Here is a 54715-nt window from a genome sequence, read left to right as displayed (position 1 = left end):
TCCAGCGGAAGCGCCGCGCCGACAGCGCGGCAAACAGCGCACCGATAGCCACGCCAATCACCTGCCAGGTGATCCATGAGTTCAGGGGGTTTCCACCGTCTGCGAACATGGACCCGAAGTAACTGTTGGTCTCAACCGTTTCCGGTGCCACGACGTGCGCGGCCGAGGCGGCGAGCGAAGTCGTGAAGCCACTGGCGCCAAGGCCATGCCCGGTGAGCACGAATGTCATCAGAAGACCCAAGCCCAGCAGTGTGCCGGCGACGTAGGGGTTCCACAGCGGTTTGGGCGCGCCGTTCATGGGCACCCTCCCAACATGATTTTGGTCACTGACCACCCCGGACACTGCGCGCTCATCGTCGCGTCATTAATCACTGTTATCTCCTCGCACTGTGTTTGCTTAATACGGTACCCGCTTGGGTATCTTGGACTATACCACCATGGGTATGACGGTCAACTCACGCGTCCTGAGTCACGGCCTTTGAGGCTGCGCACGCGCTGTCGCCGCAGGCCGCGCTGGCGCCGAATGTGCCTCTGCAAAGGGCCTGAAACGCATTACACTCGGGGGTGTCGCATCTAGGCCTCCTCGGCCTGATCGACATCGATCCGACCCGACGCGACTGTTCGAGGACATTTCATGGGCAAAGCAGCGAACCAATCCGTCGCCATCCCGGTGGCCGCCAAACCGAAGGCGGCGCGTGCACGCGCCAGCAAGGCCCCCGCAGCGGCCACACACAAGCGACCGCACGAGCAGGAGGTCATGAATCGACTGCGTCGGGTCGAGGGCCAGATTCGCGGGGTACTGGCCATGATGGAGGACGAGCAACCCTGCGAAGCCATCGCCCAGCAGCTCGCTGCCGCCCGCAAGGCGCTGGATCGCGCGTTCTACGAAATGATGGCGTGCAGCCTTGAGATGGACGTCAACGACGCCCCCAACAACAGCGTGTTGTGCCAACGCATCGCTGAAAAGACCCGGCTGCTGGCCAAGTACGCCTGATTCGTCGCGGGTCCGGCGGCAAGGCCGCAGCTTGCGTCATGCCGTACCCCGATGGGTATAGTGTCGGCATGAGCCGTCAATCGACTTTATCCCTTGTCGCGGCCCTGCTCGCCGCGCTTGCCAGTGTCATGGTATTTACCCGTTCCGGGGCCAGCGGCGACGAACAACCGACGCTGCGCCTGACGCCGATCATGATCAGCGCCCACGCCGGTTACTTCGAGGGCGAGGCCGGCATGGCGAGTGCCGACAACCGCGGCTTCATGAGCAACGCCGGCTTTGTCATCACCCCGGACGGCGTGGTCGTGTTCGACGCCCTGGCCACACCGGCACTGGCACGTGCGATGTTGGCCGCCATTGCCGAGCGCACCGACGCACCGGTCCGGCATGTGGTGGTCAGCCACTATCACGCGGACCACGTTTACGGGCTGCAAGTCTTTGCCGACGCAGGCGCCACCATCTGGGCCCATGAGGCCGGCAAGGCGTATCTAGACTCCGACGCGGCCACCGAGCGTCTCGCCGAGCGCCGAGAAAGCCTGGCGCCGTGGGTCAATGCCGACACCCGGCTGGTGCCTGCCACCCGCTGGCTGACGCTGGCTGCCGGCGACGTGCACACCTTGACGCTAGGCGATCGCCAGTTCGAGATCATCGGCGGTGGTGGCGCGCACGCCCCCGGCGACCTGATGCTGCGCGTACCCAGCGAAGGGGTCCTGTTTGCCGGCGACCTGTTCTTCACCGGGCGCATTCCGTTTGTCGTCGATGGCAATACCGCCGCATGGCTCACGGCGCTGGAGACCATTGCACAAGCCGATGCGTCGGTGGTCGTGCCCGGCCACGGGCCCGCCTCGACGGCGGTCAGCGATGACCTGCGCGCCACGCAAACCTACATCCGCTACTTGCGCAGCCACCTGGGCGAGGCCGTCAACAACATGATGAGCTTTGACGAAGCGTTCGCCTCAATTGACTGGCAGGCCTTTTCTGTCATGCCCTTGTTCGACGCCGCGCACCGCCGCAACGCCTACAGCGTTTTCCTTGAACTTGAAGCCGAGTCGTTGCAGTGACCGACGACCCCAGCCAGGAGCCCACCATGACGCATGTTATTCGCCGCTTCACCGTCTTCATGTTTGCCACACTCATGGTGCTTGCCCTGCCTGCCATGGCCGAAGACGCTGCCGCCAAACCCAGCGTCGTCTACCACGTTGATGACCACACCCGTGCGATAGCCGCCTTCCGCAACATCACCAACCAGCTCAAGGCGGCGCCCGACACCCGCATCGTGGTGGTGGCGCTGGGGCACGGCGTCGACTTTCTGCTCGACGGCGCCATGGACGAGCGGAAGAATCCCTACGAACCCATGATCGACGACCTGATATTCGCCGGGGTTGAGTTCAAGGTCTGCGACAACACCCTGACCTCGCGGCAAATCGACCCCGACGACGTACACCCTGATGTGACGCGGGTGCCGTCCGGGGTGGTCGAGATCACGCGATTGCAGCAGCAGGGGTTCGCTTACCTCAAGCCCTGACAGGCGGCGGCGCTGTCAGCGGGCAGGTCCTGCACCAGATTGGCAAGGCTCATCCAGAACAGTTCATCGCTGCTGTAGCCGTCGAATCGCCCGAGTTCAACATCGTCCTGAACGACCAGAAACGTCGGGGTGCGCGTAGTGGCCGGATCGAAACCCCACTGACTCAATTCAGGGGCCTCCCGGTCGACACGGCGCAGCGGCAGACACGCGGCCTCGTCGGTGCGGTCATAGATCGCGCCCACCTGTTGCTCGAACAGGCGGCAGGTGCCGCAGGCAGGGTCCGACACCATGAGCAGTTCGGGTTGGGCGCTGGCCTGCACGGCAAACGCGCAGGTGAGCCAGACAAGGCCAACGCCACACTCGATGAATCCAGATCTCACGGACATACCCCACACAGTACCCGAATCAATCGACCCGAGAGGCACGCCGCAGTTCCCCGATCACCCAATCGGGCGCATCCAGCGGCAGGTCATGCCCGGCGTCGGGATGCATGGCAATGGGCACCTGCCACGCCGCCGCAAGCCGTTCGGAGCAGGCTGACGAGACCAGACGATCGCTCGCCGAGCAGAGCACGCGGGTCGGTACCGTTGGTGCGTCATCAGCCCGATAGCACGCCGCTGCGGTGAGCTGTCGCAGGACGTTGCGACCGGCGACCGGACACTGCCGCCGCCACTGCGCCCAGTCGGCCACTAACGGCGCATGGTCCTCGGCGCGGTTGCTGGTCAACCGCAGGATGTCGGCCTCGACCACTGCGGCGTCGGGCGCGCTGACCAGCAGGCGCAGCAGGCTGGGCACGGCACGCAGACTGAACCGCTGCCAGGGTGCGCCGTGCGGGCGCATGCTGGTATTGCACAACACCAGCCCGGTCACGGTGTTCGGCGCCTGCCGCGCCCATTCCACCGCGACCATGCCGCCCAATGACAATGCCAGCACCCGCACCGGCGCCCCGTTCAGCCGTTGCCACTGCGCGGCGATGTCAGCGGCCATGGCACCGACGGTGTTGGGACTGGCCTCGCGAGATCGCAGCCCGTTGCCGGGCAGGTCCAGGGTGAACACCGCGGCCTGCGTCGCCTCTGCCAGTCGTTGCGGAAAGTCACCCCAGTGCCGCGTTTCGCGCATCAGCCCGCGCAGTAACAGCCACGGCGGCGCGCTCATGCGCCGCGTCCGCTGTACCAGCGTGCTTGCGCCATGGCGGCGTGCTGGGCAACCGCCGGGCCTTCCGGCAACCAGCGGGCGGCGCTGGCGGCGGCATGGGTAAAGAAGTCGAGCAGGGCAATCTGGCGCCGCATGACTCGGGCCTGCCGGTGGCCGATCAACGGGTTGAAAATGCCCAGCCGGCTGAACATCTGCCGCGGATTTTTCTTGATCCACAGCCACGAGCCCATCTCCAGGGTCAGCGGCAGAAAAATGTTCTGCGCCGCCTTGAGCGAGCGTTGATACAGGTAATCCCAGAGATCGCCGTGGGTCAGGTACTGCAGGCTTTGCGGCTCGAACACGTAGCGGTGATGCACCATCGTCTGCTCGAAAATCTGGCTGAGCGCATGGACTTCGGCGAGGTGCGGAATTGGCCGCGCGGTGTGCGCATAGGGAAACCACAATCGGTCCTGCAGGCCGAAGCCGGAGTGGCAATCCACAGTCAGGCTGAAGGGCCGAGGCTGCAACTCTTGCTCGACGGCGTGACACAGTGCGGCGCTCTCGACCTCCATCGGCGCATTGGCCGGGCCGCGATACCACGGCATCTCGGCGCTCAGACGCTGGCCCCCGACCATGAACGGCACCGACTCGGTGGCCTCGATGGGCGCGTTGCGCATCAGATCGACACCGCGCGGGTTGGCCCGCGTCCCCAGCCACAGGCCGCCGGGATTGACGCGCGGCATGATCACGATGCGCACCTGTTCAAGCTGGTGATGCAGGGCGTCGTCCCACGACAGGCGCATGACCAACGAGCGCAGGTAAGCGGTGACGACATCGGCGCCGATGCGCTCCAGACCGTGCACGCCGCCGAAGAAGCCGATGCCGGGCTTGCGCGGATCGTCGCTGCCGAGCGTGATCATCATCAGGGGCAGTGCCGTGCTGCCGGCCTGCACCGCGCCAAGCCGCTTGACCTTGAGGTGCGGCTGGCCTTGCTCGATCAGGGCTTCGAGCGCGTCGAATTCGGCCAGGGGGTGTCCGGTCATTTGCGAATCGTGCCGCAAGCACATGGCAGACGTTTGACACTGACGGTCACGCCCGCGTCATCAACGTGTCATACGTGCGCCGGATAGTCGCGGACACGCCCCCGGAGACCTGCCCGATGACTGCCATTCGCAATATCACCCGTCATGCCTCGCCGCGCCTGGTGGGCGGCATGTTGCTGTGGGGCGTGATGGAAGCCGCCGCACTGCGCCGCACCCGGCGCCAACGCGCACACTTGGCGTTCACGTCACAACAGCGCAGCTGATTTGCGGGACACTGCGCGACCCCCAATCTGGAGGTCGTCATGACCGAAACCCGTAACAAGCCGGCCGCGCCGAAACGACCGCGCGCGCGACCTGCCGCCAAGCCAACCAAACCGCCTGCAGCGTCCGTCAAGCCGGGACGCTACAGCGAGCCTGCGCCGCCACCGATTGATGTTGAGGCCTTTCGCCAAACCGTCATCACCCGACGCTCGGTGCGCCGCTTCACCGACAAGGCCATCCCGCCCGCGGTGCTGGAAGATTGTCTGGACATGGCCATGCTGGCGCCCAACTCGTCCAACCTGCAGCCTTGGGCGTTCTACAAGGTGCAGACCCCGGCGAAGAAGCGCGCGCTGGTCAAGGCCTGCCTGGGCCAGAACGCCGCCAAGACCGCCGCCGAACTGATTGTCGTGGTGGCGCGCACCGACACCTATCTGGCCAACGCCAAGCTCAACCTCAGCACCTGGCCGAAGGGCAAGATTCCGAAAATCGTCAACGACTACTACGCCAAACTGGTGCCGCTGATGTACACCCAGGGGCCGCTCGGCGCGCTGGGGCTGGTCAAGGGCGTGGGGGCCAGGGTGGTCGGGCAGTTCCGCCCCATCATGCGCGGTCCTTTCAGCCACGCCGAGATGAAGGTCTGGGCGGTGAAGAGCACCGCGCTGGCCGCCGAAAACCTGATCCTCGCCTTTCGCGCCCACGGCTTCGACACCTGCGCGATGGAGGGCTTTGACGAAGAACGGGTCAGCAAGCTGCTCAAGCTGCCGGCCGGCGCGCACATCCTCATGGTCATCGGCGCCGGCGAGCGCGCTGCCGACGGGCTTTACTACCCGCAGGTCCGCTTCGACCGCAGTCGCTTCGTGTTCACGGTGTGAGCACGTCAGGGCCGGGTGCGGCCAAAAACCCGTAAAGCAGCCCGCCCAGCGCGCCGCTGGCAATCAACCCCGCCATCCACGGCCATTCGAGGCTGGCGGGGATGGGCGCAATACCGGTCAGCGCGCGGATGCTGGCCAGCGCTGCCCAGATGGCCACCGCTCCCGCCAACCCGTGCAGCTTGATCGACGACACCTTAACGACCCGCCGCAGCAGCGCCGTGACGACAAAAGCGATCACGAACCCGACCGCCGCAATGCCCATGAAATTGAGCCCAAAGCCAACCAGATCGTGCATCAGCATCGCCAATGCCTCCCCGGTGTCGACCGGCGACCCCAGTTCACGCAACACCGACGTCGAATGACCCACCTGCAAGACCGTCGCGGACACTGCCGTGGCGACAATGGCCACGATGAACGCGGTGGGAATGCGAATAATCGCGGGCGCTTCATTGACTGCGTTAGGCATCGTCGGTCCGGCATCGAATTCGGCGCCGATGATGCCGTATTCGTCCCGGAACCGCGCATCGCGGGTGAACATTCACCCAAGACTGGTAGTCTGAAACTCGCCTCCACATTCCACATTCCGAGTCCCACGATGATTGCTCGCGCCCTGCTGCTCGCCACCAGCCTGCTGGCCCTGACCGCCCACGCTGCGCCGCGGCTCAATGTCGAAACCGTTGCCGAGGGACTCGACTTCCCGTGGGCCATGGCCTTTCTGCCCGACGGCAGCGCGCTGATCAGCGAACGCAGCGGCGCGCTGCGCGTCTGGCGCGACGGCGCCGTGGACCCCACCCCCGTCGAGGGCGTGCCGCAAGCCTATGTCGCGCGGCAAGGCGGGCTGTTCGACATTCTGCTGGCCGAAGATTTCGAAGACTCCAAGTGGGTCTACCTGTCGTTAGCCCACGGCGACGGCGACGCCAACACCACGCGGGTCATTCGCGGGCGCTTCACCGGCACCGCGCTGGAAGATGTGGAGACGGTTTTCGACGCCGCGCCCAACCGCGACACGGCCGTGCACTACGGCGGCCGCATGGCTTGGCTGGCCGACGGCACCTTGGCGCTGGGCCTGGGCGACGGCTACGACTACCGCTACGAGGCGCAGGACCCGGCCAACCACATCGGCACCATCGTGCGGCTCAACGCCGACGGCAGCGTGCCTGACGACAACCCCTATGTTGGTGAGTCCGACAAGGCGCCCGAGGTCTACAGCTACGGCCATCGCAATGTGCAGGGGTTGGTCTGGGACGACACGCGCGACACCCTGTGGGCGCACGAACACGGCCCGCGCGGCGGCGACGAGCTGAATCGCATCGAGCCGGGCAAGAACTATGGCTGGCCGGTGGCGACCTTCGGTGTCGAATATTCAGGGACGCAAATCACACCCCACACCTCACGCCCGAACATGGAAGACCCGGTGCTGCACTGGACCCCGTCCATCGCGCCGTCCGGCATGGCGCTGTACGACGGCGAGCTGTTCGAGGAATGGAAGGGCGACCTGCTGGTCACCGCCCTGGCCCACCGCGTGCTGGTAAGGGTCAGCGTCGACGATGACGGCAACGCAACACAGGAGCGCCTGCTCGCCGACCGGAAAGAACGCCTGCGCTCGGTCACCGTCGGCCCCGACGGCGCGATTTACGTGCTCACCGACTCGGCAGAGGGCAAGGTCTTGAAGCTGACCCCGGCCGCTGAGTCAGAGTAGCCGGTCCCAAACAAAAAGCCGCTGCCGATGAGCAATCGGCAGCGGCTTTTTGGTGGGCGCAGTTGGTTCAGGCCGCCGGTCGCTTGCTCGCCCGCCACCGCTTGAAGGCGCAGACGTATTCGTCAGTGAGGTAAGCAAACGTCGCGCGCCACAACCCGTAATGGTGGCGCCGGGTGCCGTCGCCCATGCGCGCGATCTGCAAGCAGTACCAACCGAGCTGGCCAATGGTGTGGACGATCTTGATCGCGTACACATTGCTGGTCTTGCTCAGCCACTGCGCCTTGCCCAGGGTCATGTCGTGCTCGAAGGCCGGCAGGGTCGTCATGCGCCCGCTGAATAGCTGCTTGGGCGCATCGGGGTGGGTGCACAACGGACGCGCGAGGCCGACCACATCGCAGTGCCCCTCATCCAGCGCGGCATTGATGCCCTCGGCGCTGCGGAATCCGCCGGTGACCATCATCGGCATCTTCGCCACCTTTCGGATGCTCTCGGCGTAATCAAGAAAGTAGGCCTCGCGGGCGCGGGTGCTTTTCCGCTCGACGATGCTGTCGTCACGGCCGTCGACGCCCAGCAGCTTGGGTTGCTCGTAGGTGCCGCCGGAGATTTCCAGCAGATCCACGGTTTCGTCGTTGAGCCACTGCACGACGGTCAGGCATTCGTCGTGGGTGAAGCCGCCCTTGCGGAAATCGTCGGAATTGAGCTTGACCGCCACCGGGAAGTCCGCGCCCACGGCTTTGCGGGTGGCGCGCAGCACTTCAAGCAGAAAGCGCGCGCGGTTCTCCAGTGAACCGCCCCACTCGTCACGACGACGATTGGTCACCGGCGACAGAAACGACGACAGCAGATAGCCATGCGCAGCGTGCACTTCGACGCCGGTAAAGCCCGCATTCCGCGCCGTGACGGCCACATGGGCGAAGCGGCGAATGAAATCTTCGATCTCGTCACCGATCATCTCGCGCGGCTTGGCGTAGTTGGCGAGCATGTCGAGCTGCACGTCGGACGGCCCCACCGGATCCCAGGTGACGTAGCGCGGCGTCTGCCGCCCGGGGTGCGAAATCTGCATCCACAGATGATTGCCGCCCTCGGTACCCGCCTTGGCCCAGTTACGAAGCTGGTCCAGCCCGCCGTTGCCGTCGATGGCGACATTGCTTGGCCGCTCCAGCCGCAGCTTGTCGATCATCACGTTGCCAGTGATGAGCAGACCCGCACCGCCGTGCGACCACTGCCGATACGCACGCGCGTGACGCTCGGTGGCGCGCAGCCACGGGTCCGCCAGGCCTTCGGTCATGGCCGCCTTGGCGATGCGGTTGGGCAGCGTGGCGCCGCAGGGCAGCGTGAAGGCATCGGTCATCGAGGTCATGGCAGGTCCGGCAGAAAATGAACGACCGACATATTGCCCACTGCCCCGACTTCGCGCATCCCGGACGGGCTCAGCGCTGACAGGCCGGGCACCAGACGCTGGCGCGCTGACCGATGCGCAGGCCCTTCAGGGAAGTGCCGCAGACCCGGCACGGTTGCCCTTCACGCCCGTAGACAAACAGGTCTTGCTGAAAATACCCGGCGACGCCGTCGGCCCCGGCGAAATCGCGCAGGGTGGTGCCGCCTTGCTCAATGGCATCGCGCAACACCGCGCGCACCGTCGTCACCAGTCGATCACAGTCTGGGCGGGTCAACTTGCCCGCCGCGCGGGTCGGGCGAACACCCGCGCGGAACAGCGACTCGGCGGCGTAAATGTTGCCGCAGCCGACCACGGTGCGGCCGTCCATCAGGAACGACTTGGTGGCCACCTGCTTGCCGCGCGAGCGGGCGTGCAGATAGGCGCCGGTAAAGTCGTCATCGAACGGCTCGGGCCCCAAGTGATCGAGCAGCGCGTGGCCGGTTTGCGCCTGCGGCCAGTGCAGCACCGCGCCGAAGCGCCGCGGGTCGTTGAGCCGCATGCCGCCGCCACCCACGAACTGCCAGTCGACATGGTCGTGCTTGACCGGCGCGGGCAGCGCGTCGAACACCCGCAGCCGACCCGACATGCCGAGGTGCACCAGCACCGTGTCGCCGCCACTGAGGCGCAGCAGCAGGTATTTGCCGCGACGGTCGACCGCCGTGATGGTTTGCCCCTGAAGGTCGGTCGACAAGGTCGCGGGCACCGGCCAGCGCAGCCGCGCATCGCGCACCACCACCGCCGCGATTTGCCGTCCGACGATGTGCGGTGCCAGCCCGCGACGGACGGTTTCGACCTCGGGAAGCTCAGGCATCAGTCGGCCGGTTCGGCCTCCGGCGCGGCTTCGGGTTCGCCTTTGGATGCCGGTTCCGGCACGGTCAGCAGCGTGGCGGCCAGCACCGCCGAGAGCGTGTATTGCACGCCCAGTTCCGCGTTCACCAACTCGAACTGCGGCGCGCGCTGCAGCACGACGAACGGCAACGCGTCACCTGAGGCCAGGTGCACCGTGACCCGCTCAAGACCGTCGGCATCAAGTGCTTCCGGGGCGGCGGCATTCCACATGGCGCGCACACCGGCCCAGCCTTCGACCAGCGCCTGCGGGTCAAGCTCGGGCGCGCCGGTCACCCGCCAGCCGCCGTCGGCTGCGGCCTCGACCAGACGGCCGTCCGGCAGGTCGATGGCCTTGATTGCGGCGCCTTCGGGAATCAGCTGCTTGCTGACCAGGTCGCTGAAATCGGCGTCCAACGCGGCACTGGGCGGGTTGTCGACCAGTGCGGCCAGGGCGTCGGTCTGCACCACGCGCTGGGCACTGAGCGGGTCGGTGCCACCGAAGCGCAAGGCGACATCGTTCAGGGTGATAACGAAGGCCGGGGGCGACAGCCCCAACTCGGCCGCATCGAAGTCTTCGCCCAATGCGCGGCGAACCGGCAGGGCGGCGAGGTTGAGCAGCGACGCCACCTCGAAGGCATCGGCATCGGCCGCCACCGGCTCGGTGAGGCGCCAATTGCCATCATCGCGGCGTGCCAGGGCGATGGCCGGCTTGCCGGGGTGCTCGACGCGGATGCGCTCGATGGCGTCCTGACTCAGCGCCGTCAGCGGGCGCGTCGGCTCGGGCTGCTCGCGCGACAACCATCCCAGCGCCGCCAGCCCGGCGATGCCGGTCAGCAGCAGCAGATTGCGGCGTCCTCGGTTCATGTCCCGCCGCGCTCAGCGCCGACGCCGGACGAACCAGCGCCCCACGCCGACCAGCAACAGGAGCAGTGGTAACACGATGACAAACACGGCCACGATGGCTTTACCGCCCAGCGGCGAGATGACGATGTCGGTGTCGGGCGCCTCGGGCACGCGGATGTTCAACTGCGCATCGCGCAGCGCCAGCCACTGCGCCAGGTTGAGCCCGAATGCTTCGTTACCGACCTCGGCCAGGTGCAGGTCAGAAAGGAAGTCCGCATCGCCAACCAGCGCCACGCGCTGGGTCCGGTTTTCGCCGTCGACTTCAAGGTCGCGGGTCAAGGTCGCGCCGATCAGCAGCGGACCGGGGATGTCGTCATCGTCCAGCGCCACCGTGCCACCGCTGATGTCGCCGGTTTCCAGCCACGCCGACTCACCGGCGACCAGCATCGGTTGCATCGTCCAGTCGTTGACCTTGTCGACAGCCATGGCGCGCACCAGCGGAAACAGCGTGATCTGGTCAAAGCCCTGGGTGACGGCATTGGCCGGATATTGGGTGGCCGCGAAGAAGCCGGGGTGTCCGGTGCCGATCACTTGGTAGTCCGGGAAGATGGCGTAGCCGTCGAGCCAGGTGACGCCCAGTTCGCCGGCCACCTCGGCCAGCCCCACCGGGTGATCGGGGTCGGCCAGCCACAGCAGATTGCCGCCGCGGGCGACGTAATCGCGCACCAGTTCGATCTCGCCCGGCAAATAGGCGCGCTCGGGGCTGGCCAGCACCAGGACGCTGGTGTTGTCGGGAATCGCCGGCGTTTCGGTGAGATTGACGCTTTGCACCTTCAGCCCGCGTTCGCGCAGGGCATTGGCGTAGCCGGTCAGCGCCCGCGAATCGTCTTCGCGACTGATGCTGCGCTCACCGTGGCCGGCCAGAAACACCACCCATTGCTCGCCGCTGACCGCCAGCCGCTGCAGCGCGGTGGTGACCATGGGCTCGGTGGTGCCGGGAATGGTTTCGCGGCGGCCGTCGTACTCGAGCACGATCTGCCCGGGCTCACGGATGTCGAATTCACGCACCTGTTGCGGCTGGGTGCTGGGGTCGATGAAGCGCACCTCGATGTCGGCCTTGGCGCGCTGGTAGCGGGCAAAGTCCAGCTCGATGTCGCGCCGCCGCGGGTCACCGGAGTAGACAAAGGCGCGGACGATGATCGGCCCGTCCATACTCGCCAGTTGTGCCTGACTGGCCTCGGTGAGGGTGTTGCGGCCACCGGCAGTCCAGTCCAGCGCCGCGGAAAAACGCGTCGACAGTACGCCGAGGATCACGATCAGCGCGATGAACAACAGCAGGCTGATCCACTTTTGCAGGGTTTGCGATTTCATCGATGAATCGGTCATTGGCGTTCAAGGTCCAGACGCTGCACCGTCAGCCCCAGAAACAGCGCGGTGAACAGGCCGTAGTAGGCGATGTCGGCAGTGTCGAACACGCCGCGGCGCAGGCTCTCGTAGTGTTCGATAAGTGACAGGTAACGAATCAGCTCGGCAAACGGCACACCATCCTGGTAACCCACCATGTTGACCAGCCAGATCGCCAGCAGCAGCCCGAAACTGGCCACCGCCGCGATCGTCGGCTCGCGGGTCAGCGACGACACGAACAATCCTGCGGCGGCAAACGCGCTCATCAGCAGCAGCAAGCCGAGCAGACCGGCCGCGACACGGCCCACGTCAAGATCGGTGGTCGGCAGCAGGGCCAGCGGCATCAAGGCCGTCACCGCCAGCATCACCACAATGAAGCCGACCACGCCCAAGAACTTGCCGAGCACGATTTCGGTGAGCGACACCGGTGCCGACAGCAGCAGATTGAGCGTGCCGCTTTTGCGCTCTTCGGCAAACAGCCGCATGGTCATCAGCGGCATGATCAGCAGCACCAGAATGGTCGCGAAGCCGAACACCTGACCCACCACCACGTCGGAGGCGCCGAAGCCGCCGCCAAAGCCGGGCTGGTTGATGAAGTCGAACAGCACGTTGACGAAGACGAAGCCGAGCAAGACCTGCACCACGGCGAGCACCGCCCACGCCAGCGGCGACAGAAAGATGCGGCGCAGTTCGGCGCGGGCAATGATCAAGATGTTCATGCCGCCTCCGCCAACGCGTCGCCCGAGGTCAACTCGACAAAAATGTCTTCCAGCGTGCGGGTCACGGCGCGCAGCTCGAACAGCCCCCATCCGCCTTGCGCAGCGGCCGTCGCCAGTGCTTCACGCGGGTCCTGCCCGGCCTGCACCTGCGCCATGAAGCGCGTGCCGCCAGGTAGCGCCGTCACCGATGCCACGCCGTCGATGCCGCGCAGCGCATCCAGGGTCGGCGGCTGCCGCAGGCCGATCTCGACCGTGTCGAAGCGCGCGTTCTCGGTGGCGGTCAGCGGTTCGTCGTAGACCGACAAACCGCGCGCGATGATCATCACCCGCGAGCACACCGCCTGAATCTCCGGAAGGATGTGGCTCGACAGAATCACCGAGTGATTGCGGCCCAGATCGGCAATCAGGCTGCGAATCTCGCGAATCTGGATCGGGTCCAGCCCCACCGTGGGCTCGTCGAGAATGATCACCGGTGGCCGGTGGATGATGGCCTGCGCCAAACCGACCCGCTGCTGGTAACCCTTCGACAGATTGCTGATCAGCCGACGTGAGACCTCCTCCAAGCCGCAGTCCTGCTTGGCGGACTGCACCGCGTCTTTGCGCCCAGCGCCGCGCAGACCGTGAAGGCCGGCGGCGAAATCGAGAAACTCATCAACGGTCAGCTCGCCATACACCGGCGGCTGTTCGGGCAAATAGCCCAGCGCCTGCTTGGCGGCCTTGGGATCGTCGGCCATCGAAACGCCCTTGATCGCCACCGTGCCGGCCGTGGGCTTGAGGGTGCCGGTGAGCATTTTCATGGTGGTGGACTTGCCCGCACCGTTGGGGCCCAACAGACCCAGCACTTCACCCTTGCGCAGGGTGAGCGACAGGTTTTGGACGGCGTTCTGCCGGCCGTAGCGGCGGGTCAGCCCTTGGGCCTCGATCAGAATGTCAGCGTCAGTCATGGGTCTGGACAGGATTCATCATTTCGGATGTGCGGCTTTGGATAGGGTCGCGGCCAAGGAGTTCAAGCACTGCGGGCATTGAGAAACGCCTGCTCGGCAATCGCCGTGCCCTGCAGCATTTCGACGCGGAACTTGCGGATCGACTCGGCGGCGCGCGCCAGCAGCGGCTCGCCCTTCTCGGCCTCGGCAAGGTACTGCTCGCTCTCGACCTTGAGCGCGGCCAGCACCTCGGGCGGCAGCGGACGCACATCGACACCGTGCTCCTCGACCAGGGTGGTCAGGGCGCCGTTGTTGCGCGCGGTCATCTCGGCCAGCATGGTGTGCGAGGTCGATTCGCAGGCGGTCTGGACGATGTACTGCAGGTCTTCCGGCAGCGCCTTCCACGCGTCCATGTTGACGATGGCTTCAAGCGTCGCGCCCGGCTCATGCCAGCCGGGATAGTAGTAATAGCGGGCGGCGCGGTGCAGGCCGAAGGCCAGATCGTTGTAAGGGCCGACAAATTCGGCGGCATCAATCGTGCCGGTGGACAGCGCGGTGAACAGCTCGCCGCCGGGAATATTGACCGGCACCACACCCAGCTTCGACAGAATCTCGCCGCCCAGTCCTGGCACGCGCATCTTCAAGCCGCGCAGGTCGGCCAGCGTGTCGATGGGTTTGTTGAACCAGCCCGCCATCTGTGTGCCGGTGTTACCGGCATCAAACGGCATCAGATTGAATTTTTCATACACCTCGCGCCACAGTTCCATGCCGCCGCCGTAGTAGAGCCAGGCGTTCTGTTCCTGAGCCGTAAAGCCGAACGGCACCGTGCAGAACAGCGGCGCCGAGGCGGCCTTGCCCTTCCAGTAATAGGCGGCGCCATGGCCCATTTGCGCGCTGCCACGCGACACCGCATCGAAGACTTCCAGCGCCGGTACCCGTTCGCCGGCGCCATACACGGACACGGTGAGTCGCCCGCCCGACATCTGTGTGATCCGTTCGGCCAGTCGCGCGGCGCCGGTCCCCAAGCCTGGAAAGTTCTTCGGCCAGGTGGTGTACATGCGCCATTCGACGCGTTCCTGAGCCGCGCCACTGGCGGTTTGCGCGACCTCGCCCGGCTCGCAGCCGGCCAACAAGGCGGTGCCCCCTGCCAAGCCCATCAATACGTCGCGACGCTGCATGAACAAGTTCTCCCCAAGGTGATTCAACGCGGGCCAAAGCCTACCGGAAGCCCGCTGAATCAGGGCGTCCGCCTGGGCAGGGCAGGTGGCGGATGACCCCGATCAACCCACATTCCGCCCCAAGGAATGAACAGGGCACACGCCAAACGCCGTTTTGGGTAACCATTTGCGCATTCTCGAGGGCTTGGAACGGACCCGACCCTCGGCCAAAGGCGTCGACCTGTGACCGGTTCCAAACGCCAAGGGCCCCACCAACGCCTCAACTCACTCGACGACGACCGACATGCGCCACCTTCTTCTTACGCTGTGCTTGCTCCTGACCGCCCACGCCGCCCATGCCGGCAAAGTCGACGGCAAGCATGTTTTTGGCTGGATTGAACATGCGAGCCTGGCGCCCTGGGGCGTGACGGTGAAAAGCAAACTGGACACCGGGGCACTGACCTCTTCCCTGCACGCCCGCAACATCGAGCGGTTTGAGAAGGACGGCGCGAAATGGGTGCGCTTTACCGTTGATGTCGAAGATCAGCGGACCGAAAAAGACGTTGTGCGGGTGTTTGAGCGCCCGCTTCATCGCAATGTGATCATCCGCGGCGCCGGCGGGGAGGAGCGTCGACCCGTCGTCTTGATGAACATCTGCTTCGGCGACACGGTCTATGAGGAGCAGTTCAGCCTCGAGAACCGCCAAGACATGCTCTACCCGGTGCTGATCGGTCGTCGCACCATTCAGCATTTGGGCCTGGTCGACGTCAAACGCACGTTCATGCGTGAGCCTGCCTGCGACGACGACAGCGAGGTGATGCCCTTCGACCCGGATGACACCGACGACGACGAAGGCGCCTGATTGATGCCCCCCGGTGCCAAGTGAGGCGGATGAGCCCGTGCACAAGCCCGCATGGCCGGACGCCCGGCGTGTCCATTTGAGTTCGTGAAAGCCCTGATCCAGCGTGTCAAAAGCGCCTCTGTCGCAGTGACGGATCACCCGGTCGCGGACATCGGCCCCGGCCTGCTGGTGATGGTCGGCTTCGAACCGGGTGACGACGAGGACCGCGTCGGCATATTGGTCCGGCGCTGCCTCGCCTACCGGGTGTTCGCCGACGCCACCGGCCGCATAAACCTGTCCCTGCACGCCTGCGGCGGCAGCCTGCTGCTGGTGCCGCAGTTCACCCTGGCGGCGGATACGCGCAGCGGCCTGCGCCCCAGTTTCTCCAGCAGCGCGCCACCGGCTTTGGCGCGCCGGCTGTTCGATCATGCCGTTGTTGTGGCCACGGACACGCTGGGTGCGGCCAGGGTGCAGCAGGGCCGGTTCGGCGCCGACATGGCGGTGAGCCTGATCAATGACGGCCCAGTGACCTTCTGGCTGGAGACCGGCAGGCCCACAGGCCCTGCGGCCGGGCGCTGACGCCACCCGTCCGAAGGCGTATCCTACGCGCCTCAAACGCCAGCCCTGACCGGGAATGACTGCCAGAACCGCCCGTATTTCGCGCACCACCTTGGAAACCCGCATCGACGTCGAGATCAATCTTGACGGCAGCGGTGCGCGCGAGCTCGACACCGGCATTCCGTTTCTCGACCACATGCTCGACCAGATTGCCCGTCACGGACTGATCGACCTCAAGGTCAAAGCCGAGGGTGATCGCCACATCGACGACCATCACAGCGTCGAAGACATCGGCATCACGCTGGGGCAGGCCATCGCCCAGGCGGTCGGCGACAAAAAGGGGCTGGTCCGCTACGGCCACGCCTATGTGCCGCTGGATGAAGCGCTGTCACGCGTGGTGATCGACCTGTCCGGCCGCCCCGGCCTGGAGTGGTTTGTCGAGTTCACCCGCGCCCGCATCGGCGATTTTGATGTCGACCTGTTCCGTGAGTTTTTCCAGGGACTGGTCAACCACGCGCAGATGACGCTGCACGTTGATGCCCTGCGCGGTCGCAACAGCCATCACATTGCCGAGACCGTGTTCAAGGCCTTCGGCAGGGCGCTGCGCATGGCCTGCACCGTCGATGCCCGCGCGGCGGGCGCCATGCCGTCGACCAAGGGCGTGCTTTAACACGCCTGCCGCGCGACGACCGTCGCGTTCGTTCCTCACTTCCTCATCACGTCCAGATTTTCCAATGCGAGCGATTGGCGTCATCGATTACGGCATGGGCAACCTGCATTCGCTCGGCAAGGCGCTGGAGCGCGTCTGCAGTGCGACCCGTGTGGAGGTCTCTTACGACCCCGACGTGTTGATGAAATGCGACCGCATCGTGCTGCCGGGCGTTGGCGGGGTGAAGGCGTGCATGAACGAGCTGCGACGCCTGGAGCTCAACGAGATGGTCCGCGAAGCCGCGCGCAGCAAGCCGCTGATGGGCATCTGCCTGGGCATGCAGGTGCTGCTCGATCACAGTGACGAAAACGGCGGCGTTGACGCCTTGGGCATCATCAGCGGCCAGGTAAGGCGCTTTCCCGACCCGCCCAAGGATCCGGCCGGCGCACGCCTCAAGGTGCCGCACATGGGGTGGAACCGCGTCCGTCACAGCATGCCCAACCACCCCATGTGGAACAACGTGCCCGACAACAGTTGGTTCTATTTCGTGCACAGCTATTACGTGGCGCTGGCCTCGGCGTCTGACCTGATGGGCGAGGCCGAGTACATCCAGCCCTTCACCGCCGCATTGGCACACGAGAACATCGTTGCCTTCCAGTTTCACCCCGAAAAAAGTCAGGCGACCGGCATCCAGTTGCTGACCAATTTCGTCGACTGGTCACCGTGATGAAGGTCACCAGAGTTGCGCCGCTGCTGCGAACTGCGGCAGTCTGAACATCAGGTTCAAGCCCCGCCCTCTCGCGCCATGTCGCTTGCGCCCATCCTCACCGATTCCTCACCGATCCAACGCCAGTTGTCCAACTCATGCTGCTGATTCCTGCAATTGACCTCAAAAATGGGGAATGTGTCCGCCTGCGCCAAGGACGGATGGACGATGTCACGGTCTTTTCCAAAGACCCGGTCGCCATGGCCCAGCGTTGGGCCGATGAAGGTGCTGAGCGCCTTCACGTGGTGGATCTGGACGGCGCCATGAAAGGGGAGCCGGTCAACCTGCGGGTGGTTGAGGCCATCGCCAAGGCCATCGGCATTCCGGTTCAGATTGGCGGCGGCATCCGTGACGAGGAAACTGTGCAGCGCTATCTCGATGCCGGTGTCGAGTACGTGATCATCGGCACGCGCGCGGTCAACGCGCCGCACTTTCTACACGACCTGTGCCTGGAATACCCGCGCCACATCATCGTCGGACTCGATGCGGTCGACGGTCGCGTGGCGCTCAACGGCTGGACCAAGGTGACAGGCCACGACGTCATTGAAACCGCGCTGCACTGCGAGCGCGATGGCGTCGAAGCCATCATTTACACCGACATCGGGCGCGACGGCATGATGAACGGCTTCAACGAAGAGGCCACCGGCAACCTTGCACGGGCACTCAAGACGCCGGTCTTCGCCAGCGGCGGTGTCAGCGCGCTCGCTGACATCGAGCGCCTCCGCACCCTCTCGGATGACGGTGTTGCCGGTGCCGTGATCGGTCGCGCGCTTTACGAGGGCAGCCTCGACTTCAAGGCCGCCGTCAAACTTGCGAAGAGCTAGGGCCTGTTAACAATTGCCGTATCGCTGCGTTGCCGTCTGTTTTTTCGCCAGGCAAGGCGCGACTGAGGAAATCTGGTTATTCCAAATGACGAAGGAGCAACGCCGCATGGCGGAAAAACAGACAGCAACCCGAAGGGGCCGGCCGCAGCGATGCGCCAATTGTTAACAAGCCCTAGAGCCTGACATGCTTGCCAAACGCATCGTGCCCTGCCTCGACATCGACCGTGGCCGGGTGGTCAAGGGCGTCAAGTTTGAATCGATCACCGATGCCGGCGATCCGGTCGAAGTCGCGCGTCGCTACGATCAGCAAGGCGCCGACGAGTTGGTGTTTCTCGACATCACCGCCAGCAGCGACGACCGACCGACCCTGTTCAAGACCGTCGAGGCCGTGGCCCGCGAAATTTACATTCCGTTGACCGTGGGCGGCGGCGTGCGCACCTGCGCCGACGTGCGCGCCCTGCTCTCGGCCGGCGCCGACAAGGTGAGCATCAACACCGCCGCCGTCGATCGCCCGCAACTGGTCGCTGAAGCCGGTGACCGCTACGGCGTGCAGTGCATCGTCGTGGCCATCGACGCCAAGCGCGTCAACAAAAAGAAAGAGCCGCTGCGTTGGGAAGTCTTCACCCATGGCGGGCGACGCTCGACCGGCATAGATGCCGTGGAGTGGGCGGTGCGAATGGCCAAACTGGGGGCGGGCGAGTTGCTGGTCACCAGCATGGACCGCGACGGCACCAAGGAAGGCTACGACCACGAATTGCTGCGCGCCATCAGCGACCAGGTCTCGGTACCGCTGATCGCCAGCGGCGGTGTCGGTGAGCTGAAGCACCTTTACGAAGGACTGATCGAGGGCGGCGCTGACGCCGTGCTGGCGGCAAGCATCTTTCACCATGGCACCCATACCGTCGGTGAGGCCAAGCGCTATTTGAAGGGCAAGGGTGTCAACATTCGCCTCTGAGTGCTTCGGGGGACATGGCTTGTGTAAGCTGTCGCGCTCCCGTCACGCCCAAGCGGCAAACTGATCGATGCCCGAAAACGACGTACTCGCCCGACTGGTCGAAGTGATTCGCGAACGCCAAAAAGGCGCGGATCCAGCGGCGTCGTATGTTGCCGGTCTGATGGCCAAGGGTGACGACGCCATACTGAAAAAGGTCGGCGAAGAAGCCGCCGAGGTTCTGATCGCCGCCAAGAACGGGGCGCCAGGACCGTTGTCCAACGAAGTGGCAGACCTGTGGTTTCACACCCTGGTCCTGCTGGTACACAAGGGCTTGAGCCTGGAGGACGTGACCGACGTCCTGGCCCAACGCTTCGGTCTGTCAGGTCTTGCCGAGAAAGCGGCACGCAATCACTGAGGAGTCAACAATGGGTTCATTCAGCATTTGGCACTGGTTGATCGTTCTGGTCATCGTGCTGGTCATTTTCGGCACCAAGAAGCTGCGCAATGCCGGGGGTGACCTGGGCGCGGGCATCAAGAACTTCAAACAGTCGATGAAAGAAGGCGACGCCGAAGCCAACAAAAATAGTGAGTCGCTCGCCGATCCAGAGAAGCACGCGTCGACCACCACTACCACGCAGTCTGAAAAAGACAAGGTCTAAAGACCTAGGGCCTGTTCGCGATTGTCGGATCGCCGCGTTGCCGTCTGTTTTTTCGCCAGGCAAGGCGCAACTGAGAAAATCTGGTAATTCCAAATGACGAAGGAGCAACGCCGCATGGCGGAAAAACAGGCAGCAACCCGAAGGGGCCGGCCGGTTCTGGCCCTGGGCTTCGTTGGTCGTCGCTTGTTTGGAATGACCAAACGGCGCTTCTCCCGCTTGCACAGGGCCATAACCGACTCGGCCGCGACGATGCGCCAATCGTGAACAGGCCCTAGCATGCTGGATTTCAGCTTTGCCGAGATCGCCATTGTTCTGGTGATTGCGCTGGTGGTGCTCGGCCCCGAAAAGCTGCCGAGGGCGGCGCGTGGCCTGGGCCGCTGGGTCGGCACCGCCAAGGGTTACATGCGCAACCTGACGGCCGAGCTCGACCGTGAAACCCGCGCCAGTGACCTGCGCAAAGAGCTCGAAGAAGCGCACCGGCTGCTTAAAGAAAAGGCTGGCGAAGCGGAGTCAAGCATGCGCGGCGAAATGACCGACCTCAAAGACAAGGTCACCCCGCGCAATCCGTTCAGCGATACCGCATCCAGCATCGAGGCACAGACCCGATCGCTGGGTGATTCGATTTCAGACAAGCCGTCCGCACCCGACAACAAAGACAAAACATGAGCGGCAACGCAAAGGTCGACGGCAAGGAACAGCCGCTGATGGCGCATCTGCTGGAGATGCGCGACCGGCTGCTGCGCATCGTGCTCGGCATGATGGTGGTGTTCATCCCGCTCACCTTCGTCGCACGCGACGTCTACACCGTCATCGCAACGCCGTTGATGGGTCTGCTGCCGGAAGGCACCACCATGATCGCGACCGAGGTCGCCTCGCCATTCTTCGCGCCCATCAAGCTGGCGGCGGCGCTGGCGTTCATCATTTCCATGCCGTGGACGCTGTGGCAGACGTGGTCGTTCATCGCGCCCGGCCTGTACAAAACCGAGCAGCGCTTCGTCGCGCCGCTGATGCTGTCGTCGACGCTGCTGTTCTATTCGGGCATCGCCTTCGCCTACTTCGCGGTCCTGCCAACGGTGTTCGGCTTCCTCATCGGCATGGCACCAGACGGCGTGTCGGTGATGACCGACATCAGCTCTTACCTGAGCTTCGTGCTGACCCTGTTCATCGCCTTTGGGCTCGCGTTTGAAACGCCGGTGGCCATCGTGTTGATGGTGCAGACCGGCTTGGTCACGACCGCCAAGCTGAAGAACATTCGCGAATACGTGTTCATCGGCGCGTTCGTGCTGGGCGCGATCTTCACGCCGCCCGACATCATTTCGCAGTTCATGCTCGCCGTGCCGGTCTATCTGCTCTACGAGTTGGGCATCTTCATCTCGCGCTGGGTCACCCCGAGCAACGCCGAGGATGAGGCGCAGCCGCGTGAGAACGACGCGGGCTGACACTGCCCGCATCCGACCGGCGACGCTGCCGGTCATCGCCTTGCTGGTGGGCCTGAGCGGCTGTGCCCATCGGCCCGCGACGCAGGTCGCTCCGCCACCGCAGCTTGCCGACTGCCAGACGCGCTTGTTGGCGGCAGACGATCAGGCCGCATCTGGCGACCAGGGTGATGCCGCGCGACGCCGCGTCGACGGGTTTCCCCACTACCGGCAGAACCGGCTGCTCGCCTCGTGGCGCGACGAGACGCTTGATGCCCACCAATGGGCGTCGCTGAGCGCCGCACTGCTGAATCTCGGCAATGAAGCGCGCGCCATTGAGGCTGCACGTCAGGGTCTGCAACCCGACCCCGCACTGACCAAGTGTGCCGCTCGGCTGCGCGATGCCGACCTGCAATCACCGCCCCGGCGCGCCGCCCTGCTGGCGCGCCTCGGCGTTGCCGATGATTACAGCCAGGGCCAGCGGCTGGCCGGCGGCTACTGGCTGGCGCGCCCGTTCCTGAAAGCCGGCATCGCCGGGTTTCACGCCACCATGGCCAAACGGTTCTCGGCTACGTCCGGCAACGCGGGTCAACTGACCCGTTACCGGCCCGAGCCCGCGCCCGAGGCCGCCGCAGCAACGAACGCCTGGCGCATCGACCCATTGGGGCTGCCGCAACTGGACGATGCCCAGTGGCAGGCGCTGGCGCGGCATCACGCGCCGCATTGGTGGGTTGAGACGGCGACCGACGACGACCGGCCCGTTGCCCCTGACCGTAACGCGGACGGCGCCCTCGTCACCAAGCCCCGCGCAGTCGTCTACTGGCACCCGACCCTGACCCGTTGGGGTGATCAGGTGCTGCCGGGCCTGGTTTACACGCTGTGGTTCCCGGCACGCACTGCCAGCGGCGCCTTCGACCCTTACGCCGGCACCCTGGACGGCATCGTCTGGCGTGTCGTGCTCGACAACGACGGCCAGCCGCTGGCGTACGACAGCATCCATCCCTGCGGCTGCTATCACTACGCTTACCCGGCGCAGGCGCTGACCCCGCAGCCACAGGACAACCCCGGTCAGGAGCGCGTGCTGATTCCGCAGTCGGTGGACGGCAGCGAGCCGTTGGCGCTGCGCGTCAGTGCGGGGGACCATCAGTTGCTGCGCGTCATGCCCGCGACCTCGGTCGTGTCAGACGCCGAGCAGACCTACGCTCTGCGGCCCTATCGCGAACTGGAAGTCGGCACCCTGTTTGATGACGACGGGCTGATCCGCGGCACCGAGCGTGGCGAGCGCTGGTGGCTGTGGCCGTCAGGGGTGATCAGCCCCGGCGCGATGCGTCAGTGGGGCCGCCACGCCACGGCGTTTATCGGCCGCGCGCACTTTGACGACCCACGTCATCTGGAACGGCTTTTTATCCCACCAGACAGGCCCTAACGCAGGGCTTTAAGCACCGGCGCCGTGTCGGGCGTCACGCCATGCCAGCGCGCAAAACTCGCGGCCGCCTGCTCGACCAGCATGCCAAGGCCATCGTGAACGACGCGCGCGCCCTCGGCCTTGGCCCACTCGGCAAATGGCGCGTGGGCGGTGCCGTAGCTGAGGTCGTAAGCCACGGCGCCGTCGGCGAACAGTTCGTCCGGCATGGGTGGCATGGGGCCACTGTGCCCCGCCGAGGTGGCGTTGATGACCAGATCAAAGGCATCACCCTTGAGCGCCCAGTGGGTGCGTGGTGTCAGGGTCCCAAGATCGGCGAAGGCTTCGCTCAACGCTTCGGGCTTCCAGGGGTTGCGATTGGAGATGACCAACGATGCCGGTCGGGTCGCCAGCAGCGGGGCGATGATGCCGCGCGCAGCGCCGCCAGCCCCGAGAATCAGCACCCGTTGGCCCGCCGTCACGACGCCCGCTCGCGCAAGGTCACGCACCAGTCCGGTGCCATCAGTGTTGTCGCCCTGCCAGCCGCTGTCGGTTCGGGTCAGCGTGTTGACCGCGCCCGCCCGCCGCGCGGCCTCGCTCAGGTCCTCGCACCGTGCCATCACCGTCTGCTTGTGCGGCAGCGTCACATTGAAACCGGCCCAGCCTTCGTCGTGCAGGGCGTCTAGCCGTGTGGCCAGATCCGCCTCGTCGATGGCGAGCGCCTGGTAGTCCAGTTCAATGCCGGCGGCGGCGGCGAACGCCGCGTGAATGCGTGGCGACAGGCTGTGCGCCACCGGCTGACCGATCACCGCGAAGCGTTTCATCGGGTCTGTTCCCGTAGCCACTCGGCGGCCTGCGCGGCGTAGTAGGTGAAGATGATGTCGGCGCCGCCGCGATGCAGACAGGTGAGCGCTTCCATCAGCACCGCACGCTCGTCGAGCATGCCTTGAGCGGCGGCGGCTTTCATCATGCTGTACTCACCGGACACTTGGTAGGCGGCCACCGGCACGCCAAATTCGGTCTTCACCCGGCGAATGATGTCGAGATAGGGCATGCCGGGCTTGACCATGACCATGTCGGCACCTTCGGCGAGATCCAGCGCCACTTCGCGCAGGGCCTCGTCGGTGTTGGCGGGGTCCATCTGGTAGGTCTGCTTGCCGGACTTGCCGAGGTTGGCCGACGAGCCCACCGCGTCGCGGAACGGGCCGTAAAACGCGCTGGCGTACTTGGCGGCATAAGACAGAATCAACACGTCGTGCAGGCCGTCGCGTTCCAGCACGCGGCGAATCTCGCCAATGCGGCCATCCATCATGTCGGACGGCGCCACCACATCGGCCCCGGCGCGCGCGTAGGCCAAAGCCTGTTTGCGCAACACTTCCACGGTGGCGTCGTTGTCGACCGCGCCATTGGCATCCAGCAGCCCGTCGTGTCCGTGAGTGGTGTATGGGTCGAGCGCGATGTCGACAATCACGCCGAGCGTGGGCGCGGCCGCCTTCACCACCGCGATAGCGCGCGGCACCAAGCCATCAGGGTTGAGCGCTTCTTCGCCCCGGTCGGACTTGAGTGCCTGCGGAATCACCGGAAACAGGGCGATGGCCGGGATGCCAAGCTCGACCAGCCGCCGCGCCTCAAGCGCCAGCGCCTCAAGCGTCAGCCGGGTGCAGCCCGGCATCGCAGCAATGGGCCCGGCGAGCGCGCCTTCGGCAACAAACAGCGGCTGCACAAGGTTGCCGGGCGACACCCGCGTCTCGCGCACCAGCTCGCGAATGAAGGGTGCTTGCCGCAAGCGGCGGGGACGGGTTTTGGGGAAGGCGCCAAGCATCGGACGTCCAGAGAAATGGGCAAGGGGCGCATGATAGCGGGCCGCCAACCGCACGGCCTTCCGTTATATTGTTGCGCATGGCACAACCCCGAGTCCCTGACGAAGCTGAGTCGCTGGCTGCGCTACTGCGTGCCACCGCAGCCAAAGACATGCGCGCGTTTCGACTGCTTTACGACGCGACCTCCTCGCATCTGCTGGGGGTACTGATGCGTATTCTTCGCCATCGTGAGCGGGCGGAGGATGCCTTGCAGGATTGCTACCTCAGAATCTGGAACAAGGCCGACTCCTATGCCGAAGAACGGGGTCATCCGTTGGCGTGGATGATGACCATTGCCCGCTATCGCGCGCTCGACCTGATCCGCGCCCACCGCGAACACCGTTCGACCGACGAAGAGGCCCTGCCAATGGACCTCGACTGGGCCGACGCCAGCGACGCGCCCGACAACCAGGCGGAAACCGATGAGCACCTGCACCGCCTCAACCACTGTCTTGAAGAACTCTCTGATGAGCAGCGCAAGGCCGTGATGCTGGCGTACTACGAAGGCTATACCCATCCCGAACTGGCCGAGCGCATGCGCAGCCCCCTGGGCACCGTGAAAAGTTGGGTACGCCGCGGTTTGCAGCGCCTTCGGGAATGCCTGGAACCATGAGCACCTGGAACGCCAAACTGCGCTCGATGCTGGCTGCCGCGTACGTGCTCGGCACCCTACGCGGACCGGCGCGTGCCGCCATGAAGCAGCGGCTGGCCCGTGACGCCAATCTGCGCGCAGCCGTTTATCGCTGGGAGCGACATTTCAGCGTGCTCAATCGCGGCTTCAAGCCGGTTCTGCCCTCTGAAGGCCAGTGGAAGCGTCTTGAAGCGGCTGCCGCCAAGATCGCCGCTGCGCCGCCGCCCGCTGCGGCCAAGGGTGACCACCCCGTGACATCCATTCCGCCGCTGACCGCCACCCGTCCGGGCGCGCGCGCCAAAGCACCGGCGACCGAAGCGTCGGCCAGCCCGGCCAGGGGCGGACGTCGCCAACCCCCGGCACTGGGCCCGCAGCATGCCGACCCTGCAACACCCACGGTCGCGCCACCCGTCAGCCCGCCGACTGCGCCACGCGGACCGACCGTGTCCGGCCCGATCACGCCGCGGGCAACCCGGCCGGACACCGCCGGGCGCCGATCTTCGCGCCGAGCGGCACGGCCGCCGAGCGGCCCGCTGCCATTGCTCAAGATCTGGGCGGTTGCCGCGTCCCTGCTGGCCGTGGTGCTCGGCGGCTTGCTCGGCGTCTCGCTGACGGATGAGGGCGCGCAGGTGCCGGAGCCGCAAGGCCTGTTGATGGCTGCACTGGCCACCGACGGCGGCCGTTGGGTGGTGCAGGCCACCGCCGACGGCGAACAGATTCTGGTGCAGGTGGAAGGCAATCCGAAGATGCCGGACAACCGCAGCGCCGAATTGTGGTGGATCGGCGAAGACGGCACGCCCGTATCGGTTGGCGTCTTGCCGATGACCGGCCGCCAGGTGCACACCCGTGAGGGCCTGACCGGCGATGAGCCGGTGCCGACCTTCGCAGTGAGCATCGAGCCTGAGGGCGGTTCGCCAACGGGCGCGCCCACCGGCAAGGTCATTACCACCTTCACGGCGGTGCGCAGCCTCTAGGGGCTTTCCGGACGTGACGTCTGGCTGCGTGGGTTAGGCTTCGCGCTTCGATCCCAACGACGAAGGCAACGCGACAGATGACGGCACTACTGGCCCTTGACCAGGGCACCACCAGCACCCGCGCCATCCTTTTTTCCCGCGAAGGCAAGGCCCTCGGCAGCCACCAGATCGAACTGCCGCAGTCGTACCCGAAGTCCGGGTGGGTGGAACACGACGCTGCGCTGATTGCCGAACACGCCCAAGCGGTCATTGTTGGCGCGCTCAAAAGCGCTAGCCTCCAAGCCTCGGATGTTGCCGGCATGGGCATCACCAACCAACGTGAAACCACGGTGGTATGGGACCGCACCACCGGCCAACCCATCCACCCCGCCATCGTCTGGCAAGACCGCCGCACCGCCAAATGGTGCGCCGACCGCGCCGAGCGCTCGGCGTGGCTTTCAGAGAAAACGGGGCTGCTGCTCGATCCTTATTTCTCGGCCACCAAGATCGCCTGGATACTCGACAAGGTGGACGGTGCCCGTGCCCGCGCCGAAAAAGGTGAGCTGGCCTTCGGCACCATCGACTGCTGGCTAATCTGGACCCTGACCGGCGGCAAGCGTCACGTCACCGACGCCACCAACGCCTGCCGCACCGCGCTGTTTAACCTCGACACGCAGGACTGGGACGACGAACTGCTGGACTTCTTCGGCGTGCCGCGCGCGATGCTACCCGAGGTGCTCGACAGCGCCGCCGACTTCGGCACCAGCGAAATCGAAGGCCTTGACGCGCCCATCGCCATCGCCGGGGTTGCCGGTGACCAGCAGGCCGCCACCGTCGGCCAGGCCTGCTTTTCGCCAGGCATGATCAAGTCGACCTACGGCACCGGCTGCTTCATGGTGCTCAACACCGGCACGCAGCGCGTCGCCTCACGCAACCGGCTGCTGACCACTGTGGCCTATCGCCTCAAGGGGCAGCCCACCTTCGCGCTGGAGGGCAGCATTTTCGTCGCCGGCGCGGCGGTGCAATGGCTGCGCGACGCCATGCACCTGATCTCCAATGCCGGAGAAACCGCCGAGATCGCAGCGTCCATCGAGCACACCAACGGCGTCTATCTGGTGCCGGCCTTCACCGGCCTGGGCGCACCGTACTGGGACCCGGAAGCGCGCGGCGCCATCTTTGGCCTGACGCGGGACTCCGGCATCGCCCACATCGTTCGCGCCGCGCTGGAGTCGGTCGGCTACCAGACCCGCGACCTGATGAATGCCATGCGCGAAGACGCCGTGCCGCCCAAAGAGTTGCGCGTCGACGGCGGCATGGTGGTCAACGACTGGCTCACCCAGAACCTCGCCGACACCCTGCAGATTCCGGTGGTGCGCCCCGAAGTGATCGAAACCACCGCGCTGGGTGCCGCGTTTCTCGCGGGTTTGCAGACCGGGGTCTACGCCTCGCTGGATGACATCAGCGCGCTGTGGGCCGAGCAGCGACGCTTCACCCCAAGTCTCGTCACAAACGATGCCGAGCGTCGATATGCTGGCTGGCGCGAAGCGGTCAGGCGCGTCAAAACCGGATGAAGGCACGCGGCCTGGCGCAACGTCGTCACGCCATACAAATGACCCAATCACCGCTTTGATGGGCGAAGGCCCGACCCGAACAACATGGCACTGCACCTAGAGTTTCCAGCGTCGCCGTACGACCCGCTAGCGCCTGAGCATCGCTGGTTCCCGGCCGCCGAAGAGCTGCGCGCCAGCGCCTACGACAAACTGCTGCCGCCGCTGGTCGCCAAGATTCGCCAGCATGTCGAAGCCTGGCGTAAGGCCAACTACAGCGGCGCATCTGCGACCTCGCGCGCCTTGCTCACCTGGTGGTTTGAAACCGAACACCTGGTCGAACAGGCAGATGGCACGCGGGCGCCCTTCCGTTACTACTTTGCACAGCGTGAAGCGGTGGAAACCGTGATCTGGCTGCACGACGTGCGTAAGGTGCAGGACAAGCACGACCTGATGCGCTTCGATGCTTCCGGCGCAGTCTCGGCCAGCCAGTTCGACGAAGACTGGCCGCGCTACGTGCTCAAGCTGGCGACCGGCGCGGGCAAAACCAAAGTGCTGTCGCTGCTGATCGCCTGGTGTTACTTCCACAAGACCTATGAGCCGGGTTCCACGCTGGCCCGCAACATCCTGCTGATCGCGCCCAACATCATCGTGCTGGATCGCCTGCGCGCCGATTTCGACGGGCTGAGGATCTTCTTCAATGACCCCGTGCTGCCGGATAACGGCTACGACGGCTGCAACTGGCGCGACGATTTCCAGGTGGCGCTGCATCTTCAGGACGATGTACGCGTCGTACGCCCTACCGGCAATCTGTTTCTCACCAACATCCATCGCGTGTACCTTGGCGATGTGCCGCAACCCTCGCTCGAAGATGAAGACCTGCGCGACTATTTTCTCGCACCCTTCGGCGCCGAGCCCACGGGCAAGACCACCGACAGCAAGACCGACCTTGGCGAGCTGATCCGCGAGATCGACGAACTGGCCGTGTTCAACGACGAAGCGCATCACATCCACAACCCGCGCATGGCCTGGTTCAAGAGCATCCAGGACATTCATCACCGCATGCTGCAAAAGGACATGCGGCTGGCTTTGCAGATTGACGTAACCGCCACACCCAAGCACAACAACGGCGCCATTTTCGTACAGACCGTGTCCGACTACCCGCTGGTGGAGGCCATCCACCAGAACGTGGTCAAGCATCCGGTGCTGCCGGATGCCGCCAGCCGCGCGCGGCTGAGCGAGGCGCAGAGCGCGCTGTTCTGCGAGAAGTACGCGGACTACCTCGCGCTGGGCGTTGAGGAATGGCGGAAGAGTTACGCCGAGCACGAAACGCTCGGCAAGAAGGCCGTGCTGTTCGTCATGGTCGACGACACCCGCAACTGTGATGAAGTGGGCGCACACTTGGAAAAAATTTGCCCCGAGCTGGCAGGCGGCGTACTGGTCATTCACACCAAAAAGAACGGTGAGATCGCCGAGCGGCCCACTGGCAAGGACAAGGACGAGCTGGAACTGCTGCGCAAGCAATCCAACCAGATCGACTCCTGGCATTCTCCGTACAAGGCCATCGTCAGCGTACTGATGTTGAAAGAAGGCTGGGACGTGAAAAACGTCACCGTCATTTGCGGCCTGCGCGCTTATGCCGCAAAGAGCAACATCCTTCCAGAACAGACGCTCGGGCGCGGTTTGCGCCGTATGTACTTCGGCTCCGAGATGCCGGAGACCGTTTCGGTCATGGGCACATCGGCGTTCATGGATTTCGTTGAATCCATCCAGAGCGAGGGCGTCAGCTTCGAGCGTGTCGCCATGGGCGGCGGCGCTCAGCGCCAGGATTCGCTGGTGGTGGAAGTAGACACGCAAAACCCGGACAAGAACCTCGACGCGCTCGACATCAGCCTGCCCAAGCTCGGTCGCCGCTACAGCCGCGACTTCAAGTCGCTGCAAGACCTCAACCCGGCTGCATTTGGCAATCCGCGCCTGCCGTTACAGCCGTTTTCGCCGGCAGAAACGCGCGAGATCGTGTTCAAGACCATGCTCGACGCCGAGGTCCACCACCGCGTCCAGCTCGATGGCGCTGGTCCGGCTGACTGGCGCTCGGTGGTCGGCTTCTTTGCGCGGCAACTGCTCAAGGACATGCGTCTGGTCGGCGGCTACGACCAGCTCTATCCCAAGGTGCGTGACTTCGTCCGCGATCATCTGTTCGAGACTTCGCCGGTAAATCTCGAAGACCCGGTCGTGCTGCGCAATCTTTCCGAAGCGGCGCCGGGAAAGATTCTGTTCGACGCGTTCCGCGCCGGCATCAATGCGCTGACGGTGCGCGATGCAGGCGTCGCTCGCATCGAAGACCACATCCGTCTGCGCGACACTCGGCCGTTCCGTACCGAGAACCGGCCATACTTGCCCACCCAGAAATCCGTGTTTAACCGAATTGTCGGCGAGCCCAACGCAGGCGGCCTGGAACTGGCCTTCGCCAAATTTCTGGAAGACGCGCCAGATGTGCTCAGCTTTGCCAAGAACTACCTCGCCGTAGGCTTCAAGCTCGATTACGTTCGGGCTAACGGCGATCTGTCGAACTACCTGCCCGACTTCTTCGCCAAAACCACCGACGGCACGGTGTTCGTGATCGAAACCAAAGGCCGCGCCGAGCTGGATTTGCCGAAAAAAATGGCGCGACTCAGGCAATGGTGTGACGACGCCTCCCGTGCCAGCACGGCTGCGGGCGGGGCGACGTACCAGTTCGTCTACGTCGATCAGGACGGTTTTGAGCGTCATCCGCCCCAAAACTTTGCCGGGCTAAAGGCGACGTTTCGGGACTATCAAGCGTGACCCTGCCCGCGCTGGACAGAATACCCAATATGGGTACACTCATGCCCGTTATGGGCATAACACATCCACCAGAGCGCAGAATCAAGACCAGCGGCCTTGCGGCTGCGCTGTTCTCCACCACGCAGCAGCGCGTGCTTGGCCTGCTGTTCGGCCAGCCAGATCGTAGCTTCTACGCCACCGAACTGATCGGACTCACCGGCAGTGGCTCCGGCGCGGTGCAGCGCGAACTGGCCCGACTAGAGCACAGCGCACTGGTGATTGTGAGTCGGCGTGGCACCCAAAAACATTACCAGGCCAATCCAGATTCGCCGCTGTTCAACGAACTCTGCGGCATTGCGCGCAAGACCATCGGCCTGGCCGAGCCTGTGCGTGAGGCGCTGGCACCGCTGGCGTCAACCATAACGGCCGCCTTCGTCTACGGCTCGGTCGCCAAACGCAGCGACACCGCGCTCAGCGACATCGACCTCTTGATTCTCAGCGACCAGCTCGACTACGCCGACCTGTTCGCGTCGCTGCACGTGCTAGAAGCCAGACTGGGGCGCAAGGTCAACCCCTCGATCTTGAGCCGCACAGAACTCGCCCAGCGCCAACAGGACGGTAACGCCTTCCTGCAGCGTGTCCTGGCGCAACCCAAGATCTGGATTATTGGGGACGAGCGTGACTTCACCGCTTGAAAACCTCTGCGGCACCGGCAAACCACTGGCCGCCGAACCGCCGGATGCCCGGGAGTTTGCCGGCCTGCAACGCTCCGGCCAGGCACGGCTGAACGATGCCGATGCCGCCGGCCTGGCCATCGAGAGCCGTTTTGACCTTGCCTACAACGCCGCCCACGCCCTGAGCCTGGCTGCACTGCGGCACGCGGGCTTTCGTGCCCAGCACCGCTATATCGTGTTCCAGGTTTTGCCGCACACCCTCAAGCTGGGGCCGGAGGTCTGGCTGACCTTGCCCCCGAAAAGCGTATCCCTTGCTGAGTGGTTCAATTCAAGTAAGGAGAACGGAAATGACGAAGACGACGAGGGCGCGTTACACGCTCGAATTCAAGCAAGAGGCGGTGCGGCTGGTCGAGGGTGGCCAGAGCATTGCGGCGGTGGCCAGGACCTTGGGTGTGGTTGAACAGACGCTGCACAACTGGGTCAAGGCGCACCGGCTGGGAAAGCTCAGCGGCGCTGACAGCAAGCGCGTGAGCGCCGAGCAGATGGAGATCAGCCGACTGCGAGCCGAGCTGGCGCGCGTCAAGATGGAGCGCGACATCCTGGGAAAAGCGACGGCGTACTTCGCGAAAGGTGCGAAGTGAAGTACGCCTTCATCCAACGCCACCGGCGCGTATGGCCGATCTCGGTGCAGTGCCGGGTACTGGGTGTCAGCGTGAGCGGGTATCACGAACACTTCGTTCGCCGGGCAAGCGCTGCGCAGCGCCGCCATCTGAGCGACGACGCGCTGCTCGTGCATATCAAGGCGATCCATGCCGAGACCCGTGGCGGCTATGGCTGGCCGCGCACTTGGAAGGAGCTGCCAGCACGCGGAATTCGTGTTGGCAAGGAGCGGGTACAGAAACTCATGCAGCTGCACGGCATTCGTGCCAAGGGAAAGCGGCGCTTCAAGGTCACCACCGACAGCAATCACGATCTGCCGATCTCGCCCAACCTGCTCAACCGCGAGTTCATCGTGGCCGAGCCCGACAAGGTGTGGGCGGGCGACATTACATACATCGCCACCGACGAGGGCTGGCTGTTCCTGGCCGTAGTGATCGACCTGTTCAGCCGCCAGGTGGTGGGCTGGGCACTGCGGCAGGACATGACGCGCGACATCGTCATCGACGCGCTGCGCATGGCCTGGTTCAAGCGCCATCCGGGCAAGCAGACTGGGCTGATCTTCCACAGCGACCGGGGCAGCCAGTACGCCAGCAACGACTTCAGAGAAGTCTTGAAGGACTACGGCATCACAAGCTCAATGAGCAGGCGCGGCAACTGTTGGGACAACGCCTGCAGCGAGACAGTGTTCGGGTCGCTCAAGGTGGAGCGGCTGCACGGGCAACGCTTCGAAACCCGCCGCCATGCAATGGACGAGACCATCGCCTGGCTGCTCTGGTACAACAGCACCCGGCTGCACTCGACGCTGGCCTATCTCAGCCCGATGCAGTTCGAACAAAACTGGCTAGCGGCTCTGCCCAAACAAGCCAGCTCATGACCTCAGTTATGGGGTACGGATTCCAGGGGCAAGGTCAGGCGGGTGCTCACCAAATGCCACGACCTGCGCAATCTGGGTGAATACGAGGGCGATCTCAATATTGACGAACGCCTGGTCCATGACTTGATCGCCGCCTGTCGCGTTGTCGCGGCCCGGCTCGAAACCCTGCCACCCCTCTAACTCCATGCCCAAAGCCCCTGCCTACGACCTGACCGACGCCGACAAGCGCGACCTCATCGAGCTGATTCAGCGCGGCCAGCCGCTGCCAGAGAAGTACCGATTTGTGCTGTTTGAGGACAAGCGCGAGGTCGAGTTGGTGTGGAACGGCAAAACGCGGGACGTGTGCACCACCGTGCTGCCGTTTCAGAGCCTGGAGCACATTGACGAACCGCGCGCCGAGACCAAGAGCCAGCATGACCTGTTTGACTCGCGCGGCCGTCAGCACAGCGGCTGGACCAACAAGCTGATCTGGGGCGACAACAAGCTGATTCTGAGTTCACTCAAGAGCGGCGCGCTGCGCCAGCAGATCGAGGAGGCCGGCGGCCTCAAGCTCATCTACATCGACCCGCCGTTTGACGTGGGCGCGGATTTCTCGATGGACATCGAGATTGGCGGCGAGACCTTTCACAAGGAACCCAACCTGCTCGAACAGATCGCCTACCGCGACACCTGGGGCCGTGGCGCCGACAGCTTCATCAGCATGATTTATGAGCGGCTGATTTTGATGCGGGATTTGCTGGCGGAGGATGGCTCGATTTACGTGCATTGCGATTGGCGGGTGAATTCGTTCATTCGCCTTGTGCTGGATGAGGTTTTTGGTCGTGAGTTCTTCAAGAACGAAATCACATGGAGAAGACAACCTCCAAGAGGTGCCCGAGCGGTTGCGAGTCAATACGCACGAACTTCCGACAACCTTGTCTTCTTTACTCGCGCGGAGACCTACGGCTGGAATCCACAGTTTCGCGAGTACAGCGAAGCCTACATTGCGTCGAAATTCACGATGGCCGATGCGGATGGCCGACGTTATAGGGTCGGAGACGTAGGCGACTACTCGCCAAAAAGTATCGATGCTTTCCGAGTGCAGGGAAAAATCTACGACTATCCATCGGGGAAATTTGGACTCAAGCGTTACCTTGACGAACAGAAGGGCGAAGTCATTTCAGACATCTGGGACGACATCTCGGAGGTCAACGCGATGGCAATTGAGCGTCTCGATTACCCAACCCAAAAACCCGAAGCCCTGCTCGAACGCATCATCAAAGCCAGCAGCAACGAAGGCGATCTGGTGGCCGACTTCTTCTGCGGCTCCGGCACCACGGCGGCGGTGGCGGAAAAGCTGGGGCGCAAGTGGATTGCCACCGACCTCGGCAAGTTTGGCATTCACACCACGCGCAAGCGATTGATTCAGGTACAGCGTGAGCTGAAAGCGAAGGAGCAGAACTTCCGCGCCTTTGAGGTCTTGAATTTGGGGCGGTATCAGCGCGAGGCTTATCTGGGCCTCCACTTCGCTCTCCCTCGTCATTCCCGCGAAAGCGGGAATCCAGAGCCGGTGGAGGAAAAGCTGGATTCCCGCCTTCGCGGGAATGACGGCAATGAAATGACTCGCCAGAAAAGGCAGCGGCTGGTCATTGCGCAGAAAGAGCGCGAGTTTCGCGAGCTGATCCTGCGTGCCTACAAAGCGCAGCCGTTGGACAACGACGCCTTCTTTCACGGCCGCAACGCCAACCGCCTGGTGGCCATTGGCCCCATCAACCTGCCAGTGGGCCGGCTGTTCGTCGAAGAAGTGATCACCGAGTGCCGCAAGCGCGGCGCGACGCGGGTGGATGTGCTGGCCTTCGAGTTCGAGATGGGGCTGTTCCCGGCAGTGCTGGAAGAAGCCCGGCAAAAAGGCATTGACCTCACGCCCCGCTACATCCCGGCAGACGTGTTCGACAAGCGCGCGGTGGACAAGGGCCAGGTGGTGTTTCACGACATCAGCTTCGTCGAGGCCACGCCGCGTTATGACAAGAAGAACTCACTCAAGCTGAGCATCGAACTGACCGATTTTTCGGTCTACTACACCCAGGGCGCGGCCGAGGCGGCCATTGCAGCGATAAAGGAAGGCAAAAGCTCGGTGGTCTGCGATACGGGCCAACTGGTGAAGGTGAGCAAGACCAAGGACGGCGTGGTCAACCGCGAAGTGCTCACCAAACACTGGACCGACTGGGTGGATTACTGGGCGGTGGATTTTGATTATCAGAGCCGCAAAGAAATCATCAAGGTGGCGAAAAGCCTCGACCTGATGGACGCCTTGCCCGGCATGGAACCGCCGCAAGCATCATTGGTTGAGTATGAAGCGCGCTGGACCGGTGGTTACATCTTCGAAAACGAGTGGCAGTCGTTCCGTACCCGGCGCAGCCGTGATCTGGAGCTGATCACCGCAGAGCACTGTTACGAGCAGCCGGGCCGCTACATCGTCGCGGTCAAGGTCATCGACATTTTCGGCAACGACACGATGACGCTGGTGCCGGTCAACGTCGGCTAAACACCCCTTCAATCTCCACCGCCAGATCGGCGCGGCAAATACTGCCCTGATGCACCGCCCATTCGGCCTCAGGCCAGCGCACGCGGCAATGGGTGAGCAGCGCCGCATCGGCGGGATCACGCACATACAAACGCAAGCTGGCGGCCTTCAGCGCGGCACCGGTCTCGGCCTCCACTTGGGCGACCAGCGCGTCAATATTAGCCAGGGTTTCTAACAGTTGCGCGGCCGCATCGCCCGCATGCAATGTGGCGTGACCCACCACACTGCTGGTGCCGGAAAGCAGCAGCAGTCCGGTGGGCGCCCACCACAGTGCGCGGCTGAAGCCGGGGCTTTGCGGTCCGTACTCGCGCGGGTATTGCCAGGCCGGCGTTTGGCGCGGGTTCTCGAAGCGTTGGCCAGGCGCCTTGGCGGCCACCACCCACAGCCAGAACCCGGGTGCGCGGGTGCCGATCACGGTGGCGGCCGGGTAGCCCGCGTCGACGGGCAAACCCCGGGCACGGCCGAGGCAGAATTGACGGTAGCGCTCGTCATCACCGTGGCCATCGACGATGCCGTCGAAGTAGGTCCAGGTGCGCAGCCAGTGCCGATAGCCTTTGGCCGTGAGCTCGGTGTGGGCACGACGATAGGCGCGCTCGGCGACCTCGGCAATCGGCCCGCTGTGGGGTTCATGCACCGCCAACGCGAGGCAGTCATCATCGCGCCAGAACCAGTGATCCGCCCCGCCGATCAGCGGCGGCAAGGGGTGCGCAGCATCGAACAGGACCAGCCGGGCGGCCGACGTGCCGGGCACTTTCGGGGTGCGCAGCAACCGCATCAGAAATAGCCCCGCCGCTTGAACAGCAGGAGCAGGCCGAGGCCAATCGCCGCCAGCAGGCCCAGCAGGCCAAAGTAGCCGAGGCGCCATCCCAGCTCGGGCATGTGGTCAAAGTTCATCCCGTAGATGCCGGTGATCAGCGTCAGCGGGAAAAAGATGGCGGAAATCACCGTGAGCGTCTGCACCACGCGGTTGGTCCGCTCGGTGGCCACGGCAAAGTGCAACTGCACGGCGGCTTCAAGGTCGCGCTCAAGGTTGCTGGCGTGCGCCAACACCCGGCCAATGTGCTCGGTGAGGTCGCGAAAGCCCACTGACTGCTCGGGCGACCAGGGCGCGCGGGTGCCGCGCCGAAAGGCGTCGACCGCCTCCAACTGGTTGGTGCACAGGGCTTCGAGACGGCGAACTTCACGACGGCCTTCGAGCAACTTCCGCCAGTCGTTAATGCCGTTGTCCGGATCAAGCAGGTCGTCCTGCATCTGGTTGACATGCAGGTCCAGCGGATCACGCACGGCCAGAAACCGATCCACCATGGCATCGAGAATCTGGTGTGCCAAATCCAATGGCGATGCAGGCGCCGGCAGGCGCCCGTCGGCCAGCCGCGCGTGAGTGAGGATGAAGCTCGGGGCATCGCCAGCGCGCACCGTCACCAGCAAGCGCTCGAAGATGAAGAATGCGGCGGTGCGTGTACACAGCGGCAGCGCGACATCGCCGGGGCCAAGGCCGGCGAGAATCAGCATGTCGTAGTCCGGCGTGCCGTCAAAAAAGCTCGGGTGGACGGCGTTGAGGCTGTCGGAAAGATGCTGCGGGTCAACCGCCACTTGCAGGCGCTCGACCCAGCCCTGCGCCCGATCACGATCAAGGTCGACCCAGGCGTAGCCGTCCGTCACCGGCAAGGGCAGGTCGGTCATCGGGACCGGCGCGGCGTTCGGCGCGAAATGAAGAATTTGCATGGCGCAAATGATAAGCCCGCCAGGTGGCGGGCTTGTCACAACGATGGCGATTGAATGCCCTTACTTGAGCAGATCTTCGATGGCCGCGCGCTCGTCGCGCAGTTCTTTCTCGGTGGCGTCGATGCGGGTCTGCACGGCCGCCGGCACGTCGAGACCCTGGACGATCTCGTACTGGCCGTTCTTGCAGGTCACCGGATAACCGAACTGGATGCCCGGCTGGATGCCGTAGCTGCCATCCGACGGGATGCCCATGGTCACCCACTTGCCATTGGTGCCCAGCGCCCAGTCGCGCATGTGATCGACCGCAGCCGACGCGGCCGAGGCAGCCGATGACGCACCACGCGCCTTGATGATGGCCGCGCCGCGCTGCTGCACGGTGGGGATGAAGTCACCGGTCAGCCAGCTTTCATCGACGAGGCCGGTCGCGGCCTTGCCCTTGACGGTGGTGTGGGTGATGTCCGGCACCTGGGTCGCGGAGTGGTTGCCCCAGACGATCAGCTTCTCAACGTCGGTGCTGTGCGCTGCGGTCTTGGCGGCCAGCTGACTCATGGCGCGGTTGTGGTCGAGACGCATCATGGCGGTGAACTGCTTGGGATCGAGGCTCTTGGCGTTGCTGAGCGCGATCAGCGAGTTGGTGTTGGCGGGGTTACCGACCACCAGCACGCGCACGTCGCGGCTGGCCTTGGCATCAATCGCCTTGCCCTGCACCGAGAAGATCGCGGCGTTGGCGGTGAGCAGGTCCTTGCGCTCCATGCCGGGGCCGCGCGGACGGGCGCCGACCAGCAGCGCGTAATCGGTGCCGTCAAAGGCCACGTTGGGGTCATCGGTGGCAACGATCTCGTGCACCAGTGGGAAGGCGCAGTCATCCACTTCCATCACCGTGCCCTGGAGCTTTTCCATGCCCTGCGGGATGTCGAGCAATTGCAGGATGACGGGCTGATCTTTGCCCAGCATGTCGCCAGCGGCGATGCGGAAAATCAACGAGTAAGCAATCTGTCCTGCTGCGCCAGTAATGGCGACGCGCACGGGTTTTTTCATCTCAAAGAACTCCCAAATCATCAAGCGAGGGGTGGAAAGGACGCGCATTTTAGCGCATGGGCCGCCAGCCCCCGCGCGGCGGCGCGGCAAAGGCCGCACACTGCGCGGTCCTGCCTGTTTTTGGACCCCGCGTGGACCCCACCCCCTTCACTGACCTGCCCCTGCCCGCCCCTCTGCAAGAGGCGCTGGCCTGGCTGAACTACACCACGGCCACACCCATCCAGGCCAAAAGCCTGCCGCCAATGCTGGCGGGGCGTGACGTTATGGGCCAAGCCCGTACCGGCACCGGCAAAACCGCCGCCTACGGGCTGGCGCTGCTGGCGCGCATCGACCCCGAGCTGCAACGCACCCAGGCCCTTGTGCTGTGCCCGACGCGTGAACTCGCCGACCAGATCGCCAAAGAGATTCGCCGCCTCGCCCGCGCCCTGCCCAACATCAAGCTGACCGTGCTCAGCGGCGGCATTAATCAGCGCCCGCAGATCGCGTCGCTGGAGCACGACCCGCACATCATCGTCGGCATGGCCGGCCGGGTGCAGGAGCATCTCGACCAGGGCACGCTGACTCTGGATGCGCTCAAGGTGCTGGTGCTGGACGAGGCCGACCGCATGCTCGGCGAAGACTTCGAAGCCGCCAGCCGCGCCATCGTCAAGCTCACGCCGAAGTCACGCCAGACCTTGTTCTTCTCGGCGACCTTTCCCGCCGCCGTGCGCGACCTCAGCCGCGTACTGCAACGCGATGCGCTGGAGGTCACGATCGACACCGCGCCCGCTGTCGCCAGCCTCACGCAGACCTTTTACGAGATCACGCCCGAAACGCGCGTGGATGCGCTGGCACATCTGCTCAGCACGCAAAAGCCCGCTTCAGCTCTGATTTTTTGCTACACCAAGAACGATGCCAAAGCCGTCGAGTCGGCGCTCGCTGCACGCGGCTTTTCAGTGCTCGGCCTGCACGGCGACGTTGACCAGCGCGACCGTGACGAAGTGCTGGTGCGCTTCGCCAACGGCAGCGCCCGGATTCTGGTGGCCACCGACATCGCCGCGCGCGGGCTTGACATCAAACAACTTGCCGCCGTCATCAGCTACGAACTGCCGACCGACGCCGACGTGCACCTGCACCGGGTGGGCCGCACCGCGCGCGCGGGCGAGTCGGGGCTGGCGCTGCACCTGTTCACCACCCGCGAGCGCAGCCGCCTGTTCGCTATTGAGGAACGTCTTGGCGAGCCGCTGAAGGTCGAAAAGCTGACGGCGTTCAGCGCCGACCGGCCCGTCGCGCCGACCGTGGTCACCTTGTGCATCGATGGTGGCCGCGCCGACAAGCTGCGTCCTGGCGATCTGCTGGGCGCACTGACCGGCGACGCTGGGCTGGCCAAAGAGGCCGTCGGCAAGATCAACACTTACGACACGCGCACTTATGTCGCCATCGACAAGGCCGTCGCGGCCGAGGCGCTGAAGCGGCTGCGCGACGGCAAGATCAAGGGCAAGAAATTTCGCGTGCGGCCAATCGACTGATCTCAGCCCGCTGCTGAAGCCTGGTGGATGGGGGTCGTCAGGTCCTGCCCGTCAATGTCCAGATAAATCTGCCGCTCGGTGACGGTCAGCGCCAGCTTGGAACGTCGCTGGATTTTTGCGGCGGCCTGAATCAGAAAATCCCGATCAAACGAGTACACCGGCACCTCGGCAGCCCGGTGAATCTTGCTGGTCGCATAGGTCGCCAGCAGGGTGCGCGGGTCACGATGGCTGTACACCGCCGCGCGTCCAGCCAGCTTGCTGCCGCGATGGACGCGCTCGGCGTCGGGGGCGCCGACCTCGATCCATGCCGTGACCTGGCCTGTGAGGTCGCGCACCCAGACCGCAGGTTGGTCCACTGCCGCCACGCCTTCGGTGAAGGCGATGCCTTCCTCGTATTCCAGCGCGTAGGCCAGCACCCGCACCAACATGAACTCGGCCGTTTCGGAGGGCTGCTGAGCGACGCGCAGCGCCAGATCGGCATAGACCTCGCGATCCATGTCGGCGAGCTGCAAGGTCAGGTGATACAGCGTTGCGGTCAGGGCCATGCGCACATTATGCGGTGACGCGGCACGGCCCGACGCACCGACGCAATACATGGACCCCTTTTCTTCTGCACCATTTGCGGACACGATGCGCACCGGAGCAGGGCGCAACCTGCCCGATTCTTGACGGCCACCGGGAGAACTCAGGCCATGCGGAGACTTTTGGGATTGGCGGGCCTGCTGGCCCTGCCGCTGTCGGCGTGGGCATCTGTCGGCCTGGACACCGGCGACACCGCATGGATCATGACCGCCACCGCGCTGGTGCTGTTCATGACCCTGCCGGGCCTGGCGCTGTTCTACGGCGGCCTGGTGCGCACCAAAAACGTGCTGTCGGTGCTGATGCAGTGCTTCGTCATCTGCTGCCTGTCGACGATCATCTGGGTCACGGTCGGCTACAGCCTCGCGTTCAGCGGCGGCAACGGGTTCATCGGTGATCTGTCGCGGGTCATGTTATCCGGCATCGGCGAGGACACGCTCAGCGGCACCATTCCCGAATCACTGTTTGCGATGTTCCAGATGACCTTTGCCGTCATCACCCCGGCGCTGGTGGTCGGCGGCTTTGCAGAACGCATCAAGTTCTCGGCGATGCTCTGGTTCTCGGCGCTGTGGCTGCTGGCGGTGTACATCCCCATCACCCATTGGGTGTGGGCCAGCGAAGGCTGGCTGTTCAAGATGGGCCTGCTCGACTTCGCCGGCGGCACCGTGGTCCACGTCACCGCCGGGGTTGCGGCGCTGGTCGCGGCCATGGTGCTGGGGCCGCGTCGCGGCTTTCAAACCACGCCGATGCTGCCGCACAACATGACCATGACCGTCACTGGCGCGGCGATGCTGTGGGTGGGCTGGTTCGGCTTCAACGGCGGCTCGGCGCTGAGCTCCGGCGGCAACGCCGCCATGGCCATCTTGGTCACGCACATTTCCGCCGCCGCAGGCGCGCTGGCGTGGTCGGTGGCGGAGTGGAAGCGCTACGGCAAGCCCTCGGCACTGGGCACGGTCACCGGCATGGTCGCCGGTCTCGGCACCATCACCCCGGCGTCGGGCTTTGTCGGCCCCGGCGGCGCGATACTGATCGGCCTGACCGCGGGCGTGGTCTGCTTCGCCATGACCAACATCCTCAAGCGCGTGCTGAAGATCGACGACTCGCTGGACGTCTTTCCGGTGCACGGCGTCGGCGGCATTCTCGGCACCCTGGCGGCGGGCATCTTCGCCTCGGACGCACTGGGCGTGTTCAGCGGTCCGGGCTACGCCGAGGGCATGGCGATGGGCTCGCAGATGAGCGTGCAGACCATTGGCGTGCTGGCCACCGCCGCCTACACCGCTGGGGTCACCTTCGTGCTGTTCAAGCTGATCAGCGTGTTTACCGGGGGTCTGCGGGTGACTGGCGATGAAGAGCTGGTGGGGCTCGATCAGGTGTCGCACAACGAGCGCGGGTACGACCTCTAAGGGTTCCTGGCGGGGCGGTGAGGGTTGGTTCAAAACCCTCACCGCTCACTTGATGATTCGGGGGGACTTTGCCGGTTTGGGTTTCAATGCCCGCACCGCGTTTTGACGGGTCTGTTGGCCGGGACTGCCCCCGGCGGGGCACTTACTTTTCTGTCGCCCAGAAAAGTAAGCAAAAGAGGGCGCCCTACGTTCCGGCTTTTGGGCGTCGCCCAAAAGTCCCCTGTGCTTCTCGCGACAGGCGGGCTTGCGCAACTCGCTTCGCTCAAACAAGCGCAATCCTTTATCGCCTGCCGCTGCGATGCTCGGCCGGAGCCGACGGGGGTGGTGAGTCAAAAGCAGAAAAGCCAAAGCGACGCCCTGCTGTTGCTTTGGCTTCTCGCTGTTCCATCCCCCTTCTGCCGGGCCGAGCATCGCAGCAGCGGAGGGATCAGCCTCACGGTTGTCTGAGCAAGCGCAGCGCAGCGAGTTCCGTGAGGCCCCTCCGCTGCGAGAAGCGCAGGGCACCCCGCGTCAGCGGGGCTGGGCAGTAGGGCACCTTCTTTTGGTTACTTTTCTTGGTGCAAGAAAAGTAACTGCCCCGCCGGGGGCAATCCCGGCCGACAGGCCCATTAAAGCGCGGTGAGGGCGTTGCAACCCAAAGGCCCTCAGGCCATCACTTGCAACGACGCCAACCGAGCATAAAGCCCGCCCTGCTGCATCAACTCGGCGGGCGTGCCGATCTCAACAATGCGCCCGCCGTCGAGCACCACGATGCGATCCGCCTTGCGCACCGTGGCGAGACGATGCGCAATCACCAGCGTGGTGCGGTGCTGCATGGCGGCAGCCAGGCCCTGCTGGACCAGGGCTTCGCTTTCGGCATCCAGCGCGCTGGTTGCTTCATCCAGCAGCAACAGCGGCGGGTCACGGAGGATGGCGCGGGCAATGGCGATACGTTGCCGCTGGCCGCCGGACAGCCGCAGCCCGCGCTCGCCGACAAACGTTTCGTAGCCCAGCGGCAGGCGGGCAATGAACTCATCGGCCTGCGCCAGCCGCGCGGCGGCCTTGACCTCGTCATCGGTTGCCTCGGCACGACCGTAACGAATGTTGTCGAGCGCGCTGCCCGAGAAGATCACCGCGTCCTGCGGCACGATGCCGATACGGGCGCGCAGTTCCCGCGGGTCCAGCGCGCGCAGGTCGACGCCGTTGAAACGGATGGCGCCGCCGGTCACGTCGAAATAGCGCAGCAGCAGTTGAAACACTGTGGTTTTGCCCGCACCGCTGGGGCCGACCAGCGCCACCGTTTCGCCGGGCCGGATGACCAGATTCAAGTCATTCAGCGCCGGGGTGTCGGGCCGTGACGGATAGGCAAAGCGCACCGCGTCGAACACCACCTCGGCCTGCGCCTGTTGCGGCAAGGCCTCGGCCAGGGCGGGCGCGCGAATGTCGGGCTCGGCGACCAGCAGTTCCATGAGCCGTTCGGTGGCGCCTGCCGCGCGCAGCACCTCGCCCCAGACTTCGGCGATCACGCCCACCGCACCCGCCGTGATCATCGCGTAAAGCACGAACGACGCCAGTTGGCCGGCGGTCATGCTGCCGTCGATCACCGCCTGGGCGCCCAACCACAGCACGAAGACGATGGCACCGAACACGCCGCCGATGATGCTGGCGGTCATGATCGCGCGCAGCCGGGTGCGCTGCATGGCGGTGGCAAAGCTGCGACCCACGCCGCGCTCGAAGCGTTCGGCCTCGAAAATTTCCTGGGTGAACGCCTGCACGGTGGGGATGGCGTTGAGCATTTCGGCCGCGACCGCCGCCGTGTCGGCGACACGGTCCTGCGACTCGCGTGACAGGCGCCGCACCTGACGGCTGACCAGCACGATGGGCAGCATCACCGCCACCAGCAGTGCGAGCGTGACCGCGAACAACGTCAGGCTGGTCACCGCCAGCATCACCATGCCGCCGACAAACTGGGCCACGCTGCGCAGCCCCATCGACATCGACGAGCCCACGACCGTCTGGATCACCGTGGTGTCGGCGGTCAAGCGTGACAGCACTTCGCCGGTCTGCGTGGTTTCAAAGTAGCCGGGCGACTGCGCCAACATGCGGCGATAGACGGCCCCGCGCAGGTCGGCGGTGACCCGCTCGCCCAGCCAGCTGACCATGTAAAACCGCGCCGCCATCATCGTCCCGGCGAACACCGCCAGCGCGAATAGCGCCACGAAATAGCGGTGGATGGCCGCGCCGGGCTCGAAGCCGTGGTCAATCAGGTCGCGCACCGCCAGCGGCGCCGCCAGCATGGCCAGGCTGGCGAGCACCAACAACACCAGCGCCAGCACCAACTGCCGTCGATACGGCGCCAGAAACGGCAGCAGGCCGCTCAGCGAGCGCAGGCGACGCCGCGCGACGGGTGCAGGTAATTCGGCGGTTTCAGTCATTCGTTCTCGGCCCGCACGTCGACGCGAAACGCGCCGCTGCCCTCGTCAACGCGCAGCATTACCAGAATCGGCCGGCAGCACACGTGACAATCCTCGGTGTACTCGGCGCTGCCGCCGGACAGGTCCAGATCGATGTGAATGGTCTCCCAGCAGTAGGGGCAAGTGACGGCTTTTTCTTCGAGCATGACGGGCACACGGCCGGTAAAGGGTGGCGAGCATGGCGGCGGAGGCGCAGTCAGGCAAGACGTCCGCCGGGCAACGACGGGCTCGGCGGGCGCGTCGCCGCATGAAGACCGCGACGATCAACCCCGCAAGCCCTGCACATAGGCCGCCGCGCGCGGGTCTTGCGGGCGCGCGAACACCTCGGCAGTGACACCGAATTCAACCAGTTGTCCGACGCCCGCCTCGGTCCAGAACACGCCGGTCACGTCCGCGATGCGCCGCGCCTGTTGCAGGTTGTGGGTGACGATGACCACGGTGTATCGGTCTTTGAGGCGCACGATTAGATCTTCGACCACGGCGCTGGCCAGCGGGTCCAGCGCGCTGCACGGCTCGTCCATCAGCAGCACCTCGGGCGACAGGGTCAGCGCGCGGGCAATGCACAGCCGCTGCTGCTGCCCACCGGAGAGCGCCAGCGCGGAGGCATCAAGCCGATGCCGCACTTCGTCCCACAGGCCCACATCGCGCAGCACGCGCTCGATCACCGCCTGCCGCTCGGCACGTGGCAGGTGCACCTCCAGCAGTGGCAATTCCAGATTGCGGCGGATGCTTAGCGGGAACGGCGTGGGCTTCTGAAAAATCAGCCCCACGCGCCGCCGCAGGGCGGTCAGGTCCACCTCGCGGGCGTAAAGGTCGTCGCCGTTGAAGCGGATGCCGCCGCTGACCCGGCAGCCGGCGACCCCGTCATTGAGACGATTCAGGCACGCCAGCAGGCTGGACTTGCCGCAGCCGCTGGGGCCAATGAACGCGGTGATCGCCCGCGGCGCCACCGTCAGGCTCACCGCCGCCAGCACCGGGCGTCCGTGATACGCCACGCCCACCTGTTCAAGCTCGAAGACCGGAGGCGCCATCACGCCAGCCTCAGTGCGCGGCGTCGCCAAGACGCCGCAAGGGACAAAAACACGGCGTTGATCAGCAGCAGCAGCAACATCAGGGTGCTGGCGGCGGCGTAAGCCCGCTCTTCACCACCCGAGACATTCATCGCCAGGTCGTAGATGTGCACCGACAGCGCGCGGCCCGAATCCCACACCGAGCCGGGCAGGCGGTCGGCGTAGCCGCTGGTGAAAATCAGCGCGGCGGTTTCGGCAATTGCCCGGCCCACGCCCAGTACGAAGCCAGCCATCACCCCCGGCAGGGCCACCGGCAGCAGCAGGCGCGTGACCACACGGCTGTGAGACAACGACAAGGCCTCGGCCGCCAAGCGCAACTCGTCGGGGACCGCCGAAAACGCTTCTTCGGCGGTGCGGACCAGAATCGGCAACACCATGCAGGCCAGGGTCAGCCCCCCCGAGAGAATGGAAAAGCCCAGCCCCAAGGTCACAGCAAAAAAGGCATTGCCGAACAGGCCGAAAACGATGGAGGGCACGCCCGCCAGCACGTCCAGCAACCGCCGCACCCAACGTCCGGCGACGCCGCCCCGACGGGTGAACGTGGTCAGCCACAGCGCCGTGCCCAGCCCCAGCGGCAGGCTGACCGCCATGCAGACGGCCAGGATCATCAGCGTTGAAACCAGGATCGGGAAGATGCCGCCGGCGCGTCCGGCATCCAGCGGCGCGCCGCTGAGATAGGCGGGGCTCAAATGCGGCAAGCCCTGCCCCAGCACGTCCCACAGCAACCAGACCATCGGCGCGGCGACCAGCAGTACGCCGCCGTAGACACACAGCGCCCCGAAGGTTTCGCGCCGCTCAGACCGGGACATGCGGTCGTCGCCCCCGGCTGATCCACTCGGCCAGCAGCACCAGCAGCACGGTGAGTGCAAACAACACCAGCCCGCTGACGAACAGCGCCGAACGGTGATGGCCCACGGCATAGGCCATCTCCAACGCGATGTTGGCGGTCAGCACCCGCACCGGCTCAAACACCGAGCTCGGCACCTGCACCACGTTGCCGGCCACCATCAGCACCGCCATGGTTTCGCCCAGCGCGCGCGCCACCGACAGCAGCACGCCGGTGACGATGCCGGCGCGCGCGGCGGGCAACGCAATACGGGTGATCTGGCTCACCCGCCCCAGTCCCAGCGCCTGTCCAGCCTGGCGCAACGACCCCGATACCGCCGCCAGCGCGGCATCGGCGCTGACCGCCAAGGTGGGCAGAATCATCAGCGCCAGCACCAAGGTCGCGGCCAACAGACTCGGCCCCGGCGGCGCCACGGCGCGCACCCACGGCACCAGCACCACCAGGCCCCAGAAGCCGTAGACCACCGACGGAATGCCGGCCATCAACTCCACGGTGCGGCGCCACGGCCGCGCCACCGCGGGAGCTGCATAAAAATTGCAGAACACCGCCGAGCACAGCCCCAGCGGCAGGGCCAACAGCACCGCGCCCAGGGCCGCGAGCAGGCTGCCGGCGATCATCGGCCACAACAGAAATTGCCCCGAAAGTGGCTGCCAACTGTCATCGGTCAACCAGCGCAGCACGCCCACCTGTTGCAATGCCGGCCACGACGCCATGAGCAGAAACACGCCGATCAGCACCACCAACGCGGCACTGAGGCCCGCCGTGGCGCGCAAGCTGGTGGTGAAAACGGCGTCCCTCACGGCAGCGGCACGAAGGCCTGCTGCTCGATCAGGTCGTGCACCGCCGGCGACCGGGCGTAGTCCAGAAAGGCCGTCACGGCGACCGTCGCATCTGCGCGCGTCACCAGATTCAGTGTGCGCGACAGCGGAAAGCTTCCGTCGCGAAGCTGCGCGATGCCCGCCGTGACGCCGCCCATCGGCAGGCGCCGTAAGGGCTCGCCGCGCCGCTCGGCAAACTCGGCTGAGCCAATCGACACGTAGGCAATGGCGTTGATGTCGCTGACCAGTGTCTTGATGCCCTGCTCGTTATCGCCGATCACCACGTCGGCCTGAATCGCCGGATTGTCGAGTGCGAAGTGCGCCAGAAACAGTTCCAGCGTGGAGCGCCCCTCGGCCTTGTTGATGACGGTGATCGGGCCGGGTGCGCCGCCCACCGCCGACCAGTCGTTGACTTGGCCGGTGAAGATCGCCCGCACCTCATCGGCCGACAGCGCCGCCACCGGGTTGTCGGCGTGGACGATCAGCGCAATGCCGTCACGGGCAATCGGCGTGGCCAGCAGATCTGTCTCGTCGTCGCGCAGCGCGCGCGACACCATGCCGATGTCGGCCAGGCCGCTGCGGGCATCACTGATGCCGCGCGACGAGCCCCCGGTCTGCACCTCGATGCGCAAGCCGGGCTGCAGCGCCGCGTAGCGACGCGCCATCTCGTTGACCAGCGGCGCCACCGTGCTCGACCCGGTGATCACCAGCCGCTCGCCGTCGCCTCGGCTGCAAGCGGTCAGCAGCAGGACCAGCAGGGCAATGCATATTTTTGGCATGTGCAAATCCGCATGAAGAGGGGGCGCAACCACAGCAACTGAGTTTCGGGCGTTTACGCATTTTCGGATGCGTCGCATCCACCCCATCTTGGGTCGTTGCGTCCAGCGGTCTTACAGAAACAGGCCCATCAAGCGATTCAAGTGCCGGTAGCCCAGCGGGCTGGCACGCAGCCTGCCGCCCTCTTCATTGATCAGGCCCTGCGCACGTGCCTTGTCGAGCGCGTCGTCCAGCACCGTCATCGGCAACCCGGTCGCGTGTTCAAACTGCATGGGCGTGAACCCGTCGACCAAGCGCAGGGCGTTCATCGCAAACTCGAACGGCAGCTCGGCCGGCGGCACGACTCGGTTTTCCTGCCACGCCGAGGGCGCGCCGGCGGTGGCGAGATACGTTTTTGGGTGTTTGTGTTTGGCGCGGCGCTGCACCTGCCCGGCCAGGGTGAACTTGCCGTGGGCACCGGCGCCAACGCCCAGATAGTCGCCAAAGGCCCAGTAAGTCAGGTTGTGCCGCGACTGCCGCCCTGACTGCGCGTAAGCCGAGACCTCGTACTGGGCATAGCCCGCATCCGCCAGCCGCGCCTGCAGCGCAATCTGCATGTCGGCGACGCGGTCATCATCCGGCAGCGGTGGCGGGCGGGCGGCGAATTCGGTGTTGGGCTCCAGCGTCAACTGGTACACCGACAGGTGTTCCGGTGACAGCGCGACGGCCTGCGCCAGATCGGCCAGCGCCTCGTTGGCTATCTGATCCGGCAGGCCAAACATCAGATCCAGATTGACATTGTCGAAGCCCGCCGCGCGCGCCACCCGCATCGCCCGCAGCGCGTCATCGGCGCCGTGAATGCGCCCCAGCCGCTTCAGGTGCGCGGGGTTGAAGCTCTGCACGCCAATCGACAGCCGGTTGATGCCCGCCGCTCGATACCCGGCAAAGTGCGCCTCGTCCACCGTGCCGGGATTGGCTTCGAGGGTGATCTCGGCGTCGTCCACAAATCCGACGCGGGCGCGAACGCCATCGAGGACCTGCTGCAGGGCCGCGCCTGAAAACAGGCTGGGCGTGCCGCCGCCCAGAAACGCGCTGGTCACCGGCCGAACCTGGTCGCCAAGGCTGAGCAGGTCGGCATCCAGATCGCGCAGCAGCGCCGCCACGTAGTCGGCCTCGGGCACTTCGCCGCGCAGGGTGTGGGAGTTGAAATCGCAGTACGGGCATTTGCGCACGCACCACGGAAAGTGCAGATACAGCGCCAGTGGGGCTGAATTCAAGGGCGGATGCACTCGATGGTGATGCCAATCTCAAGCGCACTCCAGGCCCGATCAGCCGTCAGCACGGTGGCGCCGAGCTGCTGCCCCAAGGCCAGGCAGGCGCGGTCGCCCAACGACAGACCCAGATGGCGGGTGGCGTTGCGCAGGGCGCCGGTGGCCAGTGCCAGCGGCGCGTCAAACGGCACCACGCGCAACTCATAGGCTGCCGCGATCAACTCGACCTCGTCGGCAGTCATGCCGCCCGCGCAACACTTGGTCGCAAACTCGGCGTAATTGACGGCCGACCAGCAGGCCTCGCCGCCCAGCAGCACCGCATCAACGCGCAGCTTGCCCGGCTCGCCGTACAGGCTCGCCAGCAGTGCCGAGGTATCAAGAACGACCGGCAAGCTCGTCGTCCTCTCGTGCCGCTTCGGCGCGGCGCTCGGCAATCAACTCATCCACCAACGACACCCCGCCGGGTGGGAAATAACGCTGGAAAAGCGCCTGCGCACGCCGCAACTGCTCACGACGGCTGTACAGGCGGATTTCACCGTCCTTCACGTCGAGCACCAGGCTGTCGCCTTCCTGCACTTCGAGGGCGCGCCGCACTTCGGCCGGGATGACCACCCGACCGCCTTCGGAAAGTTTCACGGCATACATGACATCAACCTCCAACCCGTAACATAAATGACAAATTACGCTTGATCTGTCATTTAGACAAGAAGCTGTCATTTCCGAGTTGGTTCGCCAGATTGCGCAATGCACCCCCACGATGGCTGTGCTGCGCCTTTTCGTCTGCACTCAGTTCGGCCGCACTGCGGCCCTCCAGTTCTGGCACGAGGAACAGCGGGTCGTAACCGAAGCCGCCTTGACCACGCGGCGCCGCAAGTATCTGCCCCGACCAGGTGCCGATGGCGATGACCGGCACCGGGTCGTCGGCGTGGCGCAGCAGCGCCAGTGCGCAGACGAAACGTGCACCGCGGCGCTCGGGGGGCAGGCCGGCCAGCGCGTCGAGCAACTTGCGGTTGTTGGCGGCATCGTCCGAAGGCTCACCGGCATAGCGCGCCGAATAAACGCCTGGCGCACCGCCGAGGGCATCCACTTCCAGCCCCGAGTCATCGGCAATGGCGGGCAGGCCGCTGAGCCGGGCGGCATGCCGCGCTTTGATCAGCGCATTTTCGACAAAGGTCGATGCGTCTTCCACTGGCGACTCGCCGGTGAAGTCCGACAGCGGCCGTACCTGCCAGCCCAGCGGTCGCAGCAGGGCGTCCAGCTCCTTGGATTTTTTGGGGTTCTGGGAGGCCAGAACCAGTTGCCGGCTCATGTCGAGGCCTCGTCGTCGGCTTCGCCGGTGAGGTAGCCCAGCGTGCTGCGCACCGTCTCCTTGCCCCAGCCCTGGGTGATAAACACCAGCCGCGTGCGGTGATCATCGGTGGGCCAGGCATCACGCGATTCAGGTTCGTGGAAAACACCCTGCACGCCGTGAATCAACACCGGGCCAAGCTGGCCTTCAAGGTTGACGAACCCTTTGACGCGCAGCAGATCAGGCCCCGACAGGCCGCGCAGAAAGCTCAGCCAGCCGTAAAAGCGCCATTCGGGCAGCGGCGCGTCGAGCACCACGCTAAAGCTGTCGATACCGTCGAGATCGGGCGCGGGCGTGTCATCGGTGAGTGGGGTGAAGCGCACTGGCTTGGCCTCGGTGAGCCATGTCAGTAGCGGCGCGGTTTGGGTTGCACCCCGTTGCGCGGTACCGAAGAGTTGCTGCGGTTTGGCCGCGCCTTTGTTGAGGATGTCGATCGGCGCTTCAGGGTTAAGTGCGCGCAACTGACTTTGCAATGCGTCCAGCGCGGGGGGCTCGACCAGATCAGCCTTGCTGATCAGCAGTTGGTCGGCCGCCGCGACCTGGGTGCGGGCGATGCGCTGCCGGGCCAAGGTGTCGGCGCCGACCGCAGCATCAACCAGGGTGGTGGTGCCGTCACTGCGTACGCGACCGCTAAGCTCGGGCGACGCGGCCAGTTCGCGCAGGATGGGGCCGGGTTCGGCAACGCCGGTGGTTTCCAGAATGATGCGTTTGATCGGCGGCCAGCCGTCCTTGCCGCTGCGGTCGAGCAGCTTGATCAGCGCATCCCCGAGGGCGCCGCGCACCGTGCAGCACAGGCAGCCGCCTTCAATCAATTCAACGTCGTGGACGGCGGCTTCAATCAGGTGATGGTCCAGCCCGACATCGCCAAACTCGTTGACCACCACCGCCGTGCCCTGCATCGCCGGGTGGCGCAGCAGAAAATTAAGCAGGGTCGTCTTGCCCGCCCCGAGAAACCCGGTGAGCACGGCAACCGGAATGCGCGTGTCGGCGGGCGCGTCGTTCATGCCACCTGTTCGAGGGCCTGCCGCTGCAGGGCGATGAGTTGGGAAATGCCGCCACTGGCAAGGTCAAGCAACTGATCCAGTTCTTCACGGCGAAAGGCGTGGCCCTCGGCGGTGCCCTGCACTTCGATGAAATGTCCGGCGTCGTTCATGACCACATTCATGTCGCACTCGCAGGCCGAGTCTTCGAGATAGTCCAGATCCAGCACCGGCTGACCTTGATACACCCCGACGCTGACCGCCGCGACGTGCCCGAGAATCGGATTGCGCTTCAGCTTGCCGCCCTTGCGCGCCTTGGCCACGGCATCGCAGAGGGCAATATAAGCCCCGGTGATGGATGCGCAGCGGGTGCCGCCGTCGGCCTGCAACACGTCGCAGTCCAGGGTGATGGTCTGCGCGCCCAGCGCGTCCAGATCCACGCAGGCCCGCAGGCTGCGGCCGATGAGGCGCTGGATTTCCTGGGTGCGGCCCGACTGCTTGCCCTGTGCGGCTTCGCGGCGGCTGCGGGTGTGGGTGGCGCGCGGCAACATGCCGTACTCGGCGGTCACCCAACCACCATCCTTCTTCCACGGCGGGCCGCGCTCTTCAAGACTCGCCGTGCACAGCACCTGCGTGCCGCCCATGTGAATCAGCACCGAGCCTTCGGCGTGGCGGGTGAAGCCGCGTTCGATCTTCACGTCGCGTAAGGCATCGGTGCTGCGGCCACTGGGGCGGGAAAACGTCATGGGTTTAGCCGGGTCAAAAAAGGGCGCGAAGTATAGCGAGCCGTAGAATATGGACATGAACATTGACGACATCGCCGCCAGCTTCGAAATGCTGGACGACTGGGAAGCCCGCTATGCCTTGCTGCTGGACCTGGGCAAAAAGCTGGAGCCGCTGCCGGACGAAGCGCATACCGACCTCAACAAGGTACGCGGCTGCATGAGCCAGGTGTGGATGGACCACGACTTGCGTGACGGCACCTTGCATTTTCGAGGTGACTCGGACGCCCACATCGTGCGCGGCCTGATCGCGCTGCTGTTCGCCATGGTGCAGGACCAGACCCCGCAGACCATTCTGTCGCTCGACATTCCTGGCACGTTTGCCCAGCTGGGGCTGGAGAACCACATCTCGATGAATCGCCGGAATGGGTTCTATGCAATGACCGAGCGGATCAAGGGCATGGCCCAGGCAGAGGCTGCGGGGGGCGGCTGAGTTTTTCCGGGACGGCGCCCGGTGTTGACGGGGTTTCAAGTCCAGCACGGCGCGGGTTAATGGTCCGCCGGGCGGGTTTCATGACCGGCACCGTCGGTTTTGATGGGCCTGCTGGCCGGGATTGCCCCCGGCGGTGCAGTTTCTTTTCTTGACACCAAGAAAAGAAACCAAAAGAAGGTGCCCCACTGCCGGGCCCCGCTGTCGCGGGGTGCCCTGCGCTTCTCGCAGGTGCGGGGCCTCGCGGAACTCGCTTCGCTCAGACAACCGCGAGTCTGATCCCTCCCCTGCTGCGATGCTCGGCCCGGTCAGACGGGGGTTGAACAGCAAAAGCCGTCGCCGGCTTTTCGCTTTTGACGTTCTCCCCCTTTGTTTCGGCCGAGCATCGGAGCGGCAGGCGATCAAGGCTTGCGCTTGTCTGAGCGTAGCGAGTTTGCGCAAGCCCGCCTGACGCGAGAAGCGCAGGGGCCTTTGGGCTGAAAGCCCAAAGCCGAAACATGGGGTGGCTCTTTTGCTTACTTTTCTAGCAGTAGAAAAGTGAGTGCCCCGCCGGGGGCAGTCCCGGCCAGCAGGCCCATCAAAACCAGCGGTACCGTTCGTGTAACCCACCAGACCGACCCTTAATCTGGACGGTGCCGGTCATGAAACCCAGCCCGCCAGCAGGCCCATCAAAGCTCACGGCGCCATCGACGAAACCAACCAAGCCCGTCAAAACGTGCCGAATCGCCCCTAAAACCCATGGAGCAAGCCCTTCAACGCGATCAGCGATTCACCTCGCGAAAAATCGTCCAGCGTCCATCGGCAAGCTGCCGCCAATACTGCTGCTTCTGCGACACCGACGAATAATTGTTCGAGCGATACCGCTGGGTGAACTCAACCAGCACCATCGGCTCGTCGACGCCGGGGTAGCGCCATAAGTTGAGGTCGTCAATCTCGATGTCGATAAACGTTTTGCCTTGGTTCACGCGCCGCTTGTGGTCGACGAACTGCGCGCGGGTCATGTCGGGCGTGCTGAATTCGGGGTGGTAATGCGCCAGATAGCCCTCGGTATCGACCGACGCCCACGCATTGCGCCAGCCTTCGAGGCGTCCGAGCCAGGTCTGCCGCTCTGACGTCGCCTCGGCAGGCGACAGCCAGCGCAATTCGTCACTGAACACCACCGGCGTCTGACCCACCTCGATGAACGGACGCAGCGCGGTCAGGTCGTCATTGGCCATGGTCACGCAGCCTTCCGACGATTTCGGCGCCCGCGTATACGTCCCGGTCGGCACGCCGTGCAGCCAGATGCCGTAGCCGGTGCGCTGCCTGAACTGGTCCCAGGCATTGGGGTAGTCGACCGGGAACGCCCCGGAGCCGTAAAGGTCCGGCAGCGTGGCGCCGTCGCGCCATTGGGTGACGTGATAGACGCCAACCGGGGTGCGCAAATCACCCTCGAGCATTTTGCGACTGCCGTTACGGCCGATGGCGGCGTAGTGGTGCCGAACGACACTGAGCCGGCCACCGTCATTCTCGAGGACGTAAAGCCGTGCCAGCTTGAGGTCAACCACGAGCAGATAAGGGTGGCGAGCCGCCAACGCCATGACCGCGTTGGGCACATCGCCATCGGCCGGCAGCGCGGCTTCGGCCTCGGCGCGCAGGTGCAACTCGGCGCGCAGCTCGTCGAAGGCCAGCGGATCAACACCCGGCGGCAACACCGCCTCGCGACCCGTACGCGCCGCCAGCAGCTCGGCGTGCAGCCAGTGGGCCGCGCGGAAATCGGGCTCGCGGCGGATCAGCGCTTCCAGCTCGTGCAGGGCCGCGCCGCGTTCACCCTGGCGCAGCGCCCCGACGACGCGATTGAGCGCCATCTCGGCGTCGGTGCGCTCAGGCTCGGCGACCCGCATGACCACGTCCAGATCCATGTCGGTCGCCGTCGCATGTGCGGATGTGACGCCGAACACAACCAGCGCCGCCCGCCATAAAGCACGCACGCTCACTGCCTCAGGCGCCGGCTCAATTGAGCCGCTTCAAAAACCACGTAGACCATGGGCGAGCGCCGATCAGCGCGTGAATTCGCGGGTGATCTTCCAGCCACCGCCTTCGCGTGTCATCTCCAGGACCTTGGTGACGGAGTCGCTGTATGTGTCGGCAGTGTAGTCCTGGGTGAATGTGGCAATGGCGCCGCCCGTGACCGACTGCACGCGCAGGTCGCGGATGCGCACCGAAATGGTCTCGGGACGCGACACCCGGTCGCGACGCTGGGTTTCCCAGGCGCTGCGG

Annotated in this window: 60 protein-coding genes and 1 pseudogene (2 of these 61 only partly in view); 29 read left to right on the top strand and 32 right to left on the bottom strand. The window is 65.0% G+C overall.

Annotated elements, in window-relative coordinates; genetic code table 11:
- On the bottom strand, positions 1-298 hold the 5' portion of the coding sequence (locus U741_RS0104955) for a YeeE/YedE thiosulfate transporter family protein (protein WP_029889382.1). 221 nt of this gene lie to the left of the window's left edge; 298 of the gene's 519 nt are visible here — the first part of the coding sequence; its start codon is at positions 296-298; its stop codon lies off the left edge, out of view.
- A gap of 336 nt (positions 299-634) precedes the next feature.
- Between U741_RS0104955 and U741_RS0104950 the strand changes: the two genes are divergently transcribed.
- From U741_RS0104950 to U741_RS0104940, 3 genes are all read left to right on the top strand, one after another.
- Positions 635-994 (top strand): metal-sensitive transcriptional regulator, encoded by a 360-nt coding sequence (locus tag U741_RS0104950; RefSeq protein WP_084154665.1) that lies wholly within the window; start codon positions 635-637, stop codon positions 992-994.
- A 128-nt stretch (positions 995-1122) separates the two neighbouring features.
- The gene (locus U741_RS0104945; RefSeq protein ID WP_200872677.1) at positions 1123-2052 is read left to right on the top strand and encodes an MBL fold metallo-hydrolase; all 930 of its coding nucleotides are present in this window, start codon (positions 1123-1125) and stop codon (positions 2050-2052) included.
- 26 nt (positions 2053-2078) lie between these two features.
- Entirely contained in the window at positions 2079-2516 is a 438-nt protein-coding gene (locus U741_RS0104940; protein WP_029889379.1) for a DsrE family protein, read from the top strand.
- On the opposite strand, the gene U741_RS17670 is transcribed toward U741_RS0104940, so the two are convergent.
- Genes U741_RS17670 through U741_RS0104925 form a run of 3 tightly spaced genes read right to left on the bottom strand, consistent with a single transcriptional unit; the run spans position 2501 to position 4693 of the window.
- On the bottom strand, positions 2501-2896 hold the full coding sequence (locus tag U741_RS17670; protein WP_152551497.1) for a thioredoxin family protein: 396 nt from the start codon (positions 2894-2896) through the stop codon (positions 2501-2503). The two genes, U741_RS0104940 and U741_RS17670, sit on opposite strands and share 16 nt — an antisense overlap.
- A 25-nt stretch (positions 2897-2921) precedes the next feature.
- Entirely contained in the window at positions 2922-3671 is a 750-nt protein-coding gene (locus U741_RS0104930) for an alpha/beta fold hydrolase (protein ID WP_029889377.1), read from the bottom strand.
- Complete coding sequence (locus U741_RS0104925; RefSeq protein ID WP_029889376.1) at positions 3668-4693, bottom strand: M14 family zinc carboxypeptidase; 1026 nt, start codon at positions 4691-4693, stop codon at positions 3668-3670. The genes U741_RS0104930 and U741_RS0104925 overlap by 4 nt, the downstream gene beginning before the upstream one ends.
- Positions 4694-4809: 116 nt before the next feature.
- Between U741_RS0104925 and U741_RS19410 the strand changes: the two genes are divergently transcribed.
- Positions 4810-4956, top strand: a complete 147-nt coding sequence (locus U741_RS19410) for a hypothetical protein (RefSeq protein WP_161776120.1) — start codon at positions 4810-4812, stop codon at positions 4954-4956.
- Between the two features lie 39 nt (positions 4957-4995).
- Positions 4996-5826 (top strand): nitroreductase family protein, encoded by an 831-nt coding sequence (locus tag U741_RS0104915; protein ID WP_084154664.1) that lies wholly within the window; start codon positions 4996-4998, stop codon positions 5824-5826.
- Here U741_RS0104915 and U741_RS0104910 read toward each other — a convergent pair.
- Complete coding sequence (locus U741_RS0104910) at positions 5816-6364, bottom strand: hypothetical protein (RefSeq protein WP_029889374.1); 549 nt, start codon at positions 6362-6364, stop codon at positions 5816-5818. The two genes, U741_RS0104915 and U741_RS0104910, sit on opposite strands and share 11 nt — an antisense overlap.
- 57 nt (positions 6365-6421) lie before the next feature.
- On the opposite strand from U741_RS0104910, the gene U741_RS0104905 reads away from it, so the two are divergent.
- The gene (locus U741_RS0104905; RefSeq protein ID WP_029889373.1) at positions 6422-7525 is read left to right on the top strand and encodes a PQQ-dependent sugar dehydrogenase; all 1104 of its coding nucleotides are present in this window, start codon (positions 6422-6424) and stop codon (positions 7523-7525) included.
- 67 nt (positions 7526-7592) lie between these two features.
- Here U741_RS0104905 and U741_RS0104900 read toward each other — a convergent pair whose 3' ends face one another.
- The 7 genes from U741_RS0104900 to U741_RS0104870 form a co-directional block, all read right to left on the bottom strand.
- A complete protein-coding gene (locus U741_RS0104900; RefSeq protein ID WP_029889372.1) occupies positions 7593-8885 on the bottom strand; it encodes an NADH:flavin oxidoreductase/NADH oxidase family protein in 1293 nt (430 codons plus the stop codon).
- A 70-nt stretch (positions 8886-8955) separates the two neighbouring features.
- Positions 8956-9774, bottom strand: a complete 819-nt coding sequence (gene mutM, locus U741_RS0104895) for a bifunctional DNA-formamidopyrimidine glycosylase/DNA-(apurinic or apyrimidinic site) lyase (protein WP_029889371.1) — start codon at positions 9772-9774, stop codon at positions 8956-8958.
- Complete coding sequence (locus U741_RS18240; protein WP_052378503.1) at positions 9774-10655, bottom strand: DUF4340 domain-containing protein; 882 nt, start codon at positions 10653-10655, stop codon at positions 9774-9776. The genes mutM and U741_RS18240 overlap by 1 nt, the downstream gene beginning before the upstream one ends.
- A gap of 12 nt (positions 10656-10667) precedes the next feature.
- A complete protein-coding gene (locus tag U741_RS0104885) occupies positions 10668-12005 on the bottom strand; it encodes a GldG family protein (protein ID WP_029889369.1) in 1338 nt (445 codons plus the stop codon).
- Between the two features lie 11 nt (positions 12006-12016).
- On the bottom strand, positions 12017-12757 hold the full coding sequence (locus U741_RS0104880; RefSeq protein WP_029889368.1) for an ABC transporter permease: 741 nt from the start codon (positions 12755-12757) through the stop codon (positions 12017-12019).
- Positions 12754-13701, bottom strand: a complete 948-nt coding sequence (locus tag U741_RS0104875) for an ABC transporter ATP-binding protein (RefSeq protein WP_029889367.1) — start codon at positions 13699-13701, stop codon at positions 12754-12756. Before U741_RS0104875 ends, U741_RS0104880 begins: the two co-directional genes overlap by 4 nt.
- A 62-nt stretch (positions 13702-13763) precedes the next feature.
- Positions 13764-14858 (bottom strand): TRAP transporter substrate-binding protein, encoded by a 1095-nt coding sequence (locus tag U741_RS0104870; protein ID WP_029889366.1) that lies wholly within the window; start codon positions 14856-14858, stop codon positions 13764-13766.
- A 283-nt stretch (positions 14859-15141) separates the two neighbouring features.
- Between U741_RS0104870 and rloA3 the strand changes: the two genes are divergently transcribed.
- The 11 genes from rloA3 to U741_RS18235 all read left to right on the top strand — a co-directional run bounded on the left by rloA3 (position 15142) and on the right by U741_RS18235 (position 22909).
- Positions 15142-15699, top strand: coding sequence for a retropepsin-like aspartic peptidase RloA3 (gene rloA3, locus U741_RS0104865; protein ID WP_029889365.1), 558 nt, complete (start codon positions 15142-15144; stop codon positions 15697-15699).
- 84 nt (positions 15700-15783) lie between these two features.
- The gene (gene dtd, locus U741_RS0104860; RefSeq protein WP_029889364.1) at positions 15784-16257 is read left to right on the top strand and encodes a D-aminoacyl-tRNA deacylase; all 474 of its coding nucleotides are present in this window, start codon (positions 15784-15786) and stop codon (positions 16255-16257) included.
- A gap of 55 nt (positions 16258-16312) precedes the next feature.
- A complete protein-coding gene (gene hisB, locus U741_RS0104855; protein WP_029889363.1) occupies positions 16313-16906 on the top strand; it encodes an imidazoleglycerol-phosphate dehydratase HisB in 594 nt (197 codons plus the stop codon).
- 64 nt (positions 16907-16970) lie between these two features.
- On the top strand, positions 16971-17612 hold the full coding sequence (gene hisH / locus U741_RS0104850; protein WP_029889362.1) for an imidazole glycerol phosphate synthase subunit HisH: 642 nt from the start codon (positions 16971-16973) through the stop codon (positions 17610-17612).
- A gap of 137 nt (positions 17613-17749) precedes the next feature.
- The gene (gene hisA / locus U741_RS0104845) at positions 17750-18475 is read left to right on the top strand and encodes a 1-(5-phosphoribosyl)-5-[(5-phosphoribosylamino)methylideneamino]imidazole-4-carboxamide isomerase (RefSeq protein ID WP_029889361.1); all 726 of its coding nucleotides are present in this window, start codon (positions 17750-17752) and stop codon (positions 18473-18475) included.
- A gap of 184 nt (positions 18476-18659) precedes the next feature.
- Entirely contained in the window at positions 18660-19430 is a 771-nt protein-coding gene (gene hisF / locus U741_RS0104840) for an imidazole glycerol phosphate synthase subunit HisF (protein WP_029889360.1), read from the top strand.
- A gap of 67 nt (positions 19431-19497) precedes the next feature.
- Positions 19498-19824: a phosphoribosyl-ATP diphosphatase gene (locus U741_RS0104835; RefSeq protein WP_029889359.1), complete on the top strand. Its 327-nt coding sequence runs from the start codon at positions 19498-19500 to the stop codon at positions 19822-19824.
- A gap of 10 nt (positions 19825-19834) precedes the next feature.
- On the top strand, positions 19835-20068 hold the full coding sequence (tatA, locus tag U741_RS0104830) for a Sec-independent protein translocase subunit TatA (RefSeq protein WP_029889358.1): 234 nt from the start codon (positions 19835-19837) through the stop codon (positions 20066-20068).
- A 276-nt stretch (positions 20069-20344) separates the two neighbouring features.
- Positions 20345-20734: a Sec-independent protein translocase protein TatB gene (gene tatB / locus U741_RS0104825; RefSeq protein WP_052378502.1), complete on the top strand. Its 390-nt coding sequence runs from the start codon at positions 20345-20347 to the stop codon at positions 20732-20734.
- On the top strand, positions 20731-21507 hold the full coding sequence (tatC, locus tag U741_RS0104820; RefSeq protein WP_084154663.1) for a twin-arginine translocase subunit TatC: 777 nt from the start codon (positions 20731-20733) through the stop codon (positions 21505-21507). The genes tatB and tatC overlap by 4 nt, the downstream gene beginning before the upstream one ends.
- Positions 21488-22909 (top strand): hypothetical protein, encoded by a 1422-nt coding sequence (locus U741_RS18235; protein ID WP_152551496.1) that lies wholly within the window; start codon positions 21488-21490, stop codon positions 22907-22909. The genes tatC and U741_RS18235 overlap by 20 nt, the downstream gene beginning before the upstream one ends.
- Here U741_RS18235 and aroE read toward each other — a convergent pair.
- Together aroE and hemB are read right to left on the bottom strand one after the other, a co-directional pair.
- Complete coding sequence (gene aroE, locus U741_RS0104810) at positions 22906-23709, bottom strand: shikimate dehydrogenase (RefSeq protein ID WP_029889354.1); 804 nt, start codon at positions 23707-23709, stop codon at positions 22906-22908. The two genes, U741_RS18235 and aroE, sit on opposite strands and share 4 nt — an antisense overlap.
- Positions 23706-24707 carry a porphobilinogen synthase gene (gene hemB, locus U741_RS0104805; RefSeq protein ID WP_029889353.1) on the bottom strand — a complete coding sequence of 334 codons (1002 nt, stop codon included), beginning with the start codon at positions 24705-24707 and terminating at the stop codon, positions 23706-23708. The genes aroE and hemB overlap by 4 nt, the downstream gene beginning before the upstream one ends.
- 77 nt (positions 24708-24784) lie before the next feature.
- On the opposite strand from hemB, the gene U741_RS0104800 reads away from it, so the two are divergent.
- From U741_RS0104800 to U741_RS0104755, 9 genes and pseudogenes are all read left to right on the top strand, one after another.
- Positions 24785-25357, top strand: coding sequence for a sigma-70 family RNA polymerase sigma factor (locus tag U741_RS0104800; protein WP_029889352.1), 573 nt, complete (start codon positions 24785-24787; stop codon positions 25355-25357).
- Positions 25354-26349 (top strand): anti-sigma factor, encoded by a 996-nt coding sequence (locus U741_RS0104795; protein WP_029889351.1) that lies wholly within the window; start codon positions 25354-25356, stop codon positions 26347-26349. The genes U741_RS0104800 and U741_RS0104795 overlap by 4 nt, the downstream gene beginning before the upstream one ends.
- A 77-nt stretch (positions 26350-26426) precedes the next feature.
- Positions 26427-27899 carry a glycerol kinase GlpK gene (gene glpK, locus U741_RS0104790; RefSeq protein WP_029889350.1) on the top strand — a complete coding sequence of 491 codons (1473 nt, stop codon included), beginning with the start codon at positions 26427-26429 and terminating at the stop codon, positions 27897-27899.
- 84 nt (positions 27900-27983) lie between these two features.
- Positions 27984-30698: a DEAD/DEAH box helicase gene (locus U741_RS0104785; protein WP_029889349.1), complete on the top strand. Its 2715-nt coding sequence runs from the start codon at positions 27984-27986 to the stop codon at positions 30696-30698.
- Positions 30695-31372: a hypothetical protein gene (locus U741_RS0104780; RefSeq protein WP_200872676.1), complete on the top strand. Its 678-nt coding sequence runs from the start codon at positions 30695-30697 to the stop codon at positions 31370-31372. The genes U741_RS0104785 and U741_RS0104780 overlap by 4 nt, the downstream gene beginning before the upstream one ends.
- A pseudogene (locus U741_RS19945) lies at positions 31356-31643 on the top strand (hypothetical protein); the annotation flags it as partial. The gene U741_RS0104780 and the pseudogene U741_RS19945, both read left to right, overlap by 17 nt.
- A 55-nt stretch (positions 31644-31698) precedes the next feature.
- Positions 31699-32885 (top strand): IS3 family transposase gene (locus U741_RS0104765; RefSeq protein ID WP_152551495.1). Its coding sequence is split into 2 segments (ribosomal slippage): positions 31699-31954 and positions 31954-32885, totalling 1188 coding nucleotides; the frame shifts between segments, so codons are not numbered across the junction.
- 42 nt (positions 32886-32927) lie between these two features.
- The gene (locus U741_RS19500; protein WP_200872675.1) at positions 32928-33065 is read left to right on the top strand and encodes a hypothetical protein; all 138 of its coding nucleotides are present in this window, start codon (positions 32928-32930) and stop codon (positions 33063-33065) included.
- Positions 33066-33069: 4 nt separating this feature from the next.
- Positions 33070-35409: a site-specific DNA-methyltransferase gene (locus U741_RS0104755; RefSeq protein WP_029889344.1), complete on the top strand. Its 2340-nt coding sequence runs from the start codon at positions 33070-33072 to the stop codon at positions 35407-35409.
- Here U741_RS0104755 and U741_RS0104750 read toward each other — a convergent pair.
- Genes U741_RS0104750 through U741_RS0104740 form a run of 3 tightly spaced genes read right to left on the bottom strand, consistent with a single transcriptional unit; the run spans position 35396 to position 38211 of the window.
- Positions 35396-36223 (bottom strand): chorismate transformation FkbO/Hyg5 family protein, encoded by an 828-nt coding sequence (locus tag U741_RS0104750; protein ID WP_052378500.1) that lies wholly within the window; start codon positions 36221-36223, stop codon positions 35396-35398. The genes U741_RS0104755 and U741_RS0104750 overlap by 14 nt on opposite strands.
- The gene (locus U741_RS0104745) at positions 36223-37173 is read right to left on the bottom strand and encodes a magnesium transporter CorA family protein (RefSeq protein ID WP_029889342.1); all 951 of its coding nucleotides are present in this window, start codon (positions 37171-37173) and stop codon (positions 36223-36225) included. Before U741_RS0104745 ends, U741_RS0104750 begins: the two co-directional genes overlap by 1 nt.
- Positions 37174-37233: 60 nt before the next feature.
- Positions 37234-38211 (bottom strand): malate dehydrogenase, encoded by a 978-nt coding sequence (locus tag U741_RS0104740; RefSeq protein WP_029889341.1) that lies wholly within the window; start codon positions 38209-38211, stop codon positions 37234-37236.
- 131 nt (positions 38212-38342) lie between these two features.
- Between U741_RS0104740 and dbpA the strand changes: the two genes are divergently transcribed.
- Positions 38343-39719 (top strand): ATP-dependent RNA helicase DbpA, encoded by a 1377-nt coding sequence (gene dbpA, locus U741_RS0104735; RefSeq protein ID WP_029889340.1) that lies wholly within the window; start codon positions 38343-38345, stop codon positions 39717-39719.
- Between the two features lie 2 nt (positions 39720-39721).
- On the opposite strand, the gene U741_RS0104730 is transcribed toward dbpA, so the two are convergent.
- The gene (locus U741_RS0104730; RefSeq protein WP_029889339.1) at positions 39722-40264 is read right to left on the bottom strand and encodes a YaeQ family protein; all 543 of its coding nucleotides are present in this window, start codon (positions 40262-40264) and stop codon (positions 39722-39724) included.
- Positions 40265-40411: 147 nt separating this feature from the next.
- Between U741_RS0104730 and U741_RS0104725 the strand changes: the two genes are divergently transcribed.
- Positions 40412-41701, top strand: a complete 1290-nt coding sequence (locus U741_RS0104725) for an ammonium transporter (RefSeq protein WP_029889338.1) — start codon at positions 40412-40414, stop codon at positions 41699-41701.
- Between the two features lie 644 nt (positions 41702-42345).
- Here the strand turns inward: U741_RS0104725 and U741_RS0104720 are convergent.
- The 12 genes from U741_RS0104720 to rph all read right to left on the bottom strand — a co-directional run bounded on the left by U741_RS0104720 (position 42346) and on the right by rph (position 51990).
- Entirely contained in the window at positions 42346-44115 is a 1770-nt protein-coding gene (locus tag U741_RS0104720) for an ABC transporter transmembrane domain-containing protein (RefSeq protein ID WP_029889337.1), read from the bottom strand.
- The gene (locus tag U741_RS0104715; RefSeq protein ID WP_029889336.1) at positions 44112-44300 is read right to left on the bottom strand and encodes a CPXCG motif-containing cysteine-rich protein; all 189 of its coding nucleotides are present in this window, start codon (positions 44298-44300) and stop codon (positions 44112-44114) included. Before U741_RS0104715 ends, U741_RS0104720 begins: the two co-directional genes overlap by 4 nt.
- Positions 44301-44417: 117 nt before the next feature.
- On the bottom strand, positions 44418-45185 hold the full coding sequence (locus tag U741_RS0104710; RefSeq protein WP_052378972.1) for a phosphate ABC transporter ATP-binding protein: 768 nt from the start codon (positions 45183-45185) through the stop codon (positions 44418-44420).
- Positions 45185-46033: a phosphate ABC transporter permease PstA gene (pstA, locus tag U741_RS0104705; protein WP_052378499.1), complete on the bottom strand. Its 849-nt coding sequence runs from the start codon at positions 46031-46033 to the stop codon at positions 45185-45187. Before pstA ends, U741_RS0104710 begins: the two co-directional genes overlap by 1 nt.
- Positions 46020-46871 (bottom strand): phosphate ABC transporter permease subunit PstC, encoded by an 852-nt coding sequence (gene pstC, locus U741_RS0104700; protein WP_043110193.1) that lies wholly within the window; start codon positions 46869-46871, stop codon positions 46020-46022. Before pstC ends, pstA begins: the two co-directional genes overlap by 14 nt.
- Complete coding sequence (locus U741_RS0104695) at positions 46868-47668, bottom strand: phosphate ABC transporter substrate-binding protein (protein ID WP_029889332.1); 801 nt, start codon at positions 47666-47668, stop codon at positions 46868-46870. Before U741_RS0104695 ends, pstC begins: the two co-directional genes overlap by 4 nt.
- A gap of 111 nt (positions 47669-47779) precedes the next feature.
- On the bottom strand, positions 47780-48922 hold the full coding sequence (gene hemW / locus U741_RS0104690; protein ID WP_152551494.1) for a radical SAM family heme chaperone HemW: 1143 nt from the start codon (positions 48920-48922) through the stop codon (positions 47780-47782).
- Positions 48919-49308: a type II toxin-antitoxin system VapC family toxin gene (locus U741_RS0104685; RefSeq protein ID WP_029889330.1), complete on the bottom strand. Its 390-nt coding sequence runs from the start codon at positions 49306-49308 to the stop codon at positions 48919-48921. The genes hemW and U741_RS0104685 overlap by 4 nt, the downstream gene beginning before the upstream one ends.
- Positions 49292-49561 carry an AbrB/MazE/SpoVT family DNA-binding domain-containing protein gene (locus tag U741_RS0104680; protein WP_029889329.1) on the bottom strand — a complete coding sequence of 90 codons (270 nt, stop codon included), beginning with the start codon at positions 49559-49561 and terminating at the stop codon, positions 49292-49294. The genes U741_RS0104685 and U741_RS0104680 overlap by 17 nt, the downstream gene beginning before the upstream one ends.
- 49 nt (positions 49562-49610) lie before the next feature.
- Complete coding sequence (gene rdgB / locus U741_RS0104675; protein WP_029889328.1) at positions 49611-50225, bottom strand: RdgB/HAM1 family non-canonical purine NTP pyrophosphatase; 615 nt, start codon at positions 50223-50225, stop codon at positions 49611-49613.
- The gene (locus tag U741_RS0104670) at positions 50222-51268 is read right to left on the bottom strand and encodes a CobW family GTP-binding protein (RefSeq protein WP_029889327.1); all 1047 of its coding nucleotides are present in this window, start codon (positions 51266-51268) and stop codon (positions 50222-50224) included. Before U741_RS0104670 ends, rdgB begins: the two co-directional genes overlap by 4 nt.
- On the bottom strand, positions 51265-51990 hold the full coding sequence (rph, locus tag U741_RS0104665) for a ribonuclease PH (protein WP_029889326.1): 726 nt from the start codon (positions 51988-51990) through the stop codon (positions 51265-51267). The genes U741_RS0104670 and rph overlap by 4 nt, the downstream gene beginning before the upstream one ends.
- A gap of 55 nt (positions 51991-52045) precedes the next feature.
- On the opposite strand from rph, the gene U741_RS0104660 reads away from it, so the two are divergent.
- A complete protein-coding gene (locus tag U741_RS0104660) occupies positions 52046-52459 on the top strand; it encodes a SufE family protein (protein WP_029889325.1) in 414 nt (137 codons plus the stop codon).
- 758 nt (positions 52460-53217) lie between these two features.
- On the opposite strand, the gene U741_RS0104650 is transcribed toward U741_RS0104660, so the two are convergent.
- Entirely contained in the window at positions 53218-54426 is a 1209-nt protein-coding gene (locus U741_RS0104650; RefSeq protein WP_152551493.1) for a L,D-transpeptidase family protein, read from the bottom strand.
- A gap of 69 nt (positions 54427-54495) precedes the next feature.
- On the bottom strand, positions 54496-54715 hold the end of the coding sequence (locus U741_RS0104645; RefSeq protein WP_029889323.1) for a nuclear transport factor 2 family protein. Its footprint extends 761 nt past the window's final position; 220 of the gene's 981 nt are visible here — the last part of the coding sequence; the start codon falls outside the window, past its right edge; it ends in the stop codon at positions 54496-54498.

Source organism: Polycyclovorans algicola TG408, assembly GCF_000711245.1.
GTDB lineage: Bacteria > Pseudomonadota > Gammaproteobacteria > Nevskiales > Nevskiaceae > Polycyclovorans > Polycyclovorans algicola.
This window is presented reverse-complemented; position numbering and strand designations above follow the sequence as displayed.

Bases quoted from the DNA above. Each gene is read 5' to 3' on its own strand.
- U741_RS0104950 (WP_084154665.1), top strand. From the start codon at position 635: ATGGGCAAAGCAGCGAACCAATCCGTCGCCATCCCGGTGGCCGCCAAA.
- U741_RS0104945 (WP_200872677.1), top strand. From the start codon at position 1,123: ATGGTATTTACCCGTTCCGGGGCCAGCGGCGACGAACAACCGACGCTG.
- U741_RS0104940 (WP_029889379.1), top strand. From the start codon at position 2,079: ATGACGCATGTTATTCGCCGCTTCACCGTCTTCATGTTTGCCACACTC.
- U741_RS0104930 (WP_029889377.1), bottom strand. From the start codon at position 3,671: ATGAGCGCGCCGCCGTGGCTGTTACTGCGCGGGCTGATGCGCGAAACG.
- U741_RS0104925 (WP_029889376.1), bottom strand. From the start codon at position 4,693: ATGACCGGACACCCCCTGGCCGAATTCGACGCGCTCGAAGCCCTGATC.
- U741_RS19410 (WP_161776120.1), top strand. From the start codon at position 4,810: ATGACTGCCATTCGCAATATCACCCGTCATGCCTCGCCGCGCCTGGTG.
- U741_RS0104915 (WP_084154664.1), top strand. From the start codon at position 4,996: ATGACCGAAACCCGTAACAAGCCGGCCGCGCCGAAACGACCGCGCGCG.
- U741_RS0104910 (WP_029889374.1), bottom strand. From the start codon at position 6,364: ATGTTCACCCGCGATGCGCGGTTCCGGGACGAATACGGCATCATCGGC.
- U741_RS0104905 (WP_029889373.1), top strand. From the start codon at position 6,422: ATGATTGCTCGCGCCCTGCTGCTCGCCACCAGCCTGCTGGCCCTGACC.
- U741_RS0104900 (WP_029889372.1), bottom strand. From the start codon at position 8,885: ATGACCTCGATGACCGATGCCTTCACGCTGCCCTGCGGCGCCACGCTG.
- mutM (WP_029889371.1), bottom strand. From the start codon at position 9,774: ATGCCTGAGCTTCCCGAGGTCGAAACCGTCCGTCGCGGGCTGGCACCG.
- U741_RS18240 (WP_052378503.1), bottom strand. From the start codon at position 10,655: ATGAACCGAGGACGCCGCAATCTGCTGCTGCTGACCGGCATCGCCGGG.
- U741_RS0104885 (WP_029889369.1), bottom strand. From the start codon at position 12,005: ATGAAATCGCAAACCCTGCAAAAGTGGATCAGCCTGCTGTTGTTCATC.
- U741_RS0104880 (WP_029889368.1), bottom strand. From the start codon at position 12,757: ATGAACATCTTGATCATTGCCCGCGCCGAACTGCGCCGCATCTTTCTG.
- U741_RS0104875 (WP_029889367.1), bottom strand. From the start codon at position 13,701: ATGACTGACGCTGACATTCTGATCGAGGCCCAAGGGCTGACCCGCCGC.
- U741_RS0104870 (WP_029889366.1), bottom strand. From the start codon at position 14,858: ATGCAGCGTCGCGACGTATTGATGGGCTTGGCAGGGGGCACCGCCTTG.
- rloA3 (WP_029889365.1), top strand. From the start codon at position 15,142: ATGCGCCACCTTCTTCTTACGCTGTGCTTGCTCCTGACCGCCCACGCC.
- hisB (WP_029889363.1), top strand. From the start codon at position 16,313: ATGACTGCCAGAACCGCCCGTATTTCGCGCACCACCTTGGAAACCCGC.
- hisH (WP_029889362.1), top strand. From the start codon at position 16,971: ATGCGAGCGATTGGCGTCATCGATTACGGCATGGGCAACCTGCATTCG.
- hisA (WP_029889361.1), top strand. From the start codon at position 17,750: ATGCTGCTGATTCCTGCAATTGACCTCAAAAATGGGGAATGTGTCCGC.
- hisF (WP_029889360.1), top strand. From the start codon at position 18,660: ATGCTTGCCAAACGCATCGTGCCCTGCCTCGACATCGACCGTGGCCGG.
- U741_RS0104835 (WP_029889359.1), top strand. From the start codon at position 19,498: ATGCCCGAAAACGACGTACTCGCCCGACTGGTCGAAGTGATTCGCGAA.
- tatA (WP_029889358.1), top strand. From the start codon at position 19,835: ATGGGTTCATTCAGCATTTGGCACTGGTTGATCGTTCTGGTCATCGTG.
- tatB (WP_052378502.1), top strand. From the start codon at position 20,345: ATGCTGGATTTCAGCTTTGCCGAGATCGCCATTGTTCTGGTGATTGCG.
- tatC (WP_084154663.1), top strand. From the start codon at position 20,731: ATGAGCGGCAACGCAAAGGTCGACGGCAAGGAACAGCCGCTGATGGCG.
- aroE (WP_029889354.1), bottom strand. From the start codon at position 23,709: ATGAAACGCTTCGCGGTGATCGGTCAGCCGGTGGCGCACAGCCTGTCG.
- hemB (WP_029889353.1), bottom strand. From the start codon at position 24,707: ATGCTTGGCGCCTTCCCCAAAACCCGTCCCCGCCGCTTGCGGCAAGCA.
- U741_RS0104800 (WP_029889352.1), top strand. From the start codon at position 24,785: ATGGCACAACCCCGAGTCCCTGACGAAGCTGAGTCGCTGGCTGCGCTA.
- U741_RS0104795 (WP_029889351.1), top strand. From the start codon at position 25,354: ATGAGCACCTGGAACGCCAAACTGCGCTCGATGCTGGCTGCCGCGTAC.
- glpK (WP_029889350.1), top strand. From the start codon at position 26,427: ATGACGGCACTACTGGCCCTTGACCAGGGCACCACCAGCACCCGCGCC.
- U741_RS0104785 (WP_029889349.1), top strand. From the start codon at position 27,984: ATGGCACTGCACCTAGAGTTTCCAGCGTCGCCGTACGACCCGCTAGCG.
- U741_RS0104755 (WP_029889344.1), top strand. From the start codon at position 33,070: ATGCCCAAAGCCCCTGCCTACGACCTGACCGACGCCGACAAGCGCGAC.
- U741_RS0104750 (WP_052378500.1), bottom strand. From the start codon at position 36,223: ATGCGGTTGCTGCGCACCCCGAAAGTGCCCGGCACGTCGGCCGCCCGG.
- U741_RS0104745 (WP_029889342.1), bottom strand. From the start codon at position 37,173: ATGCAAATTCTTCATTTCGCGCCGAACGCCGCGCCGGTCCCGATGACC.
- U741_RS0104740 (WP_029889341.1), bottom strand. From the start codon at position 38,211: ATGAAAAAACCCGTGCGCGTCGCCATTACTGGCGCAGCAGGACAGATT.
- U741_RS0104730 (WP_029889339.1), bottom strand. From the start codon at position 40,264: ATGGCCCTGACCGCAACGCTGTATCACCTGACCTTGCAGCTCGCCGAC.
- U741_RS0104725 (WP_029889338.1), top strand. From the start codon at position 40,412: ATGCGGAGACTTTTGGGATTGGCGGGCCTGCTGGCCCTGCCGCTGTCG.
- U741_RS0104720 (WP_029889337.1), bottom strand. From the start codon at position 44,115: ATGACTGAAACCGCCGAATTACCTGCACCCGTCGCGCGGCGTCGCCTG.
- U741_RS0104715 (WP_029889336.1), bottom strand. From the start codon at position 44,300: ATGCTCGAAGAAAAAGCCGTCACTTGCCCCTACTGCTGGGAGACCATT.
- U741_RS0104710 (WP_052378972.1), bottom strand. From the start codon at position 45,185: ATGGCGCCTCCGGTCTTCGAGCTTGAACAGGTGGGCGTGGCGTATCAC.
- pstA (WP_052378499.1), bottom strand. From the start codon at position 46,033: ATGTCCCGGTCTGAGCGGCGCGAAACCTTCGGGGCGCTGTGTGTCTAC.
- U741_RS0104695 (WP_029889332.1), bottom strand. From the start codon at position 47,668: ATGCCAAAAATATGCATTGCCCTGCTGGTCCTGCTGCTGACCGCTTGC.
- U741_RS0104680 (WP_029889329.1), bottom strand. From the start codon at position 49,561: ATGTATGCCGTGAAACTTTCCGAAGGCGGTCGGGTGGTCATCCCGGCC.
- rdgB (WP_029889328.1), bottom strand. From the start codon at position 50,225: ATGAGCCGGCAACTGGTTCTGGCCTCCCAGAACCCCAAAAAATCCAAG.
- U741_RS0104670 (WP_029889327.1), bottom strand. From the start codon at position 51,268: ATGAACGACGCGCCCGCCGACACGCGCATTCCGGTTGCCGTGCTCACC.
- rph (WP_029889326.1), bottom strand. From the start codon at position 51,990: ATGACGTTTTCCCGCCCCAGTGGCCGCAGCACCGATGCCTTACGCGAC.
- U741_RS0104660 (WP_029889325.1), top strand. From the start codon at position 52,046: ATGAACATTGACGACATCGCCGCCAGCTTCGAAATGCTGGACGACTGG.